The sequence below is a fragment of the Pseudomonas sp. NPDC089918 genome (genome assembly GCF_050280605.1).
GTDB lineage: Bacteria > Pseudomonadota > Gammaproteobacteria > Pseudomonadales > Pseudomonadaceae > Aquipseudomonas.
The window spans coordinates 1-56,065 of the sequence record NZ_JBNNVP010000041.1 but is presented as its reverse complement, the minus strand read 5'-3'; the positions used below and the strand labels follow the sequence as shown (position 1 = coordinate 56,065).

The 56,065-nt window shown below is 59.0% G+C and carries 53 protein-coding genes (1 of these 53 cut by a window edge); 27 read left to right on the top strand and 26 right to left on the bottom strand.

Going from position 1 to position 56,065, the window contains the following annotated elements; genetic code table 11:
- The 3 genes from ACQKPC_RS24225 to ACQKPC_RS24215 all read right to left on the bottom strand — a co-directional run.
- Positions 1-205, bottom strand: partial view of an FKBP-type peptidyl-prolyl cis-trans isomerase gene (locus tag ACQKPC_RS24225; protein ID WP_007901858.1) — the beginning only. The gene continues 413 nt to the left of window position 1, outside the view; the window shows 205 of its 618 coding nt (coding positions 1-205); it begins with the start codon at positions 203-205; its stop codon lies off the left edge, out of view.
- Between the two features lie 130 nt (positions 206-335).
- Positions 336-632: a DUF6482 family protein gene (locus ACQKPC_RS24220; protein ID WP_007901853.1), complete on the bottom strand. Its 297-nt coding sequence runs from the start codon at positions 630-632 to the stop codon at positions 336-338.
- A 201-nt stretch (positions 633-833) separates the two neighbouring features.
- Positions 834-1,322, bottom strand: a complete 489-nt coding sequence (locus ACQKPC_RS24215; protein WP_007901849.1) for a TIGR00645 family protein — start codon at positions 1,320-1,322, stop codon at positions 834-836.
- A 160-nt stretch (positions 1,323-1,482) separates the two neighbouring features.
- Between ACQKPC_RS24215 and ACQKPC_RS24210 the strand changes: the two genes are divergently transcribed.
- Positions 1,483-3,312 carry a hypothetical protein gene (locus tag ACQKPC_RS24210; RefSeq protein ID WP_427626812.1) on the top strand — a complete coding sequence of 610 codons (1,830 nt, stop codon included), beginning with the start codon at positions 1,483-1,485 and terminating at the stop codon, positions 3,310-3,312.
- 5 nt (positions 3,313-3,317) lie between these two features.
- On the opposite strand, the gene ACQKPC_RS24205 is transcribed toward ACQKPC_RS24210, so the two are convergent.
- Positions 3,318-3,659: a hypothetical protein gene (locus tag ACQKPC_RS24205; RefSeq protein ID WP_007901845.1), complete on the bottom strand. Its 342-nt coding sequence runs from the start codon at positions 3,657-3,659 to the stop codon at positions 3,318-3,320.
- On the opposite strand from ACQKPC_RS24205, the gene ACQKPC_RS24200 reads away from it, so the two are divergent.
- Positions 3,658-3,903 carry a hypothetical protein gene (locus ACQKPC_RS24200; protein ID WP_427626810.1) on the top strand — a complete coding sequence of 82 codons (246 nt, stop codon included), beginning with the start codon at positions 3,658-3,660 and terminating at the stop codon, positions 3,901-3,903. The two genes, ACQKPC_RS24205 and ACQKPC_RS24200, sit on opposite strands and share 2 nt — an antisense overlap.
- A 67-nt stretch (positions 3,904-3,970) precedes the next feature.
- On the opposite strand, the gene ACQKPC_RS24195 is transcribed toward ACQKPC_RS24200, so the two are convergent.
- On the bottom strand, positions 3,971-6,409 hold the full coding sequence (locus tag ACQKPC_RS24195; RefSeq protein WP_427626808.1) for a Lon protease family protein: 2,439 nt from the start codon (positions 6,407-6,409) through the stop codon (positions 3,971-3,973).
- Between the two features lie 275 nt (positions 6,410-6,684).
- On the opposite strand from ACQKPC_RS24195, the gene ACQKPC_RS24190 reads away from it, so the two are divergent.
- From ACQKPC_RS24190 to ACQKPC_RS24175, 4 genes are all read left to right on the top strand, one after another.
- Positions 6,685-7,173 (top strand): DUF3015 domain-containing protein, encoded by a 489-nt coding sequence (locus tag ACQKPC_RS24190; RefSeq protein WP_007901840.1) that lies wholly within the window; start codon positions 6,685-6,687, stop codon positions 7,171-7,173.
- Positions 7,174-7,278: 105 nt separating this feature from the next.
- Entirely contained in the window at positions 7,279-9,132 is a 1,854-nt protein-coding gene (locus tag ACQKPC_RS24185) for a DUF4105 domain-containing protein (protein WP_427626806.1), read from the top strand.
- Between the two features lie 206 nt (positions 9,133-9,338).
- On the top strand, positions 9,339-9,695 hold the full coding sequence (locus tag ACQKPC_RS24180) for a hypothetical protein (RefSeq protein WP_427626804.1): 357 nt from the start codon (positions 9,339-9,341) through the stop codon (positions 9,693-9,695).
- A 70-nt stretch (positions 9,696-9,765) separates the two neighbouring features.
- Positions 9,766-10,260: a GreA/GreB family elongation factor gene (locus tag ACQKPC_RS24175; RefSeq protein WP_123497085.1), complete on the top strand. Its 495-nt coding sequence runs from the start codon at positions 9,766-9,768 to the stop codon at positions 10,258-10,260.
- Between the two features lie 186 nt (positions 10,261-10,446).
- Here ACQKPC_RS24175 and ettA read toward each other — a convergent pair whose 3' ends face one another.
- Positions 10,447-12,111, bottom strand: coding sequence for an energy-dependent translational throttle protein EttA (gene ettA, locus ACQKPC_RS24170; protein WP_008072328.1), 1,665 nt, complete (start codon positions 12,109-12,111; stop codon positions 10,447-10,449).
- A 287-nt stretch (positions 12,112-12,398) separates the two neighbouring features.
- Between ettA and ACQKPC_RS24165 the strand changes: the two genes are divergently transcribed.
- Positions 12,399-16,247: a bifunctional diguanylate cyclase/phosphodiesterase gene (locus ACQKPC_RS24165; protein ID WP_427626801.1), complete on the top strand. Its 3,849-nt coding sequence runs from the start codon at positions 12,399-12,401 to the stop codon at positions 16,245-16,247.
- A 253-nt stretch (positions 16,248-16,500) separates the two neighbouring features.
- Positions 16,501-17,754 carry a serine hydroxymethyltransferase gene (gene glyA, locus ACQKPC_RS24160; protein ID WP_007895259.1) on the top strand — a complete coding sequence of 418 codons (1,254 nt, stop codon included), beginning with the start codon at positions 16,501-16,503 and terminating at the stop codon, positions 17,752-17,754.
- Positions 17,755-17,880: 126 nt separating this feature from the next.
- On the opposite strand, the gene ACQKPC_RS24155 is transcribed toward glyA, so the two are convergent.
- Entirely contained in the window at positions 17,881-18,132 is a 252-nt protein-coding gene (locus ACQKPC_RS24155) for a hypothetical protein (RefSeq protein WP_427626799.1), read from the bottom strand.
- On the opposite strand from ACQKPC_RS24155, the gene ACQKPC_RS24150 reads away from it, so the two are divergent.
- Genes ACQKPC_RS24150 through ACQKPC_RS24140 form a run of 3 tightly spaced genes read left to right on the top strand, consistent with a single transcriptional unit; the run spans position 18,131 to position 20,948 of the window.
- On the top strand, positions 18,131-19,444 hold the full coding sequence (locus ACQKPC_RS24150) for a C4-dicarboxylate transporter DctA (protein ID WP_063342470.1): 1,314 nt from the start codon (positions 18,131-18,133) through the stop codon (positions 19,442-19,444). The two genes, ACQKPC_RS24155 and ACQKPC_RS24150, sit on opposite strands and share 2 nt — an antisense overlap.
- A gap of 53 nt (positions 19,445-19,497) precedes the next feature.
- Positions 19,498-20,202, top strand: a complete 705-nt coding sequence (locus ACQKPC_RS24145; protein ID WP_008072332.1) for a FadR/GntR family transcriptional regulator — start codon at positions 19,498-19,500, stop codon at positions 20,200-20,202.
- Positions 20,203-20,228: 26 nt separating this feature from the next.
- Positions 20,229-20,948: a GntR family transcriptional regulator gene (locus ACQKPC_RS24140; RefSeq protein ID WP_427626797.1), complete on the top strand. Its 720-nt coding sequence runs from the start codon at positions 20,229-20,231 to the stop codon at positions 20,946-20,948.
- Positions 20,949-21,078: 130 nt separating this feature from the next.
- Here ACQKPC_RS24140 and yjiA read toward each other — a convergent pair whose 3' ends face one another.
- The 3 genes from yjiA to ACQKPC_RS24125 all read right to left on the bottom strand — a co-directional run bounded on the left by yjiA (position 21,079) and on the right by ACQKPC_RS24125 (position 24,492).
- Positions 21,079-22,050 carry a GTPase gene (gene yjiA / locus ACQKPC_RS24135; RefSeq protein WP_427626795.1) on the bottom strand — a complete coding sequence of 324 codons (972 nt, stop codon included), beginning with the start codon at positions 22,048-22,050 and terminating at the stop codon, positions 21,079-21,081.
- 163 nt (positions 22,051-22,213) lie between these two features.
- On the bottom strand, positions 22,214-22,411 hold the full coding sequence (locus ACQKPC_RS24130; protein WP_007895266.1) for a YbdD/YjiX family protein: 198 nt from the start codon (positions 22,409-22,411) through the stop codon (positions 22,214-22,216).
- Between the two features lie 14 nt (positions 22,412-22,425).
- The gene (locus tag ACQKPC_RS24125) at positions 22,426-24,492 is read right to left on the bottom strand and encodes a carbon starvation CstA family protein (RefSeq protein WP_427626794.1); all 2,067 of its coding nucleotides are present in this window, start codon (positions 24,490-24,492) and stop codon (positions 22,426-22,428) included.
- 158 nt (positions 24,493-24,650) lie between these two features.
- On the opposite strand from ACQKPC_RS24125, the gene ACQKPC_RS24120 reads away from it, so the two are divergent.
- A complete protein-coding gene (locus ACQKPC_RS24120; RefSeq protein WP_192345377.1) occupies positions 24,651-25,019 on the top strand; it encodes a PilZ domain-containing protein in 369 nt (122 codons plus the stop codon).
- A 129-nt stretch (positions 25,020-25,148) separates the two neighbouring features.
- Here the strand turns inward: ACQKPC_RS24120 and radA are convergent, their stop codons facing one another.
- From radA to katB, 3 genes are read right to left on the bottom strand one after another with little or no spacing between them, the layout of a single operon-like run.
- On the bottom strand, positions 25,149-26,516 hold the full coding sequence (radA, locus tag ACQKPC_RS24115) for a DNA repair protein RadA (protein WP_007937264.1): 1,368 nt from the start codon (positions 26,514-26,516) through the stop codon (positions 25,149-25,151).
- Positions 26,517-26,561: 45 nt separating this feature from the next.
- On the bottom strand, positions 26,562-27,116 hold the full coding sequence (locus tag ACQKPC_RS24110; protein WP_427626792.1) for an ankyrin repeat domain-containing protein: 555 nt from the start codon (positions 27,114-27,116) through the stop codon (positions 26,562-26,564).
- 57 nt (positions 27,117-27,173) lie between these two features.
- Positions 27,174-28,715: a catalase KatB gene (katB, locus tag ACQKPC_RS24105; protein ID WP_427626790.1), complete on the bottom strand. Its 1,542-nt coding sequence runs from the start codon at positions 28,713-28,715 to the stop codon at positions 27,174-27,176.
- Between the two features lie 285 nt (positions 28,716-29,000).
- Here katB and mscL point away from each other — a divergent pair, with 285 nt between their 5' ends.
- Positions 29,001-29,414 (top strand): large-conductance mechanosensitive channel protein MscL, encoded by a 414-nt coding sequence (mscL, locus tag ACQKPC_RS24100; RefSeq protein ID WP_007895273.1) that lies wholly within the window; start codon positions 29,001-29,003, stop codon positions 29,412-29,414.
- A 44-nt stretch (positions 29,415-29,458) separates the two neighbouring features.
- Here mscL and ACQKPC_RS24095 read toward each other — a convergent pair whose 3' ends face one another.
- Positions 29,459-30,235, bottom strand: a complete 777-nt coding sequence (locus ACQKPC_RS24095) for a ferredoxin--NADP reductase (protein WP_063342462.1) — start codon at positions 30,233-30,235, stop codon at positions 29,459-29,461.
- Between the two features lie 292 nt (positions 30,236-30,527).
- Here ACQKPC_RS24095 and ACQKPC_RS24090 point away from each other — a divergent pair, with 292 nt between their 5' ends.
- Complete coding sequence (locus ACQKPC_RS24090) at positions 30,528-31,235, top strand: autoinducer binding domain-containing protein (protein WP_427626788.1); 708 nt, start codon at positions 30,528-30,530, stop codon at positions 31,233-31,235.
- A 192-nt stretch (positions 31,236-31,427) separates the two neighbouring features.
- On the top strand, positions 31,428-32,552 hold the full coding sequence (locus ACQKPC_RS24085; protein ID WP_427626786.1) for a methyltransferase: 1,125 nt from the start codon (positions 31,428-31,430) through the stop codon (positions 32,550-32,552).
- A 70-nt stretch (positions 32,553-32,622) separates the two neighbouring features.
- On the opposite strand, the gene ACQKPC_RS24080 is transcribed toward ACQKPC_RS24085, so the two are convergent.
- The 3 genes from ACQKPC_RS24080 to ACQKPC_RS24070 are packed head-to-tail and all read right to left on the bottom strand — an operon-like array spanning position 32,623 to position 35,296.
- Positions 32,623-32,790 carry a DUF2474 domain-containing protein gene (locus ACQKPC_RS24080; protein WP_095054680.1) on the bottom strand — a complete coding sequence of 56 codons (168 nt, stop codon included), beginning with the start codon at positions 32,788-32,790 and terminating at the stop codon, positions 32,623-32,625.
- A 52-nt stretch (positions 32,791-32,842) separates the two neighbouring features.
- Entirely contained in the window at positions 32,843-33,850 is a 1,008-nt protein-coding gene (gene cydB / locus ACQKPC_RS24075) for a cytochrome d ubiquinol oxidase subunit II (RefSeq protein ID WP_007895284.1), read from the bottom strand.
- 3 nt (positions 33,851-33,853) lie between these two features.
- A complete protein-coding gene (locus ACQKPC_RS24070) occupies positions 33,854-35,296 on the bottom strand; it encodes a cytochrome ubiquinol oxidase subunit I (protein ID WP_427626784.1) in 1,443 nt (480 codons plus the stop codon).
- A 503-nt stretch (positions 35,297-35,799) separates the two neighbouring features.
- Here ACQKPC_RS24070 and ACQKPC_RS24065 point away from each other — a divergent pair.
- The 3 genes from ACQKPC_RS24065 to ACQKPC_RS24055 all read left to right on the top strand — a co-directional run bounded on the left by ACQKPC_RS24065 (position 35,800) and on the right by ACQKPC_RS24055 (position 37,750).
- Positions 35,800-37,038, top strand: coding sequence for an MFS transporter (locus tag ACQKPC_RS24065; RefSeq protein ID WP_427626782.1), 1,239 nt, complete (start codon positions 35,800-35,802; stop codon positions 37,036-37,038).
- Positions 37,039-37,169: 131 nt separating this feature from the next.
- Entirely contained in the window at positions 37,170-37,448 is a 279-nt protein-coding gene (locus ACQKPC_RS24060; RefSeq protein WP_192345368.1) for a type II toxin-antitoxin system RelE/ParE family toxin, read from the top strand.
- Between the two features lie 14 nt (positions 37,449-37,462).
- A complete protein-coding gene (locus ACQKPC_RS24055) occupies positions 37,463-37,750 on the top strand; it encodes a HigA family addiction module antitoxin (protein ID WP_218398824.1) in 288 nt (95 codons plus the stop codon).
- Positions 37,751-37,756: 6 nt separating this feature from the next.
- Here the strand turns inward: ACQKPC_RS24055 and ACQKPC_RS24050 are convergent, their stop codons facing one another.
- Both ACQKPC_RS24050 and ACQKPC_RS24045 read right to left on the bottom strand, forming a co-directional pair.
- Entirely contained in the window at positions 37,757-38,308 is a 552-nt protein-coding gene (locus ACQKPC_RS24050; protein ID WP_008070008.1) for a DJ-1 family glyoxalase III, read from the bottom strand.
- Positions 38,309-38,375: 67 nt separating this feature from the next.
- On the bottom strand, positions 38,376-38,831 hold the full coding sequence (locus ACQKPC_RS24045) for a DUF4879 domain-containing protein (protein WP_427626818.1): 456 nt from the start codon (positions 38,829-38,831) through the stop codon (positions 38,376-38,378).
- A 226-nt stretch (positions 38,832-39,057) separates the two neighbouring features.
- Here ACQKPC_RS24045 and ACQKPC_RS24040 point away from each other — a divergent pair, with 226 nt between their 5' ends.
- The 5 genes from ACQKPC_RS24040 to ACQKPC_RS24020 all read left to right on the top strand — a co-directional run bounded on the left by ACQKPC_RS24040 (position 39,058) and on the right by ACQKPC_RS24020 (position 44,001).
- Positions 39,058-40,353, top strand: a complete 1,296-nt coding sequence (locus ACQKPC_RS24040) for an NCS2 family permease (protein ID WP_007895297.1) — start codon at positions 39,058-39,060, stop codon at positions 40,351-40,353.
- Positions 40,350-41,429 (top strand): tRNA (uridine(54)-C5)-methyltransferase TrmA, encoded by a 1,080-nt coding sequence (gene trmA / locus ACQKPC_RS24035; RefSeq protein ID WP_427626778.1) that lies wholly within the window; start codon positions 40,350-40,352, stop codon positions 41,427-41,429. Before ACQKPC_RS24040 ends, trmA begins: the two co-directional genes overlap by 4 nt.
- A gap of 181 nt (positions 41,430-41,610) precedes the next feature.
- Positions 41,611-42,522, top strand: coding sequence for a LysR family transcriptional regulator (locus ACQKPC_RS24030; protein WP_427626776.1), 912 nt, complete (start codon positions 41,611-41,613; stop codon positions 42,520-42,522).
- 178 nt (positions 42,523-42,700) lie between these two features.
- Positions 42,701-43,141: a type II 3-dehydroquinate dehydratase gene (aroQ, locus tag ACQKPC_RS24025; RefSeq protein WP_427626774.1), complete on the top strand. Its 441-nt coding sequence runs from the start codon at positions 42,701-42,703 to the stop codon at positions 43,139-43,141.
- Positions 43,142-43,146: 5 nt separating this feature from the next.
- Entirely contained in the window at positions 43,147-44,001 is an 855-nt protein-coding gene (locus ACQKPC_RS24020) for a shikimate dehydrogenase (protein ID WP_008070017.1), read from the top strand.
- A gap of 68 nt (positions 44,002-44,069) precedes the next feature.
- Here the strand turns inward: ACQKPC_RS24020 and ACQKPC_RS24015 are convergent, their stop codons facing one another.
- Both ACQKPC_RS24015 and quiC read right to left on the bottom strand, forming a co-directional pair.
- Complete coding sequence (locus ACQKPC_RS24015) at positions 44,070-44,747, bottom strand: TetR family transcriptional regulator (protein WP_427626772.1); 678 nt, start codon at positions 44,745-44,747, stop codon at positions 44,070-44,072.
- 103 nt (positions 44,748-44,850) lie between these two features.
- A complete protein-coding gene (gene quiC, locus ACQKPC_RS24010) occupies positions 44,851-46,752 on the bottom strand; it encodes a 3-dehydroshikimate dehydratase QuiC (protein ID WP_427626770.1) in 1,902 nt (633 codons plus the stop codon).
- A gap of 487 nt (positions 46,753-47,239) precedes the next feature.
- Here quiC and ACQKPC_RS24005 point away from each other — a divergent pair, with 487 nt between their 5' ends.
- Positions 47,240-48,577 carry an MFS transporter gene (locus ACQKPC_RS24005; protein ID WP_427626768.1) on the top strand — a complete coding sequence of 446 codons (1,338 nt, stop codon included), beginning with the start codon at positions 47,240-47,242 and terminating at the stop codon, positions 48,575-48,577.
- Here the strand turns inward: ACQKPC_RS24005 and ACQKPC_RS24000 are convergent.
- Together ACQKPC_RS24000 and ACQKPC_RS23995 are read right to left on the bottom strand one after the other, a co-directional pair.
- Positions 48,567-49,508, bottom strand: coding sequence for a DMT family transporter (locus tag ACQKPC_RS24000; protein ID WP_427626766.1), 942 nt, complete (start codon positions 49,506-49,508; stop codon positions 48,567-48,569). The genes ACQKPC_RS24005 and ACQKPC_RS24000 overlap by 11 nt on opposite strands.
- A 133-nt stretch (positions 49,509-49,641) precedes the next feature.
- Entirely contained in the window at positions 49,642-50,421 is a 780-nt protein-coding gene (locus ACQKPC_RS23995) for an IclR family transcriptional regulator (RefSeq protein WP_427626764.1), read from the bottom strand.
- A gap of 244 nt (positions 50,422-50,665) precedes the next feature.
- On the opposite strand from ACQKPC_RS23995, the gene ypfJ reads away from it, so the two are divergent.
- Positions 50,666-51,559, top strand: coding sequence for a KPN_02809 family neutral zinc metallopeptidase (ypfJ, locus tag ACQKPC_RS23990; RefSeq protein ID WP_063342447.1), 894 nt, complete (start codon positions 50,666-50,668; stop codon positions 51,557-51,559).
- Positions 51,559-52,518 carry an alpha/beta fold hydrolase gene (locus ACQKPC_RS23985; RefSeq protein ID WP_427626762.1) on the top strand — a complete coding sequence of 320 codons (960 nt, stop codon included), beginning with the start codon at positions 51,559-51,561 and terminating at the stop codon, positions 52,516-52,518. Before ypfJ ends, ACQKPC_RS23985 begins: the two co-directional genes overlap by 1 nt.
- A 108-nt stretch (positions 52,519-52,626) precedes the next feature.
- Here the strand turns inward: ACQKPC_RS23985 and ACQKPC_RS23980 are convergent, their stop codons facing one another.
- From ACQKPC_RS23980 to ACQKPC_RS23970, 3 genes are all read right to left on the bottom strand, one after another.
- A complete protein-coding gene (locus ACQKPC_RS23980; protein WP_427626760.1) occupies positions 52,627-53,220 on the bottom strand; it encodes an HAD family hydrolase in 594 nt (197 codons plus the stop codon).
- On the bottom strand, positions 53,217-54,086 hold the full coding sequence (gene tesB / locus ACQKPC_RS23975) for an acyl-CoA thioesterase II (RefSeq protein WP_038981425.1): 870 nt from the start codon (positions 54,084-54,086) through the stop codon (positions 53,217-53,219). Before tesB ends, ACQKPC_RS23980 begins: the two co-directional genes overlap by 4 nt.
- Before the next feature lie 106 nt (positions 54,087-54,192).
- A complete protein-coding gene (locus ACQKPC_RS23970) occupies positions 54,193-54,762 on the bottom strand; it encodes a GNAT family N-acetyltransferase (RefSeq protein WP_427626757.1) in 570 nt (189 codons plus the stop codon).
- A gap of 90 nt (positions 54,763-54,852) precedes the next feature.
- On the opposite strand from ACQKPC_RS23970, the gene ACQKPC_RS23965 reads away from it, so the two are divergent.
- Entirely contained in the window at positions 54,853-55,773 is a 921-nt protein-coding gene (locus tag ACQKPC_RS23965; RefSeq protein ID WP_008070042.1) for a histone deacetylase family protein, read from the top strand.
- Positions 55,774-56,065: the final 292 nt, after the last annotated feature.

The following is a 56,065-nucleotide window of genomic DNA, read 5'->3' as shown; positions in this document are numbered from 1 at the left end:
TGATTTCGCGGATAACCTTGAAGCTGGCGGACATTTCTTCCTGACCCACACGGCTTGGCTTGCCGGCGAACGCGTCGGTCAGGCCAGCCAGGATTGCGTCCAGGCTAACGCCCGGAGGCGGATTGTCACGCAGCTGGTCGCCCAACTGACGGCCAATGCCGTAGCTGACGCGGGTTTCGTCGGTGGACAGATTTACTTCGGACATGACACTGCTCCGTTGTGCGGACGGCCCTGGAACTTGCCGTGCATGCACAGCGCATCCCGGAGCGCCCGGAATCAAAAGGGCGAGCAGACTAGCACAGATGCCGTCACGTTGATGAGCCGTGTCGGCCCTGTCACGCGGAGCGGAAGGTGATCGGTACTTTCAGGCTTTCCTCGGTGCTGGCACCGCACATTTCATCCTGAACCGAGGTATGCACGACGTTGAACGACAACTTGGGAAAGGCATGAAGCACTTCACGCGCATGCTCGACCGAGCGCAGATGCAATATCTCGCCGTGCGCATCGCGCAATGGATGCCCCGCGCCATGCATCCGTGCCTCCAGCACGTAAAACACGCCTTCCATCGAGATCAGGTTCAGCTCATCGACCTTTCCGGCGACGGCATACGCATTCAGCTCTTGCAGATTCATGAGCGCACCTCACGCGGTGGCGGGCCAGGATCTCTACATGGAATGCCTCGGCGGGCCAAAGTACAAGCCACAGACGACACCACCCGTCTGTTTCACAAAACTGTAGGAGCGTGGCTTGCCCGCGATGGCATCACCGCGGTTTATCGTCAGACCGAGGCGATGCCATCGCGGGCAAGCCACGCTCCCACAAGGATTAGTCGATCAGTGCTTGGTCAGCTTGTCCAGATAGCCCATGGCAAACGCCGACACCACGAAGGTCATGTGAATGACCACGTACCACTTCAAATGCTCGGGATCGACGTTCTTGGCGTCCATGAAGATCCGTAGCAGGTGGATGGACGAAATCGCCACGATGGACGCCGCGACCTTCATCTTCAACGAAGACGAATCCATGGTGCCTAGCCAGTTGAGCTTTTCCTTGCTGTCGTCGATATCCAGCTGAGAAACGAAGTTCTCGTAACCGGAGATCATCACCATCACCAGCAAGCCGCCCACCAGCGCCATGTCGATCAGCGACAGCAGGACCAGAATCAGATCCGACTCGGCCATCGAGAACACGTTAGGGATGACGTGGAAGACTTCCTGGAAGAATTTCAGTGCCAACGCCAGCAAGCCCAGGGACAAACCGAAATAGATCGGCGCCAGTAACCAGCGGGAGGCGTACATTGCATTTTCGATAAAGCGTTCCATTGAATCTCACACAAGGGGCTGGAAATGGCGGCGAGTATAACAGCCACCTGTTACACCCAGAAACCGCCGGAAAATCCGCAACCTGCGTGTGTGTGACAAAGTTTTTCTGCTAGTGTCCAGATGATTGACAGGTCAGCGACGTCGGACAGGAAGACTGGAAATGGATGTGCGATTGCCGTTAACGAGTGCCGGGCTTTGCTTCGCATTGTTGCTCGGTGGCTGCTCACCCAACGATGAGAAACGCCAGGTCAGCCTCGAAGAAAAGATCGCACAGTTCGAACAATCCCTGGAGACGATCGAGGACCCCAAACTCAAGGATGCCGTGGCCGAGCTAGGCGGCTCCCTATTGTTACTCGAGCGCGCACAACTCAAACTCGACACCAAACCAGTGGTCACCGAATACGGCGAAGACGCCCTCGCCGTGCTCAAGCACTACCCCACACCCCAGGCCCTGGTCGACACCTACATTAACGGTCTGCTCGTGTTACACAAGGAGTCCAGCTCGGATTACCTGACCGATCTGCAACCGGTATTCCCCTTCAACTTCAACATTCCGGGCGCGTTCCTTTTTCCTCATGGCCTGGAATGGCAATCGGTGACCCTGAGCAACAAGCGCGTCATCGCGTTCCAGCCGGAATGGTCGGAAACCGATCCCGGCATTCAGCTGAGCCCGTCGAGCTCCAACCTGACCAACCCCGATGATTTGACGGTGACCTACCCCTTCATCGAAGGCCTGGATGTGGACAAGAAGAACCAACCACAACCGGTGAGCCTGCAAGGCAAGGTGGAAGTCATCGCCCCACGCCGGCTCTACAGTTTCGACCTGACGAAAAAGGACGTCGGCCAGACTCGCACCAACGACAATCTCAGTGTCACCTTATTGAAACTGGGGGATAACTACGCCGAAATCGAATTCAGTAATAGCACGCCGCTGGCCCCCGAGATACGCGACATATCACTCACCCCATTGATCGTTCAGGCCAGGGACGCCACCGGGCAATTCCTCTCTCGTTCAGGTGCGATCAACGAAACCGCCGCGCAAATTGCGTTTTATCAAAAACAGCTGGCGCAGATGCAACTGCAGAAGGCGTGGAACGAAGCGTTCGAAAAACAGCTCGATGACGAGCAGCGTGCGTTTGAAAAGCAACAAACCCGGCATTACACCAAGGTCTACTTCAACGGGCCGATCGACACGGTCGAAGTCAGCCTGCTGGACTTCTCGACGGTCACGGTGACTCACAAGGACCTGGACCTGCCGATACGCCGCTTCGACCCGCACACCACGGAAAAAACCATCCAGCCACTGACCTTGCCGGTGGTGGTGTATGACGACCAGGCCGCGACTTGGCTCAAGGGCGCAACGCTGGGCGAGGAACAACTGAAAAAAAGCATCAGCATCAGTCAATCGGTGGATGACCTGAGTGCCGCGCGCATCGAGTTCGATCATCCCAGAAGCTTCAATGACGAGTTGCTCGGCACTTCTTTCAATCCCGGCGAAAGCCCGGTGACGTTCTTTACCCAAGATCGCAACGGCCAGCGCGATGGGCCGATCGAACTGCCGCCGGAAGCGTATCAGGTCGATCCGATACGCGGCGCCATCACCTATGATCTGAACCTGTTCCCGGAAACCCCGGCCTACGCCGTGGGCTCCATGCCGCAGTACCTGGCGACTGTCGAGCAGCAAACGTACGACGCCCGCCAATTGCCCAAAGGCCTTGAGCTCAAAGGGAATGCGTTGGTGGTGGATTTGAAACTGTTTCCCGCCCAGGACTGGCGTTTTTTCGCCAAGGACGACAGCGGCAATTATTTGAAAGAGATTCTGTCGGTCAGTCACGACGCGAGCGCGCAAGGCCCGGCGTTATTTGCAGTGCATTACTTCTATGGCCAGCCCACACGTCTGGAAACTTATCAGCGAACGAACCTCACCACCGTGCAATATGGGTTTGAGGTCAAACTCGACAAGGCTGAGCCAGGCAGCCTTGATCAATAGCCTGTTCAGTGCTCGGGCCGAAACTCGGGTCCGCTAAGGTTGCGGTAACGACCACCATTGATCTCTCGCAACTGGGCTTGCAGATGCAGGCACCAGATTTGCGGGTCGTCGGCCAGCTCGTAACCATGCAAGGTCAGACTTTCAACGATGGTGTCGAGGATCGATTCCGCCACGACCGGCCCACGGAACGGGCCTTGGGCCTTGATGGCAGAAGGCTGCTCGCCGGCCATTCCGGCGGCGAAGAGCAAGGTCCACATGCCCGTATCTCCCGCCAGCGGGCGGATAGCACATTCGATACGGGTCACAAGGCCCAGGCATTGACGGGTGAGACAGAGGTTGCGCGACATGGCGGCGACCCTCGGTAGATCCGGTATTCAGCCTCCACGGGAAGGCTGTCTCGATCCAGTGATTACTGTCGATATCCTTGAGCAGATAATAGAAGAAAAGTCTGGCTCGCACGCGAACCAGAATCAGAAGGTGCCGAGTGGTCACTGCGTGAATATTGACGCCATTTCGATGGCGCTCTTTTGCATTGAATACAGTTTGCAAAAACAACCTGTGGGAGCGGGCTTGCTCGCGAAGACGGCATAACAGTCGACATTGATGTTGAATGTTAGTCAGTCTTCGCGAGCAAGCCCGCTCCCACATGGGGGTTGTGTCAGGCCGGTTTGATTTCCAGCATCGCTTCCTGCGCCAACTCCTTTTCGGCTTCCTTGAGGTCTTCCTCGCTGATCATTTCCGCAATCACCCGCAAGCGTTCCACTACCCGCGCGTTGATGCTGCCTTCAGGGAATGCGCCATTCTCATCCGGCGCGCCGGCTGGCTCGCCGACCAACAGGCTCAGAGCCTCGTCGGCCTGGCGCACTGCGTAGACATGAAACTGCCCTGCGCGCACCGCCGCCAGCACCTTCTCGTCGAGCATCAGCGTGGCAACGTTGGCCTGAGGAATGATCGCCCCTTGCTCCCCCGTCAAACCACGGGCTTCGCAGAGTCGGAAGAAACCTTCGATCTTCTCGTTGACCCCACCCACCGCCTGCACTTCACCGAACTGGTTGATCGAACCGGTAATCGCAAAGCACTGCTTGAGCGGGGTTTTCGACAAGGCCGAGATCAGCGTGCACGCTTCGCCAAGAGACGCGCTATCGCCGTCGACATAACCATAGGACTGCTCCAGAGCGATACTCGCGGAAATCGCCAGCGGGAATTCCTGGGCATAACGGCTGCCCAGATACCCGGTGAGGATCATCACGCCTTTGGAGTGGATCGGCTGACCAAGGTTGACCTCACGCTCGATGTCGACGATGCCGCTGCCGCCCGGATAAACCGTGGCGGAAATCCGCGCCGGCACCCCAAAGGCCGAATCGCCGACTTCCAGTACCGTCAGCCCGTTGCACTTGCCAACCGCCGCGCCATCGGTGTCGATCAGAATGATCCCGGCCAGCATGTCATCGAGAATCCGCGCCGAAACACGCCCGGTACGGGTGGCCTTGGCCTTGAGCGCACGCTCGATGTGCCCGGCGTCGGTCATGTCGTCGCCCGCCAGGTCGCGAATGAAATCCGCCTCGCTGACCAGCTGGAACAGATCGCCGATCCGCGCCGACAGACGCCCCTGATGTTCTGCCAGACGCGCGCTGTAAGTCGCCAGGCGCGCCACCGCATCGGCGGTCAGCGGCGCCATGCCTTCCTCGGACGTACGGGTTTTGAGCAACTGGGCGAACTGCTCCAGGCTCTCGTCGACCATCGGGATGTCTTCGTCGAAATCCACCAGGACGCGGAACATCTCCTGGAAGTCCGGATCGAGGTCTTGCAGCGTGTAGTAGAGCTGTCGGGCGCCGATGATGACGACTTTGACCTGCAACGGAATGTGTTGCGGTGTCAGCGTCACGGTGGCCAGACGGCCCAATTCACCCAGCGGTGACTCCATTTTCAGCTTGCGCGATTGCAGGGCGCGCTTGAGCGCATCCCAGACAAAAGGCTCGCTGAGCATTTTTTCCGCTTCGAGAATCAGGAAACCGCCGTTGGCCCGGTGCAGCGCACCCGGTCGCAGCTGCCGATAGGTGGTGTAGAGCGCGCCCTGATCGGTGCTGTATTCGATGCGGCCGAACAGGTTGTCGTAGGTCGGGTGCGGCTCGAACACCACGGGTGCGCCGCCGCTGAACGGATGACCGACCACCAGGCTCGGGGCGTATTGCTCTTCGAGCAATTTGCGGGCGATGGCGTCGGTCTTGCTGTCGTCCACCAGTTGCTCGACCACCGTCTTGAGCAGGTACACCTGCATCGCTTGCAGGTAACCGCAAACACCGGCGTTTTCCGCGTACTTTTCCGACAGCGGAGCGAGCAATGGCTGCAAGGCCAGGGTGATGGTTTCTTCGTTGAGCTGACGCAGTTGATTGCTCGACTCGCGCTTCCATTGCGGCAAGCTGGCGAGTTCTTCGTTCAACCGCTCTTCCAGCCCGGAAATGTCGTCGTGAAAACGTTCGCGCTCGGCTTCCGGCAACTGGGCGAATTCCGCCTCATCCAGCGCCTTGCCTTCGCTCATCGGGGTGAAGGCAATGTTGCTGCTGTCGCGGTAGAGCGCGACCTCTTTCTCCAGCGCCAGACGCTCGATCACATCCAGTGCACGGTCATAACGCTGATTGAAAGCGCGGTCGATGGCGCTTTTCTTCTGCTGGTAGGACGGGTGCTCGAACACCGCCGGAAAGGTCGCCAGCAGGTTGTCGATCAAACCGTTGATGTCGCCGATGAAGGCTCCGGCGGTGCCCGACGGCAATTCCAACGCACGAGGCTCGCGCGGCTCATCGAAATTATTGACATAGACCCAGTCAGCCGGGGTCTGCAGGCGCTTGCCTTCGGCCTTGAGGTAGCGTTTGACGAACGAAAACCGGCCGGTGCCGGGCTCGCCCATGACGAATACGTTATAACCGGGGCGTGGCATGGCCACACCGAACTGCAAGGCTTCAACCGCACGTTCCTGGCCAAGCACACCGCGGAAGGGCTCCAGATCATTGGTGGTAGAGAAGCTGAACTGTTCAGCGGAAAACGGACGGGTCAGCGCTTCAGGCGCTAGACGCAAGCTGGCAGCAACAGGATCAGGCATCGGGCTTCCTTACATCAGGCGGGGCAGATAGCGGCATTCTGGCGCTGCCCGTACCTCACTGGCAAGGCGCGCCTCAAGCCAAAGTCTAGACAAAGCGTCAGCCCCGGGCCGAGCGGGTCAAAATCAGTGTTTTCAAGGAATGTTTCGCAAAAGATTACGGAACCCCCGGAACCTGCCTAAACTCCAAGCTGCGCGGCTGGATGATAACCGGCCCACTGGCACCATTAGGGGCCAGCACCCTTGTCCATTGGTATGCACACAAAGAGAACATAGCTATGAAACGGATTCTTCTCGGTACTCTCTTCACCGCTGTATCCATCAACGCCATGGCTCAGGCGCCAGGCGGTCCGGACTGCGGTTGGGGCAACATGCTGTTCGAAGGTCAGCGTGGCACCCCGGCACACTTCCTGGCATCCACCACCAACGGCACTTCCGGTAACGCAACGTTCGGTATGACCTCCGGCACCAACGGTTGCTCGACCAATGCGTCGCTGACCTATGGCGGCAAATCCTGGATCGCCATGAATGGCATGATGAACGAGCTGTCCGAAGACATGGCCAAAGGTCAGGGCGAAGCGCTGACCACTTACGCCGTGGTACTGGGCGTGGCGCCGGAAGACCGTGCGCATTTCGCCGCTGTGACTCATCAGCACTTCCAGCAAATCTTCAGCAAAGCTGACGTGACCGCTGATGACGTGCATACCAACACCCTGGCCGTGCTGAAAAGCGACCCTCGTCTGGCCAAGTACGCCACTCAAGCTTAATCTCGACCGGCCCGCTCCTTTCGGGGAGCGGGTTTTGTTTTTTGGACCTGGCCCTTTTGGCCTGCCCCTTTGGGTCTTTGTTTCTTTCGACTTAAGTTGCTCACTATGCTCAAACGCCTTGCCTGGCTGGCGCTCTGTGTCTGCGCCCCGCTGTCCGCCGCGCCACACATCGACAATCAACGTTTGCAGCAACTGGCCAACGACCCCTTCTGGATTTCCCTGGGTCATTACGAAACCGCCAAGCTCGGTGGCTGGCGCAGCTATGTCAGCGACAAGAAATTCTTTCTCGCCCCCGATGGCAATGAACACCCCGACCGCGAACTGGCGGCGACCGTGCAGGCACTGTATGCCCCGGCCAGTGCCGGCGAGCAGCATGCCCAATGCGTCTATCCGGCCCGCACCCGCTGGCTCAAGGCGCAACTTGCGCTGAGCGATCTGCCGACACCGGACTGTGCGCAGTTCAAGCAATGGTTCAAGGATGTTTCGCCCCACAGCGCGGTGATGATTTTCCCGGCGGCCTACCTGAACAGCCCATCGTCGATGTTTGGCCACACCTTGCTGCGCATCGATCAAGCCAATGTGCAGAGCGACAAGACGTCGCTGCTCAGTTACGCGATCAACTTCGGCGCCTACATCGAAGGTTCGGACAACAGCATTCTTTACGCTTGGAAAGGCTTGATGGGCGGCTATCCCGGGCTGTTCGCGCTGGTGCCGTATCAGGAAAAACTCTCGGAATACCGCAGCCTCGAGAACCGCGACCTGTGGGAATACCGCCTGAACCTGACCCAGCAGGAAACCGAGCGTATGGTCGAACACGTCTGGGAACTCAAGCAGATCCAGTTCGACTATTTTTTCTTCGACGAAAACTGCTCCTACCGCCTGCTTGAGCTGTTGCAAGTGGCACGGCCGAGCCTGCATTTGACCGAGCAATTCCCGTTGACCGCTATCCCCACCGACACGGTCAAAGCGGTGAAAGAAGCCGGACTGGTGGAATCGATCGAGTATCGCCCGTCCCGTGAGCGCGAACTGCTGAGCCGTGCCGAGCCATTAACCTTTGAAGAACAGGAATGGGTACTGAACGTCAGCGCCGATCAGACGCAATTGCAGACTCCGGCGTTCATGGCCCTTCCTCGCGACCGTCAGGCGTTGATCATCGATGCGGCTTATCGTCTGGAGCGTTATCGCGCCAACGGTCAGGAGCGTGACCCGCAACGGTCTCAACGCAGTTTCGAATTGCTGCGCGCAATCAATCAAAACCCGCCCCCGGAGCTGGAAATCCCACAACCCGGCTTGCCCGAGGACGGTCACGAATCCCGCACCTGGCAGGCCGGCATCGGCACTCGAGGCGACAAAGCCTTTGGCGAATATGGCCTGCGCATGGCCTATCACGACCTCAATGACAACATGGAAAGCTTCCCCCTCGGCGCGCAGATCGAAATTCTGCAGATGAAGCTGCGTCAATACGAAGGCAATGACTGGCAGTTGCAGCAACTGGACCTGGCGACCATCCGCTCGCTGACGCCTCGCAATGAATTGTTGCAGCCGCTGTCATGGCAAGTCACCGGCGGCCTGGAACGCGTACCGGGCAAGCATGATGACGAAACCCTGGTCAGCCATGTCAATGGCGGTGGCGGTGGGACCTGGCAACTGGGTGACGATATGCTCGGTTTTGCCTTGGGCACCGTGCGTGTTGAGCATAACAACGACTTCGCGGGTTTCATCGCCCCGGCAGCGGGATTCAACAGCGGCCTGCTATGGAAAAACCCGCTGGGCAATTTCAGCCTGGAAGCCAAGGGTGATTACTTCACCAATGGCGAAGTGCGCCGCAGCATGAGCCTGAATCAGCAGTGGGAACTGTCGCGCAATCTGGGTGTGCGTCTGAGCGCCCAGCGCGAATTCAGCCACCTGGCTTCGCCCGAAAACGAAGTGATGCTTGAGGTGAAGTGGTATCACTATTGACGCAAGTCCCTGTGGGAGCGGGCTTGCCCGCGATGAGGGAGTGTCAGTCGGCATCAATGTTGTCTGACACTCCGCCTTCGCGAGCAAGCCCGCTCCCACATTGAATCCTTGTACGCCCACAGATTAATCACAAGCCTTTCACATACACCCGACAAATCCGCTTCTAGACTTCCCTTATAGGCCGTTGAACGGCCCAGGAGTCCGGGATGTGGCGTTGCGTGGGTGTGTTGGGGTTATTGGTAGTGATCACGGGGTGCCAATCGACCCACGAGGATCTGATCGCCAAGGGTTATCCGCCGGCATTCGCCGATGGCTTCGATGACGGTTGCAGCAGTGGCCGGCAAGCCGCTGGGGCGATCACCGGTGAGTTTCGTAAAAATGTCCCGCGTTACCTCAAGGACAAGCAATACGCCGAAGGCTGGACCGATGGCTTCCGTCAGTGCCAGGCCATGCGTGAAAACGAGGATCGTAACGAGTACAAGGACCGCCATTGGGACGAGCGCGAACGGGCCTGGCAACAAGAGAAAGACAGGGACGCCGCGCGAGCCTATCGCTCGCAATAAGTCGTTTACAGACATTCGTCGAAACTTAAAGCCTGCGACCATGGCCCAAACCCTATAACGGGAGAACAGCATGAGTCGCGCCTTCGTCAATGAAGATAACGCCGCCGCGCAAGCCGATCAGCCAGTCGAACGGCAGGTCAGCGCGCAGCCCAATTACGTCACGCCAGCGGGCCTGGCGCAGCTTCAGGCAAAAGTTGCCGAGCTGCAAAGCCTGCTTGATCAGGAAAGCGCCAAAGGCGAACTGGCCGATAAGCAGCGCCAGGCCGACCTCGACCGCGACTGGCGCTATTTCAAGCAGCGCCTGCAAAGCGCCCAGGTGGTCGCACAGGCCTCCTCGACCGACAAAGTGCAGATCGGCAACTGGGTGACCTTTGCCGACGAACACGATCATGAGCAGCGCGTGCAATTGGTCGGAGAAGACCAGGCGGACGCTACCCATGGCTTGATCAATTGGAGCTCGCCGCTGGGACGGGCGTTGCTCGGGGCGCAGGTGGGCGATGAAGTGTTGTGGAAGCGACCGGCGGGGGATTTGGTGATTGAGGTGTTGGCCATAGAAATTGGATGATCTCAAGGCCGCCTTCGCGAGCAAGCCCGCTCCCACAGATGATCTCGAGCGTTCTCAAAATCCGAGCCTGAAGCAGATCCCTGTGGGAGCGGGCTTGCTCGCGAAGGCCGCGACTCGGTCTTACTGAACACCCATAAAAAAACGGAGCCCCAAAGGCTCCGTTTTTTCTATGCGACCAACCTGATATCAGGCCAGCTTCTTGTGCCGTACCCGGTGCGGCTGGGAAGCCGCTTCGCCGAGGCGTTTCTTGCGATCGGCTTCGTACTCGGTGTAGTTGCCTTCGAAGAACACCGCTTGCGAGTCGTCTTCGTACGCCAGGATGTGAGTCGCGACGCGGTCAAGGAACCACCGATCGTGGGAGATCACAATGGCGGCGCCCGGGAAGTCCAGCAAGGCCTCTTCCAGGGAACGCAGGGTTTCAACGTCGAGGTCGTTGGACGGTTCGTCGAGCAGCAGGACGTTGCCGCCCTCTTTCAGGGTCAGGGCCAGGTGCAAGCGACCACGCTCACCACCGGACAGGTCCTTGACGAACTTCTGCTGATCGCCGCCCTTGAAGTTGAAGCGACCAACGTAGGTGCGCGACGGGATCTCGTAGTTGCCGATGCGAATCTGGTCGGAACCGTCGGAGATCTGCTGGAACACAGTCTTGCTGCCATCCAGGTCTTCACGGCTCTGGTCGACGCACGCCAGTTGTACGGTTTCGCCGACTTCGATGGAGCCCGAATCCGGTGTTTCCTTGCCCATCAGCATGCGGAACAGGGTCGATTTACCGGCACCGTTACCGCCGATCACGCCAACGATGGCGCCTTTAGGCATGGAGAACGACAGGTTGTCGATCAACACGCGATCGCCGTAGCCCTTGCTGACGTTCTTGAACTCGATAACCTTGTCGCCCAGACGCGGACCGGCCGGAATGTAGATCTCGTTGGTTTCGCTGCGCTTCTGGAATTCCTGCGATTGCATTTCTTCGAAGCGTTGCAGACGAGCCTTGGATTTGGACTGGCGGGCCTTGGCGCCTTTGCGCACCCACTCCAGTTCTTCCTTCATGGCCTTTTCGTGAGCCGATTGCTGCTTGGATTCGGCCGCCAGACGATCGGACTTGGCTTCGAGCCAACCCGAATAGTTGCCCTCGTAAGGGATACCGGCGCCGCGGTCGAGCTCGAGGATCCAGCCGGCGACGTTGTCCAGGAAGTAACGGTCGTGCGTGATCGCAACCACGGTGCCCGGGAAATCGTGCAGGAAGTGCTCCAGCCAGGCGACGGAATCGGCGTCCAGGTGGTTGGTCGGTTCATCGAGCAGCAGCATGTCCGGAGCGGACAGCAGCAGGCGGCACAGGGCCACACGACGCTTTTCACCACCGGACAGGACTTCGACCTTGGCATCCCACGCTGGCAGACGCAGCGCATCGGCGGCGACTTCCAGTTGGCGATCCAGGTTGTGACCGTCGCTGGCTTGCAGGATGGCTTCGAGTTTGGCCTGTTCTGCCGCCAGTTTGTCGAAGTCGGCATCCGGTTCAGCGTAGGCCGCGTAAACCTCGTCCAGGCGCGCCTGAGCGTCCTTGATCACGCTGACCGCTTCCTCGACCACTTCACGCACGGTTTTGGTCGGGTCCAGAATCGGTTCTTGCGGCAGGTAGCCAATATTCAGGTCCGGCATCGGACGGGCTTCACCGTCGAACTCTTTATCGACGCCCGCCATGATTTTCAGCAGCGTGGACTTACCCGAACCGTTGAGACCGAGTACACCGATCTTGGCGCCAGGGAAGAACGACAGCGAAATGTTTTTCAGGATTTCCCGCTTCGGCGGAACAACTTTGCCCAGCCGATGCATGGTGAAGACGTATTGAGCCATGGAGAACCTTGGGTCAGTGACTGATGAATGATTGGAGCGCAGGCGATGCCCGGCCAGGCCATGCGCGTCGTTCGTTTGATGGGTATCAAGGCGTGCGCGCTGAAAAAAACCTGATTCTAGGAGCTGGAACGCTCCCGCGTAACCGGCAAAGCTACCTTATTGATAGGAGGCAGTCCAGCCGATCGAGGGCTGGCACTTCGCCACAACTCAAGGCATGCTAGCCGCCCTTCGGGCGTCCGGCTTATAGTGCACGTCGCGCCAGTCCAGCCAAACCGCAGGATTACAGTTTGTCCAAGGTCACTCCGCCATCGTCCGTGAGCGCACTCAATCCTGCGACCGGCTCGCCCCTGCGCGGAACCTTGAAGGGCGCGCTGGCAACCCTCGTACTGTTGCTGCTCGCACTGCTGTTCTGGCAGCTGCTGGATCAGCTTCGTGAAACCCAGAAAAACCAGCGCCAATACACCATCGACTACTCCGCCGATCTGGCTGCGCAAGTCAGCCTCAACATGGCGCTCAATGCCCAGATCGCCCTCAACCTGCTACCGATCATCGAACAACCACAAAGTCCCGACGAACAGCAGGCGTTGCTGCGCAAACTGCAGAAATCGCTGCCCGACCTGCGCAGCCTGGCCCTACTCAGTCCCTCCGGCAAAATCCTCAGCGACAGTGCCGCCGACAGCCCGGACGCCTATTACCTGAGCGAACTGGTTCAACGCAGCCGCGCCCAGGCCCACTATTTCAGTAATGCCGACGACGGCTCAGTGGTGCATCTGCTCCTGCATCAGGCCAGCGGCAGCAGCCGCGGTTATTGGGCCCTGCGTCTGACACCGACGTTTTTCTCCTCATTGACCAAACAGGGCGACGCCGGCATCCGCCCCCTGTGGCTGGTGGAAAACCGTATCAATCATCAGATCATCAGCCGCGATGACACCCAGCCCTCGGCCAAGCCGGCCGTGCTGACAGCCGACGAACTGGCCAACAGCGTGTTGACAGTCCCTCTGAGCAGCAGCGACTGGCAATTGCGCGGGCTGTTCGACCGCCAACGGGTGCTCGAACAACTGCTGCCGGCGTTCATCGGCAAATGCCTGCTGGGTCTGGCCCTCTCTTTGTTGCCGTTCATCGCTCTGCTGAACATTCGTCGCCGTCAACGCCTGTTGCATGAAGGCCGCCGACGCTATCAGGACATTTTCGAAGGTACCGGCGTTGCGCTGTGCGTGCTCGACCTGTCCGGGCTCAAAAGTATCTTCGGCAGGGCTCAACTCAACAGCAGCGAGCAGTTGAAGGCCTGGCTCCAGACACCGGAGCAACGCCAGCAACTGCTGCAGGAACTGCGCATCACCGAGGTCAACCAGGTCGCCCTGCAACTGCTCAATGTCAATTCCTGCGATCAAGCCTGGAAACTGCTGATCAACGGCTGCCCATTGGACTGCACGGCCATCGGCAATCAAGTGCTCGAAGCGGTGCTCCAACAGCAGAAACAGCTTGAACTGGAAATCAAACTCCAGGACGCCAATGGCCGCGACCAGCATTTGTGGCTGGTGCTGCGTCTGCCGGAAGATCAGGCCTACTATAAAGCGGTGATCCTGAGCATCAGCGACATCACCAGTCGCAAGCTCATCGAATTGTCGCTGCTGGAGCGTGAAGGGTTCTGGTCCGACGTGGTGCGCACCGTGCCGGATCATCTGTATGTGCAGGATGTAATCAGCCAGCGGATGATCTTCAGCAACCATCACCTGGGACAAACGCTGGGTTACAACCGCACCGAACTGCACCAGATGGGCGAGTACTTCTGGGAAATCCTGTTGCACCCCGAGGATGCCGACTACTACCACCGATCACGCCAGTCCCAACGTCACGCGGGTTACACCCAACTGATGCAATGCCAGCTGCGTTTCCGCCATCGCGATGGCAAATGGCGGCGTTTCGACATTCGCGAACAGGCCCTGGCCCGGGACAAACACGATCAGGTCACGCGCATCATTGGCGTGGCCAAGGACATCACCGAGCAGATCGAAGCCAGTGAGTCCCTGCGCGACAGCGAGCAGCGTTACCGGATGCTCGCCGAAAGCATCAGCGACGTGATTTTCTCCACCGACAGCAAGATGTCGCTCAATTACGTCAGCCCCTCGGTACAAGCCGTGCTGGGTTTCGACGCCGACTGGATATTCCAGAACGGCTGGCAATCGACCATCGCCAACCCGCAACAACTGACCGGCATCTACAGCCTGATGGACCGGGTCAGCAAAGCGCTGGATAAACCCGAACAGCTGGCGCTGCTGCGCAGTCAGGTACAGACCCAGCTGTTTCTGTTCGACTGCCTGCGGGCCGACGGACGCAAGATTCCCATCGAGCTGCGTCTGGTGCTGGTCTGGGACGAACACGGTGCCTTTGAAGGTGTGCTCGGGGTCGGCCGCGACATCAGCCAGCAACGTCGGGCCGAGAAAGACCTGCGCATGGCGGCCACGGTATTCGAGCACTCGACCTCGGCGATTCTGATCACTGACCCGGCCGGCTATATCGTCCAGGCCAACGAGGCTTTCAGTCGCGTCAGCGGCTATGCAGTGGCCCAGGTCCTCGACCAATTGCCGAATATGCTCACCGTCGATGAGCAGCAGGAAGCCCATCTGCGCTACGTGCTCAAGCAATTGCATCAGCACAGCACCTGGGAAGGCGAAGTCTGGCTCAAACGACGCAATGGCGAGCATTACCCGGCCTGGGTCGGGATTACGGCGGTACTCGACGATGAAGGCGATCTGGCCAGCTACGTGTGTTTCTTCAGCGACATCAGCGAGCGCAAGGCCAGTGAACAACGGATTCACCGCCTGGCCTATTACGACGCCCTGACTCACCTGCCCAACCGCACGCTGTTCCAGGATCGCCTGCACACCGCGCTGCAATCGGCTGAACGGCAGAAGTCCTGGGTGGTGCTGATGTTCCTCGACCTCGACCGTTTCAAGCCGATCAACGACTCCCTGGGCCACGCCGCCGGCGACCGCATGCTCAAGGAAATGGCCACGCGCCTGCTTGGTTGCGTCGACGATGACGACACCGTGGCACGCATGGGGGGTGATGAGTTCACTTTGCTGCTGCAACCGCGGGTCAACCGGGAGATCGCGTTGAACCGGGCGATTCACGTGGCCGAACAAATCCTCGCCAGCCTGGTGAAACCGTTCGTGCTGGAAGGCCGCGAGTTCTTTGTCACCGCCAGTATCGGCATCGCCCTGAGCCCTCAGGACGGCAGCGAACTCAGTCAGTTGATGAAGAACGCCGACACCGCGATGTACCACGCCAAGGAGCGTGGCAAGAACAACTTCCAGTTCTATCAGGCCGACATGAACGCCAGCGCCCTGGAGCGTCTGGAGCTGGAAAGCGACTTGCGCCATGCCCTGGAGCAAAATGAATTCGTGCTGTACTACCAGCCGCAATTCAGCGGCGATGGCAAACGCCTGACCGGTGCCGAAGCCCTGCTGCGCTGGCGTCACCCACGACGTGGCCTGGTACCGCCGGGGGATTTCATTCCCGTGCTCGAAGAGCTCGGGCTGGTGGTGGACGTCGGCGACTGGGTGATCAGCGAAGCCTGCCGTCAGCTCAAGACCTGGCATCAAACCAAAGTCCGGGTACCGAAGGTTTCGGTGAACATTTCGGCCCGGCAGTTCTCCGACGGTCAGCTCGGCACGCGGATCGCCACCATCCTCAAGGAAACCGGCCTGCCGCCGGCGTGCCTGGAGCTGGAGTTGACTGAAAGTATTCTGATGCGCGAAGTCAGCGAAGCGATGCACATCCTCGCCGGGTTGAAAAACCTTGGTCTGAGCATTGCAGTCGACGACTTCGGCACCGGTTATTCATCGCTCAACTACCTCAAGCAATTCCCGATCGACGTGCTGAAAATCGACCGCACTTTCGTCGATGGCCTGCCCTCGGGGGAACAGGACGCACAAATTGCCCGGGCGATCATCGCCATGGCCCACAGCCTCAATCTGGCGGTGATAGCCGAAGGCGTGGAAACCCACGAGCAGCTCGACTTCCTGCGTGAGCATGGGTGCGATGAGGTCCAGGGGTATCTGTTTGGCCGGCCGATGCCGGCGAGTCGGTTTGAGGCGCAGTTCAGCAATGATGCGTTGTTCATGTTTGACTGACTGATCGTTCCCACGCTCAGCGTGGGAATGCAGCCCGTGACGCTCCGCGTCACATGCCGAAGCGGACGCAGAGCGTCCAATGAGGCATTCCCACGCAGAGCGTGGGAACGATCACCTGACTCTGGCCAGCCCAGACACCGCAAATCCGGCGCATGAACACCACTTGTCTGCGACATGATGTCCTTTCATATGCCATCTAAAACCCATTGGGTTAGAATGCCCCCCTTTTCTGCCCCGATCCTTGAGGACCGCCATGTTCAGCCGTGATTTGACTATTGCCAAGTACGACGCCGACCTTTTTGCCGCCATGGAGCAAGAAGCTCAGCGCCAGGAAGAACACATTGAGCTGATCGCTTCGGAAAACTACACCAGCCCTGCGGTGATGGAAGCTCAAGGCTCGGTACTGACCAACAAGTACGCCGAAGGTTATCCGGGCAAGCGCTACTACGGTGGTTGCGAGTTCGTCGACGTGGTTGAGCAACTGGCCATCGACCGTGCCAAAGAACTGTTCGGCGCCGATTACGCCAACGTTCAGCCACACGCCGGCTCCCAAGCCAACAGCGCCGTTTATCTGGCCCTGCTGCAAGCGGGCGACACCATCCTGGGCATGAGCCTGGCCCACGGCGGTCACCTGACCCACGGTGCCAGCGTTTCGTCCTCCGGCAAGCTGTACAACGCTGTTCAGTACGGTATCGATGCCAACGGCCTGATCGACTACGACGAAGTCGAGCGTCTGGCGGTCGAGCACAAGCCAAAAATGATCGTGGCCGGTTTCTCTGCCTACTCGCAGATCCTCGACTTCCCGCGTTTCCGCGAAATCGCTGACAAAGTCGGTGCCTACCTGTTCGTCGACATGGCTCACGTGGCCGGTCTGGTCGCCGCTGGCGTCTACCCGAACCCGGTTCCATTCGCTGACGTCGTGACCACCACCACCCACAAGACCCTGCGCGGTCCACGTGGCGGCCTGATCCTGGCTCGCGCCAACGCCGACATTGAGAAGAAGCTGAACTCCGCCGTATTCCCGGGCGCCCAGGGTGGCCCGCTGGAGCACGTGATCGCTGCCAAGGCGATCTGCTTCAAGGAAGCGCTGCAACCTGAGTTCAAGGCCTACCAGCAACAAGTGGTGAAAAACGCCCAGGCCATGGCCGGCGTGTTCATCGAGCGCGGTTTCGACGTGGTGTCGGGCGGTACTCAGAACCACCTATTCCTGCTGTCGCTGATCAAGCAGGAAATCTCCGGTAAAGACGCCGACGCCGCACTGGGCAAAGCGTTCATCACCGTGAACAAGAACTCGGTACCGAACGATCCACGCTCCCCGTTCGTCACCTCCGGTCTGCGTTTCGGCACTCCGGCTGTGACCACTCGCGGCTTCAAGGAAGCAGAGTGCAAAGAGCTGGCCGGCTGGATCTGCGACATCCTGGCAGATCTTTCCAACGAAGCGGTGATCGACGCCGTTCGTGAGAAGGTCAAGGCCATCTGCAAGAAGCTGCCGGTGTACGGCGCTTAATTGCCCCGCTGAACTGCAGCAATGAAAAAAACCGGCCAGTGATGGCCGGTTTTTTTTCGTCTGCCATAAAGATCAAAAGATCGCAGCCTTCGGCAGCTCCTACAGAGGTTGTGTACATTCGTGAAATCATGGGTGTACGCGGTTTTTGTAGGAGCTGCCGAAGGCTGCGATCTTTTGACCTTGATCGGCATCTCCTGCCCGGCCTCGGCCACTGGTCAGACCGGTCATGCCAATTTTTCGATTTCCACTTGTAATCCTGAAAAAATCCAGCGTAGACTGCGCCTGCACTGGACATACCGGTAAGACCACAATAATTAAGTCCTTAATCTGATGCGCATCGCGCACGGCAGCCAGGACACCGACCAGGATTCCTCCCATGCTCAGATGGTGCTCGCGTTCAATCTTCCTTCAAGTGGTTCTCGGACTGGTGCTCGGTATCGTCTGCGGGCTGACCCTTCCCGAATACTCCGCCCAACTCAAACCTCTCGGCGACGGTTTCATCAAACTGATCAAGATGCTCATTGGTCTGATCGTGTTCTGCGTGGTGGTCAGCGGCATCAGCGGTGCCGGCGACCTGAAGAAGGTCGGACGCATCGGCCTCAAATCGGTGATCTACTTCGAAATACTGACCACCATCGCCTTGGTGATCGGCCTGGTGTTCGCCTTCACGACCGGCATCGGCAGCGGTGCGAACATCCATCTGGAGCAACTCTCCGCCGCCGACATGGGCGACATCGCCCAGCGCGGTCAGCACATGCAAACCACCTCCCAGTTCCTGATGAACCTGATCCCGACCTCGGTAATCGGCGCCTTCGCGGAAAACAACATTCTGCAAGTCCTGCTGTTTTCGGTGCTGTTCGGCAGCGCGCTGAACCTGGTGGGCGAAGCAGCGTCGGGTATTTCCCGGCTGATTAATGAGCTTAGCCACGTGATCTTCCGCATCATGGGCATGATCGTGCGTCTGGCGCCGATCGGCGTGTTCGGCGCCATCGCCTTCACCACCAGCAAATATGGCCTGGATTCGCTGCAGCACCTGGGCAGCCTGGTCGGTCTTTTCTACATGACCTGTGTAGCGTTCGTGGCATTGATTCTCGGCCTGGTGATGCGCCTCTCGGGCCTGAAGATGTGGCCGCTGCTCAAGTACCTGCGTGAAGAACTGCTGATCGTCATGGGCACCGCTTCTTCCGACGCCGTGCTGCCACAAATCATGCGCAAGCTTGAGCATCTGGGCATCGGCAGCTCCACGGTCGGGCTGGTGATTCCGACCGGGTACTCGTTCAACCTGGATGGTTTTTCGATCTACCTGACCCTGGCCATTGTGTTCATCGCCAATGCCACCGGCACGCCGCTGGCCATGACTGACCTGCTGACGATTCTGCTGGTGTCGCTGATCACCTCCAAAGGTGCCCACGGGATTCCCGGCTCGGCGCTGGTGATTCTCGCGGCGACACTGACGGCCATTCCGGCGATTCCAGTGGTCGGGCTAGTGCTGGTATTGGCAGTGGACTGGTTCATGGGCATCGGCCGGGCGCTGACCAACCTGATCGGCAATTGCGTCGCCACGGTGGCCATCGCCCGTTGGGAAAAGGACATCGATATCCAGCGAGCGAACAAAGTGCTTTCCGGTCAGGTGGGTTATACCTTCCAGCCCAGGAAACCGGTGGTCCCGGCGCACCAGCAGGAATTTTAAACTACGTGTGCCTGCCCAAGGTCAGGCACATTTATCACGACTTGGAGCGAACAGTGATTACCTCGTCAACCGTTGTAAATTCGGTGGTAGAAAAACTTCGGGCCGCCCTGGCCCGCGGTCAGTGGCGCTCCGGCGAAATGCTGCCGGGCCAGCGTGAACTGGCCGAGCAACTGGGCATTAGCCGCCCGAGCCTGCGCGAAGCGGTCATCGTGCTGGAAACCCTCGGGCTGGTGCGCTCCATGCCGGGCAAAGGCGTGGTGGTGCTGGAAGCCAATCTCAGCGACAGCCAAAGCCACGACAGCGCGGTGGCCGGGGCCAGCCTGGAAGACGTGCTGCAACTGCGCTACACCCTCGAACCCTTCATCGTCGGCCTGGTTGCACAATCCATCAGCAGCAAGGAAGTCGGGCAACTGCGCCTGACCCTGATGGACATGCGCGAAGCCTTGGAGGCCAACGACAGCGAAGCCGGGGTCAGCGCCTACATCGCGTTCCACGAAGAACTGTTCACCCTGACCTCGAACCCGATCTTCCAGAGCGTTGTGCAGCAGACCAGCAACGCCCTCAAGCAAAGCGCCGAGGTGCTACGCAATTCGCCAGAGCATCTGGCTGAACGCCTTGAAGAAAACGAAGCCGTGGTGCGGGCCATTCGCAGCAAAAACAGCGCCCAGGCCAGCGCCGAGATGCGTCGGCACATCCTGCGCGAAGGCCAGCGGATGGGCATCGAATTGAACATTCCGGATGACCACCTCGGCAGTTGACCCCCTCTTCGAACTGGAGACAGGCCATGAACAGCTTCGCCTCACCACAGATATTCACTGCCCTGCCCTTCTCCCGAACCGACACCGGGAAACCGCCGGCGGATGATCTCTATTCACGGATCGTCGACGCCATTCTTGAACAGCGCATCCATGCAGCCAGTCGTTTTACCGAAGACAGCATGGCGCAGATGTTCAGCGCTCGCCGCAGTGACATTCGTGGCGTGCTGACGCAGTTGTCCCATCAGCAGATCATTATCCTTCGCACTCACCATCGTCCCCGAGTCGCAGCGCCCGATGCCGAGCAGATTCGCCAGACGCTGCATGCCCGACGACTGACCGAGATCACGCTGGTTCGACTGGCCTGCCAGCAACCTCACCCGCAAGACTTGAAACGCCTGCGCGCCCTGATCGACAGCGAACGCCAATGCACAGCACGTGGTCCGGCGATTCGATTGTCTGGGGAGTTTCATCTGCAACTGGCCGAAATGGCGGGGAACGCACCGTTGGCGCATTTTCTTGGCACTCTGGTGCCGCTGACTTCGCTGGCGATTGCGCAGTTTGATGCGCAGTTTGATGCGCAGGCAGGCGGTGATTGCGCGTGGCAGGAGCACATGGAGATTGTCGATGCAGTGGAGCGTGGGGATGCTACGGCGGCCGAGATGTTGATGACCCGGCATCTGGATCATCTTGACGAAAAACTGCTGAACGCTGGATCGGTAGTCAGCCAGAATCGTGTCGCCGGTTAGATCGCCTTCGCGAGCAAGCCCGCTCCCACATTGGTTTTGTGTCGCGCCAGATAGAGTGGGCAATACAGATCAAATGTGGGAGCGGGCTTGCTCGCGAAAGCGGCCTCAAACACGCTGAAGATACCTGAGCTTACTCAGCCGCAACCCGCGCAAACCCCTCGCGAATTTTCTCTTCCGGCAAATCATCGGCAATGAACACGATCACGCTTTCCCGCGCCTCATCGTCCGCCCACTCGGTATCCCAATCGAAGCCGTACAGTTTCAGCACTCCTTGGAACACCATGCGCCGCGGTTCGCCAAGAATGTTCAAAACACCTTTGTAGCGCAGCAATTGCTTGCCGTGGTCTTCCAGCAGTTCGTTCATGAACTCACTGAGTTTGTCGATATCCAGCGGCTTGTCGGTGCGCAGCACCAGGCTGGAAATGCGATCGATGGAGGGCGCCTTGCTCACTGGACGCAAACTCACTCCACCGCCGAGATCGGCATTGAGGTTGAAGCCGCGCACGTCCAGCAGTTCGGCCAGATCAATCTTGCCGTGGTCGACCACGCGGATTGGCGCGCGACGGTTGATGCGGGTCAGACGCTCGCTGAGGGCAGTGAAGGTCGGTTCGTCCACCAGATCCCGTTTGCTCACCAGCAAGCGGTCGGCAAAGCCGATCTGTGCCTGGGCGATGGTCTGGGTCAGGTGCAGGTCGGCGTGGGCCGCGTCCACCAGGGTGATGATGCCGTCGAGGATGTAGCGCTCACGCAGTTCTTCGTCGATGAAGAAGGTTTGCGCCACCGGGGCCGGGTCGGCCAGACCGGTGCATTCGATGACCAGACGATCGAAGGCGATTTCGCCGCTGTCCAGGCGTTCGAGCAGCAGGTACAGCGCTTTGGTCAAATCGGTGTGGATGGTGCAGCAGACGCAGCCGTTGGACAGCGTCATCACTTGCACCGGCTCGTCGCCCAACAGTTGGGTGTCGATACCAGCGTCACTGAATTCGTTTTCGATCACGGCGATTTTCAGGCCGTGCTCGGCTTTGAGCAGGTGGCGCAGCAGCGTGGTTTTGCCAGCGCCGAGGAAGCCGCTGAGAATCGTGACTGGGATGGGAGAGGACAACTGGAATCTCCTGTTTCACAAAATTAGAAATCAACACAAAAACAAATGTGGGAGCTAGCCTGCTAGCGATGGCGGACTGTCAATCAACAGTGATGTTGAATGTTCAGGCGCCATCGCTAGCAGGCTAGCTCCCACAGGGATTGCTATTAACCCGACAACCGGGTCAACAGCACTTCGGCCCACCCTTACCACCGTAACGGGCTTCCTGACGCTCGCGAAAGAACATCTCGTAGCTCATTACCGGTTTGTCCGGGTGTTTGGTTTGCATATGCTCGACGTAGTTGTCGTAGTCGGGCATGCCGACCATCAGGCGCGCGGCCTGACCGAGGTATTTACCGAGGCGACTCAGGTCATTGAACATGGTGCAATCCTCGATTACGCATCCGGCTGAGCCTGGAACGGCGATTCTTTATCCGTACGTTCTTTGCTACCCCAGGCAGCAATGCCGACCTTGAGCGCATAGAACAGGATGCTGAATACCACAAACAGGAACAGCGCAGTCAATGTTGCGTTGGTGTAGGCGTTGTAGATCACGTGCTGCATCTGCTCGATGCTTTTGGCCGGGGCCAGAATCTGCCCGTTAGCCAACGCATCGCTGTATTTCTTCGCCAGCGACAGGAAACCGATCGCCGGGTTGGCGTCGAACAGCTTGATGAAGCCTGCGGTGGTGGTGCAGATCAGCAACCACACGGCGGGCAACATGGTGACCCAGATGTAACGTTGGCGCTTCATTTTGATCAGCACCACGGTGGCCAGCATCAGCGCGATTCCGGCCAGCATCTGGTTGGAGATGCCGAACAGCGGCCACAAGGTGTTGATGCCACCCAGCGGATCGATCACGCCTTGGTACAGCAGGTAACCCCACATCGCCACGCAACCGGCCGTTGCGATCAGGTTGGCGGTCCAGGACTCGGTGCGTTTCAGCGCCGGAACGAAGGAGCCGAGCAAATCCTGCAGCATGAAACGCCCGGCACGGGTGCCGGCGTCGACCGCAGTCAGGATGAACAACGCTTCGAACAGGATCGCGAAGTGGTACCAGAACGCCATGGTGTTTTCACCGGGCAGCACACTGTGCAGGATCTGCGCGATACCGACTGCCAGGGTCGGCGCACCACCGGCACGGGCCAGAATGGTGGTTTCACCGATGTCCTTGGCCACCGCTTGCAGCGCTTCCGGGGTAATCGCAAAACCCCAGCCGCTGACCGCTTGTGCCACAGCCACCACGTCACCACCGACGACCGCCGCCGGGCTGTTCATGGCGAAGTACACGCCTGGCTCGATCACCGAAGCGGCCACCATCGCCATGATCGCCACGAAGGACTCCATCAGCATGCCGCCGTAACCGATGTAACGGGCGTTAACTTCGTTATCCAGCAACTTCGGCGTGGTGCCGGAGGAGATCAGCGCGTGGAATCCCGAGACAGCGCCACAGGCAATGGTGATGAACAGGAACGGGAACAACCCACCCTTCCACACCGGCCCGGTGCCGTCGATGAACTGGGTCAATGCCGGCATTTTCAGCTCAGGCATGGTGATCAGAATGCCGATCGCCAGCGCAACGATGGTGCCGATCTTGAGGAAAGTGGACAGGTAATCACGCGGCGCCAGGATCAGCCACACCGGCAACACTGCCGCCACGAAACCGTAGCCGATCAGCATCCAGGTGATCTGAACCCCGGTAAAGCTGAACGCCTTGGCCCACACCGGGTCAGCGGCAATCTGCCCGCCCAGCCAGATCGAACCCAGCAGCAACGCCACGCCGATCACCGAGATTTCACCGATGCGGCCCGGGCGGATGTAGCGCATGTAAATGCCCATGAACATCGCGATCGGGATGGTCGCCATCACCGTGAAAATACCCCACGGGCTTTCGGCCAGGGCCTTGACCACGATCAGCGCCAGCACCGCGAGGATGATGATCATGATCAGGAAGCAGCCAAACAGCGCGATGGTCCCGGGGATGCGGCCCATTTCCTCACGGACCATGTCGCCCAGGGAACGACCGTTGCGGCGGGTGGACATGAACAGGACCATGAAGTCCTGAACCGCACCCGCCAGCACCACCCCGGCAATCAGCCACAGCGTACCGGGCAGGTAGCCCATCTGCGCCGCCAATACCGGACCGACCAGCGGCCCTGCGCCGGCGATGGCTGCGAAGTGGTGGCCAAAAAGAATGTGTTTGTTGGTCGGCACATAGTCCAGACCGTCATTGTTGAGCACGGCAGGTGTAGCCCGACGCGGATCGAGTTGCATCACATTGTTAGCGATGAACAGGCTGTAGTAGCGGTACGCGACCAGATAAATGGCCACCGCGGCGACCACAATCCACAAGGCGTTGATCGCCTCGCCTCGGCGCAATGCCACTACACCCAGGGCGCACGCTCCCAGGATTGCCAGCAGCAGCCAGGGTAAGTGGCGTAGCAGGCTATTATTATTTTTCATTTTATGATTCCAGCCAGAGTGGACAAGAAAGACAGCCATCCGGAGTTTAGCGCTACTGACGGCAAAGGCCATACCCCGACATTGATCCAGAGCCTGTCTTTGCTGGCAGGCTTTAACCATGCGGGTCTATAGTCAGCGGACATTCAGAGGATTGCGCCATGAGTGACCACCCTGCTGATCGCCGCCGCTTCAAACGTTTTGCGTTCGATGCCCGAACCGAGCTGAGCCAAGGGGAATTCATCTGGCCGGTGAAGTTGATCGACCTGTCGCTCAAGGGGTTGCTTATCGAGAAGCCCGAGCCGTGGCTGGGTAATCCAGACTGGCATTTCCTGGTTGATATTCATCTTAACGAAGAGATCGAGATCAAGATGGATGTGATGCTGACCCACGATGACCATGGTCAACTCGGGTTTGTCTGCAAACACATCAGCCTGGAATCGATTGAACGCCTGCGGCGGTTGATCGAGTTCAACCTGGGCGATCCGCAAGAGCTTGAGCGTGAGTTGGGCGCCCTGATCGAAATCTGAAGGCCAATCCCATACCCATGTGGGAGCGAGCCTGCTCGCGAATGCGGTCTGACATTCAACATTTAAGTCGACTGACACACCGCTATCGCGAGCAGGCTCGCTCCCACAGGTTTTGTATCGATCTGAAAGTTATTCGAACAACGCGTCCAATGCCTGTTCCAGGCGCGTCACGGCAATAATCTGCAACCCCGGCGGCGCCTCTTTCGGCGCGTTGCCCTTGGGCACGATGGCGCGCTTGAAGCCGTGCTTGGCCGCCTCTTTCAAGCGTTCCTGACCACTCGGCACCGGGCGCACTTCACCCGACAAGCCGACTTCGCCGAACACCAGCAGATCATGGGGCAGCGGCCGGTTGCGCAAACTGGACATGACCGCTGCCATCAGGGCCAAGTCAGATGCTGTTTCCAGCACCTTCACCCCGCCGACCACGTTGAGGAACACGTCCTGGTCGTGAGTCGGGATGCCGCCGTGGCGGTGCAAAACCGCCAACAACATGGCCAGGCGATTCTGGTCCAGACCGAGCGTCACCCGGCGGGGGTTGGCCAGATGGCTGTCGTCCACCAACGCCTGGACTTCCACCAGCATCGGCCGGGTGCCTTCCCACGTTGCCATGACCACGCTACCCGGGACTTCTTCCTGGGCCCGGGTCAGAAAAATCGCCGAGGGGTTGGAGACTTCCTTCAGGCCTTTGTCGGTCATGCCAAACACGCCCAATTCGTTGACCGCGCCGAAACGGTTTTTCACTGCCCGCAAAAGACGCAGGCGCCCGTCGGATTCGCCTTCGAAATACAGAACGGTGTCGACCATGTGCTCCAGCACTCGGGGACCGGCCAGCGCGCCTTCTTTGGTGACATGGCCCACGAGGAAAATCGCCGTGCCGCTTTGTTTGGCGTAACGCACCAGCAATGCTGCACTTTCGCGCACCTGGGAAACGCCCCCCGGCGCCGATTGCAGTTGCTCGGTGAAAATCGTCTGGATCGAGTCGATCACCATCACCTTGGGCTTTTCCTGCCGGGCCGTGGCGATGATGGTTTCGATGCAGGTTTCGGTCATCACCCGCAGCTGATCCTGAGGCAAGCCCAAGCGCCGGGCGCGCATGGCCACTTGTTGCTGAGACTCTTCGCCGGTGACATACAGTGCCGGCATGCTCTTGGCGAGGTTGCACAAGGTTTGCAACAAAATGGTCGACTTGCCGATACCCGGATCACCACCGATCAACACCACCGAGCCATCCACCAGGCCGCCGCCCAGAACGCGATCCAGCTCGCTGGACGCCGTGGAGAAACGCGGAATCTCTTCGACGCTGACTTCGGCCAGGGTTTTGATCTGCGCCTGCTGGCCGGTCCAACCGGTGCGCCCGCTGGGGGCTGCGGCGCCGCCACTCTCGACCATGGTTTCGGTCAGCGTGTTCCAGGCCCCGCATTCGCCGCACTGGCCGGCCCACTTGGGGAAGGTTGAGCCGCACTCGGTGCAGCCGTACATGCGCTTGGCCTTGGCCATCTGAACTCCCGGCAAAAACCGCGATGATAGCTCAGCTCGCGCGGATCAGCGCGGCGGCGCCGTACGGATTTCACCGCTGGCCAGACGCGCGGCGCTGTTGCCCAGCGGATCTTCGGCGTTCATATCCGCCCCTTTGGCCTTGAGGGCGTCCAGCAACTCAACGCGCTTGAACAACCCGGCGTACATCGCGGCAGTCTGTCCCGCGCCGTTGCGGTGGTCGGGGTTGCACTGGGCGGCCAGCAGCGTTCTGGCAATCTGCACTTCGCCTTTGAAAATCGCGCCCATCAATGCCGTATTGCCACGTTGATCCTGGGCACAGGCGTCCGCCCCGGCAGCGAGCAAACGCTCCACTGCAGCGCTCTGGCCATGATAGGCGGCCAGAATCAGTGCGGTGTAACCCTTGCTGTCGCGGGTATCGAGGGAATAGCCGGCCTCGATGAAGGTATCGAGCATCGGCACATCACCGCGTCGAGCGGCATCAAAGTAGTAATCCTGTAATTGGGTCTTCAGCGCCTGAGGGCTCTTCGAGGCTTGCACGTCCGGCCCGGCGAACACACTGAGCGACCAGCACGCCAGAAACACAGAAAGATAAAAACGCATGGCGCAACTCCTTGATCAGACGGGACCTCGCATGAGGCCCCGTTTCAGGCAGATGGATCAGTCGACCAGTTTGGCCGCCAGCGCCTTGACCCGAGCCAGATCACCCTTGGCTACTTTGGCCACGCCGGTCCCGTATTCCGGGTCGGCCTTGTACAGGAAGGACAGGATGATGTGCTTGCTCTCGTCATCGGTGGTGGCCAGTGAGCCACCGAAGCTGTCGATCAAGTCCTGACGTTCCTTCTGGTTGAACGAGCGGTACAGATCGCCGGCCTGCTTGAAGTTCTGCTCACGCTGAATCTTCGCCTGCTGCGTGCTGCCCGACAGGGTCGACTGGCTGTAACGCGCGGTTGGAGGTTCTTCACGCGACACCAAACGACTTGGCTGGTAATTTACGCCGGTGCTGTTGGCGCCGATGTTCATTGCGCCATCCTGATTACCGTTGTTCACGGCGACTTTGGGTGCGTTGATCGGCAACTGCAGAGCGTTGGCCCCCAGACGATACAGTTGAGTATCGGCATACGAGAACACTCGCCCTTGCAATAAGCGATCTTCCGAAGGTTCGATACCCGGAACTAAATTGGCCGGGGCCATGGCCACTTGTTCAGTTTCCTGGAAAACATTCGCCGGATTACGGTTCAACACCATTTGTCCAACTTTTCGTTCCGGCACACCTGGCCAAATTTTGGTCGCGTCCAATGGATCGAAATCAAACTTGGACAAGTCTTGTGGATTTAGAACCTGGATGTACAAGTCCCATTTAGGAAAGTTGCCCTTGTTAATATTGGCGACCAAGTCGTTAGTCATATGACTGTAGTCTTGACCTTGAACACCCGTCACTTCTTTAGGGTCGAGATTCTTTAACCCCTGCAGACTTTTCCAATGGAATTTTACATAGTGCACATCGCCTTTGGCGTTCACTAACTTGTAGGCATGTACACCGTTACCGTCCATCTCCCGATAACTGGCCGGCGTACCGGAGTTGGAATACAACTCGGTCAGGGTACGAGTGGCTTCTGGAACATGGGAGAAAAAGTCGAAACGACGGGAATCGTCATCAAGGTTGGTACGCGGATCCGGCTTGAAGGCATGAACCATGTCTGGAAACTTGATCGCGTCACGGATGAAGAAGGTCGGAAAATTGTTGCCGACCAGGTCCCAGTTGCCGTCTGCGGTGTAGAACTTGGTGGCGAACCCCCGCGGATCACGCAAGGTTTCCGGCGAATGGTTGCCATGGACCACAGCGGAGAAACGCACAAACACCGGCGTGCTCTGGCCGCCGGCGAACACCTTGGCCTTGGTCAGGTCACTGAGGTCGTCGGTGACGGTGAACGTGCCATGGGCGCCAGTGCCACGGGCATGCACCACGCGTTCGGGAATGCGTTCACGGTCAAAACGCTGGAGTTTCTGGATCAGTTGCACGTCTTGCAGCAGCACTGGCCCGGTCGCGCCGGCGGTTTGCGAGTTCTGGTTGTCGCCGACGGCGGCACCGTTATCGCGGGTCAAGGTCGCAGCATTGACGCAGAAGGACAGCAGGCTGGCGGTCAGAACGCCAAGGGTACGAGGGAAGGGAAAAGCCCCGAGGCCAAGGGGAGTTGTCATGGAAGTTTCCTCTGGTTTTATAAGGCGCATCCAGGTGCGCCCCACAGAGGCTAGTGACCCAAAGGCCAAAACATAAATAGAAATCCCGCACCGAGCCGATAGCGAAAAGGTTCTGGAATACCCGGTCTAGAGCGGTTAGTCGCGCGCGAATGGTGGCACTTTGTAAACTAATTGCCGGAAGATGTGTCGATAAGAGCGAGCATTGTAAGGCGGTGTTTCGAGCGCCAGCCGTTTTGCTGATTTACACTGCGTTCACCAACCTCATCTGTAACAAGGAAATAACCTATGGGCGTGATAAGTGAGTTCAAGGCCTTCGCGGTCAAAGGTAATGTGGTCGACATGGCCGTGGGTATCATCATCGGCGCCGCCTTCGGCAAAATCGTTTCGTCGTTTGTCGGCGACGTGGTGATGCCACCCATAGGTTTGCTGATCGGTGGGGTGGACTTCAGTGACCTGGCCATTACGCTCAAGGCTGCCAACGGTGATGTCCCGGCGGTGATGCTGGCCTACGGTAAGTTCATCCAGAGCTTGATCGATTTTATCATCGTCGCCTTCGCGATCTTCATGGGCGTCAAGGCTATCAACCGTCTGAAACGCGAAGAGGCCGTGGCGCCAACCCTGCCGCCGGTTCCGACCAAGGAAGAAGAGCTGCTGGAAGAGATTCGCGATCTGCTCAAGGCTCAGAACAATCAGCCCTGATGACTGATTGCCCCAAGAAACGGCGCCTTCAGGGCGCCGTTTGTTTACCAGTAGTTTTCCACTGCCACCTGGCCGGGTCGTCGACTGAGGCTCAGGTGCATGTCCCGTTGTTTGAGCAACTTGCGCGTGTCATCGATCATCTGTGGATTACCGCAGAGCATCACCCGCGAATGCTCGGCTGTCAGCGCTACACCGGCCGTCCGCTCTAGCTCGCCACTTTCCATGAGTGTCGTGATCCGTCCATTCAGGGCCCCAGGATGCTGCTCGCGGGTGACGGTGGCAATGAACTGCAGCTTGTGCGCGTACTCAGCCAGATAATCGCGCTGTGCCAGCCCTGCAATCAGCTCCTGGTACGCCAGCTCCCGCGCTTCGCGCACGCTGTAGACCAGGAGGATTCGTTCGAATTTCTCCCACACCTCGAAGTCCTGCAGGATCGACAGAAACGGCGCCAGCCCCGTGCCTGTGGATAACAACCAGAGGTCACGGCCATCGACGAAGCGATCCAGCGTCAGATAGCCAAAGGCCTGCCGGTCGACGAGCAGCGTATCGCCGACTTCCAGCCGGCTCAGTTCACTGGTGAACTCCCCTCCCGGTACGACAATGGAGAAAAACTCCAGGAACTCGTCATAGGGGGACGAGACCATGGAATAAGCCCGCCAAACCGTACTGCCGTCGGCCTTGGTCACGCCCAGCCGGGCGAATTGCCCTGCGCGAAAACGAAAGCCAGAATCCCGGGTGGTTCGCAGGGTAAACAGGTTTGGAGTCAACGGCTGGACGTCGAGCAGTGTCTGGCGTGTGAATTTCTCTGCACTGGCAGTCATTGGGTCGCTCCATTCAACAGATAACGCCAGTGTCCCGCAAAGCAGAAGGTATAAACACCGGTGATTTGTAATGGCTTTTGCCTCACCTCACCAAACAGTAGAAATACAAATATGATATGCAGTTGATTCCTGTTGATCCGTTAGTAAGCTAAGAACTGGTTTATGCAGTTGCATATTTTTTTTAAGAGCAAAAAAATCCACCACACATGTAGGAATTCTCCTACAATCGTGACGTGCCGGATATCGGATCCAATCAGCACCAACGACAGTAAGGCCGCAATGGAGCTACCCAATGAAAGTGTGGAAGGAGTCACAGTTAACGCAGCTTTCTTACGCTCAGAAAATAGAGACCGCGTACGAGATTTCTCTCAGTCTTGTTAAAAATCTTGGCTTTAATTTCTGTGCATTTTCAATAACATCCCAAGTAAGGGGGATACGCCGCCATACGATCAATCTGAATAATTATCCCACCGAATGGAACACAAAATATGAACAAGAGCACTTCAGTGAAGTCGACCCGATACTAGCCCATTGCAATCATTCCGAATTACCGATTCTTTGGCAGGAAGAAATCTTCTGCAAGACACCAACACTGCGGCAAGCACAAAAACAGCAAGGGTTGCGCTATGGCTGGTCCCAATCCGTTCATGATGAGAACGGGCTTTGCAGCATGCTGAGCCTGGCCAGAAGCCATTGTCCGATTACGACGCATGATCTGTATAAAAATCTGGGCTACGCGTTGTTCATTAGCCGTCACTTGCATGGGCTTGTGGCGAAAGAACTGCCTGCGCCCTCAAAACCAGGCACAGTGCATTTATCATCCCGGGAAATCGAGGTGTTGAAATACTCAGCCGATGGCAAGACGGCAGACGAGGTCGCGATCATCCTCAACCTCAGTCCAAGCACGGTACAGTTCCATATACGCGGCGCCATCCGAAAATTCGGCGTAAACAATAAAATTGCGGCAGTGATCAGAGCCGCGAAAGTGGGCGTCATCTGAATCTGTTTTGAATCCGGTAATCCCCGCGAGTAATCCAAGCGAAAAAACCGTACCATCTGTGATCCAGTCCTGAGTGATGCCGTGTGAAATTCCACGACGTAGTCCACTCGGAATGGCTCGCCCGTTATAAGCCTCTGCGCGGCGGGCCACTCGTTGATTATCCTCCGCTGATTACCCAGAGCCCCCCGTCTCATGCCTCTGCTCGAAACCCCCTTCGCTCAACTCGATCTGATCCGCCAGCCAGAACAGCCGAACGAACCGTTGCAAGCCTTTGATGCCGCAGACGAATACCTGCTCACTCATCTGGCCGGGCAACAACCGGCAGCCGATACCCGCGTGCTGGTGCTCAACGACAGCTTCGGCGCTTTGGCCGCCAGCCTGGCGGGCAAGGTTCGGGTGACCAGCAGCGGCGATTCGTTTCTGGCGTTTCAGGGGCTGGAAAAGAACCTGATACGCAATGGCCAGACGTTTGATGCAGTGCCGAAGGTGCCTGCCAGCGAAATATTCGTCGGGCCGTTTGACCGGGTATTGATCCGGGTACCGAAAACCCTGGCCCTGCTGGAAGAGCAACTGATCCGGCTACAAGGGCAACTGGCTCCTGGCGCTCAAGTGATTGCTGCCGCGATGGTGAAGCATTTGCCACGCGCTGCGGGCGATCTGCTGGAGCGCTATATCGGCCCGGTGCAAGCCTCGTTGGCCGTCAAGAAGGCTCGGCTGCTGATCGCCACGCCCCAAGACAAAGCGCCCGCGACCTCCCCCTACCCGACCCGCTATCGACTCGACGCCCCTGCGATCGAACTGCTCAATCACGCCAATGTGTTCTGCCGCGAAGGGCTGGATATCGGCACGCGGGCCTTTTTGCCGCACTTGCCAAAGAACCTCGGCGCAGCACGGGTTGCCGATCTGGGGTGTGGCAACGGCGTGCTGGCGATTACCAGTGCCCTGCAAAACCCTGAGGCGCACTACACGCTGGTGGACGAATCGTTCATGGCGGTGCAATCGGCCGCTGAAAACTGGCGCGCGGCGCTGGGCGATCGTGACGTGATCGTGCGGGCCGGCGATGGTCTGGCAGAGCAGGAACCTCAATCCCTGGACGTGGTGCTGTGCAATCCGCCGTTTCACCAACAGCAAGTGGTCGGCGATTTCCTGGCCTGGCGGATGTTCCAGCAGGCGCGTGAATCGTTGGTGGTGGGCGGCGCGCTGTACATAGTCGGCAACCGTCACCTGGGTTATCACAGCAAGCTGGCGCGGTTGTTCCGCGGCGTCGAGCAAGTCGCGGCCACACCCAAGTTCGTGATTCTCAAAGCACGCAAATAATCACGGACAAAAAAACCCTCCATCGCAGGAGGGTTATAAATCCGTGCCGTAAGGCAACGGGATGGGAAGTTCAGTGGGTACTCAGGCCCGCGGCATTCATGAACATCCGCATTAGCGTGGCCACGATGAACAGTGCCACGACGCTGCCGGTCCAGATCATCGCCAGCCAGCCGAGTCGCTGCCAGAGCGGCTTTTTCTCGGCAGCTTCGATTTCCTGCAAATCAGGTTTTCCAGCCATCATCGCTTTCTCCTCTGCAACGGCGCAGGTATCAATCCTGCGCCGTAGTCGGCTAGTGGTAACCATCTTCGTGGGTGACCTTGCCGCGGAATACGTAGTAGCTCCAGAAGGTGTAACCCAGGATGAACGGGATGATGAACAGCGTGCCCACCAGCATGAAGCCCTGGCTTTGCGGCGGTGCGGCGGCGTCCCAGATCGAGATCGACGGCGGCACGATGTTCGGCCACAGGCTGATACCCAGACCGCTATAGCCGAGGAAGATCAGCACCAGGGTCAGCAGGAATGGCGTGTAGTGCGCATTGCGGGCCACCGCGCGAATCAGACCGTACAGGGTCACCAGCACCAGAATTGGCACCGGCAAGAACCAGAACAGGTTTGGCAGGGTAAACCAGCGGGCGGCGATCTCGGCATGGGCCAATGGCGTCCAGATGCTGACAATGCCAATCACCGCCAGCAACACGAAGGCCAACGGGCGCGCCAGATCATGCATCTGCTCCTGCAGCTTGCCTTCGGTCTTCATGATCAGCCACGTGCAACCGAGCAGCGCATAAGCCACCACCAACGCCGCACCGCAGAACATCGTGAACGGTGTCAGCCAGTCGAGTGAACCGCCGGCGAACTGACGGTTGACCACCGGCAGCCCATCGATGAACGCACCCAATGCCACGCCCTGGAAGAACGTTGCGGCGATCGAGCCACCGATGAAGGCCTTGTCCCAGAGGTGACGCTTGTCATCCTTGGCCTTGAAGCGGAACTCGAAGGCCACACCGCGGAAAATCAACCCGATCAGCATAAAAATCAGCGGCAGGTACAGCGCCGAGAGCACCACCGAATAGGCCAGCGGGAAAGCGCCGAACAATGCCGCGCCACCCAATACCAACCAGGTTTCGTTGCCGTCCCAGACCGGAGCGACGGTGTTCATCATGACGTCACGATCGCTTTTGCCCTTGATGAACGGGAAGAGAATGCCGATTCCCAGGTCGAAGCCGTCCATGACCACATACATCATGATGCCGAAGATGATGATCACGGCCCAGATCAGCGGAAGATCAATACCCATGATTCAAATCTCCTTGGTCAGGCTGGGGCTGTTATCAGCTTCGGTGCCATCGTCATCGGCTGCGGACAGCGGACGGGCTGGTGTGCGTTTCTGGCCAGGACCGCCTTCGTTGGTTTCCTTGCCTTCGTCGATCTTCGGCCCTTTGCGCACCAGGCGCATCATGTAGCCAAGACCGGCACCGAACAGTGCGAAATACACCACAACGAACATGATCAAGGTGATGCTCATCTGCACGAAGCTGTGCCCGGAGGACGCATCCGCCGTGCGCATCAACCCATAAACCACCCACGGCTGACGGCCAATTTCAGTGGTGAACCAGCCGGCGAGGATCGCGATCAGGCCGGACGGCCCCATCCACAGCGCCAGGTACAAGAATGGACGTGAGGTATACAGCTTGTCGCGCTTGCGCAGCCACAGGCTCCACATACCGGTGAAGATCATCAGCATGCCCAGACCGACCATGATCCGGAACGACCAGAACACGATGGTCGAATTCGGCCGGTCTTCAGGCGGGAATTCCTTGAGCGCAGGGACCTGTTTGTCCAGGGTGTGGGTCAGGATCAGGCTGCCGAGGTACGGAATTTCTACCGCGAATTTGGTCTTCTCGGCTTTCATGTCCGGCCAGCCGAACAGAATCAGCGGCGTCGGTTCGTCGCCGTGGTTTTCCCAGTGGCCTTCGATCGCAGCGATTTTCGCCGGCTGATGCTTGAGGGTATTGAGGCCATGGAAGTCACCGATAACCGCCTGAATCGGGGCAACGATCAGTGCCATCCACATCGCCATCGAGAGCATGGTGCGGATGGCCGGGTTGTCCTTGCCGCGCAGCAAGTGCCAGGCCGCCGACGAGCCTACGAAGAACGCGGTCGCAACGAACGCCGCCGTGGCCATGTGCATCAGGCGGTAGGGGAACGACGGGTTGAAGATAATCGCCAGCCAGTCCACTGGAATGACCTGGCCGTTGACGATCTCGTAGCCTTGCGGGGTCTGCATCCAGCTGTTGGAGGCCAGAATCCAGAAGGTAGAAATAAGGGTGCCGATGGCCACCATGACGGTAGCGAAGAAGTGCAGCTTGCGCCCGACCTTGTTCCAGCCGAACAGCATGACGCCGAGGAAACCGGCTTCGAGGAAGAAGGCGGTGAGCACTTCATAGGTCAGCAACGGCCCGGTCACCGAACCGGCGAAGTCCGAGAAACGGCTCCAGTTGGTGCCGAACTGATAGGCCATGACCAAACCGGAAACTACGCCCATGCCGAAGTTGACGGCAAAGATCTTCGACCAGAAATGGTACAGATCGCGGTAAGTGTCGTTGTGCGTTTTCAGCCACAGGCCTTCGAGCACCGCCAGGTAACTCGCCAGGCCAATCGTGATGGCCGGGAACAGGATGTGAAACGAAATGGTGAATGCGAACTGAATCCGGGCGAGATCAAGTGCCTCCAAACCGAACATAAGTCTTCCTCTGTCAGGTAATACCGGCTGAAGGCTTGCGGCCTACACCCACTGCCCCCACGGATATGGAGTGTGGCGAATTCGAATTCGTTCTTTTTGTACCATCATCACAAACGTAGGGAGTCTGGCCATCTGGCCGCCGGATCAATTCCACGAAGGGTGTTGATCTGGATCAAGCAACGTTGAAAGAGTAGTCGCATTTTTGCCGATGGACGGTGTGGTCTATTGCCGCGTGACAGGTTGCCTCATGGGGTTGGTCATGCATTGCAATACATTTTTAGATGGGTGAACTAACTGTGGCGAGGGGGCTTGCCCCCGTTCGGCTGCGCAGCAGTCGTAAAGGTCTGGGGCCGCTTCGCAGCCCAACGGGGGCAAGCCCCCTCGCCACAGGGATTTCATGCTCTATAGATCGGTGTTTAGCTAACTAAATTTCCCCACCCCGCAACTTCCGGTTACAGGTTGGTGATAATCTCGCCCTTCCCCTTGCCCAGACCTGCCTTCAGATGCCCAACCAAGCGCCCCTGCTGTTACGTCATCATCGCCCGTTTATCGCGTTCTGGCTGGCTCGGGTATTTACCGCCAGCGGTTTTCAGATGCTCACGGTGGCAATCGGCTGGAATCTGTATCAACTGACGGGCAATGTGCTCGATCTGGGCCTGGTGGGGTTGGTGGAATTTGCCCCTCGCGTGTTGTTCATGCTGCACACAGGGCATGTCGCGGACCGCTATGACCGGCGCAAGGTCGCGGCGATCTGTCAGTTCTTGCAAGCGCTGATCGCCCTGTCGCTGGCCATCGGCAGCGCGACCGACCAGGTCACCCGGGAGATGATCTTCATCCTTGCGTTCCTGCTCGGCGCCGCCCGGTCTTTCGAAATGCCGACGACTCAGGCCTTGCTGCCGAGCATCGTGCCCAGCGCGTTATTCCCCCGCGCCGTTGCCGCTGCGCAGTCTGCGCAACAATCGGCCACCATCGTCGCCCCGGCCCTCGGCGGTTTGCTCTACGCCTTCGGCAGCGTCTGGGTGTATGGCCCGACAGTGATCCTTTACCTCATCGCCTGTGCGTTGATGCTCAACCTTCCGGCCCGGCAGACACCGCTGAACAAGGGCAAGGCCACCCTGGATTCGCTGCTGGCGGGTATCCGCTTCATTCGCAGTCGCCCGGACATTCTCGGGGCGATTTCCCTGGATCTGTTTGCCGTCCTGCTGGGCGGCGCGACCGCGTTGCTGCCGGTGTTCGCCAAAGACATTCTGCTGACTGGCCCGTGGGGGCTGGGCCTGCTGCGTTCGGCCCCTGCAGTCGGTGCGCTGCTGATGTCGCTGTTTCTGGCGCGATTTGCCGTAGAGCGAAACGTCGGGCGGGTGATGTTCACGGCCGTGGGTGTATTCGGCGTGGCGACCATCGCTTTCGGCCTGTCGACTTCGTTCTGGTTCTCTCTCGCCGTGCTGGTGGTATTGGGCGCAGCGGACATGATCAGCATGGTGATCCGCGCCTCATTCGTGCAACTGGAAACCCCGGACGAGATGCGCGGCCGGGTCAGCGCTGTGAATGGCTTGTTCATCGGCGCTTCGAATCAGCTCGGCGAGTTCGAATCCGGCTTGACGGCACACTGGTTCGGCACGGTGCCGGCAGTGGTCATGGGCGGTATCGGTACGCTGATGGTGACCGGGGCCTGGATCAAACTGTTCCCGACCCTGGCCAACCGCGACCGAATGCATGTGCCTGTGGAAGAAGTCAGGGCCTGATGTAGCTCAGGATACGGAAGTCCCCTACCTGCTTCCAAAAGACTGGAAATCAGCACAAAGCATAAATTCTCCGACCAAGTGCAATACATAGATAGTGCATCAAGTGTAATGTATCGCCTTACACTTCGAGCATGATCAAATCCTTTCAGCACAAAGGCCTTCGTGGCTTCTACGAAACCGGTTCGACTCGTGGGATTCGAGCAGATCATGCGAAACGTCTGGCTCGCATGCTGCAGTTCATGGATCGCGCAGTGGCCCCCGACGACCTCGACCTTCCGGGATGGCGATTACATCCGCTCAAGGGCGATCTGATCGAATATTGGTCACTCAGCATTTCGGGGAACTGGCGGGTTATTTTTCGTTTTATTGGTTCGGATATCGAACTGGTCGACTATCTGGATTACCACTGACAGGAGGCAGGACCATGCCCATGCACAACCCGCCACACCCTGGCGAAACACTCTTGATGGATGTATTGCCCGAGCTTGGTGTCAGCGTCACCGAACTGGCCAGGCACCTTGGATTCGCCCGCCCGCATCTTTCGCGAGTGCTGCACGGCCATGCGCCCATCAGTCCGGACCTGGCGGTACGTCTGGAGCGGGCTGGAATCGGTAAGGCCCGGATGTGGTTAGGGGTTCAGATCGACTACGATCTCTGGCAAGCGGAGCAGCGTGAGCAACCCTTCATCGAACCGATTGCTATCCACGCCTGACATTCACTAGACCACCAACTCCCCCGCCACCGTCGACCGCGTGGCTTTGCCGCAGAGTTGCTCCACCAGCGTCAGCGCAAACTCCAACGCGGCGCCCGAGCCCTGAGCAGTGATGCAGTTGCCATCGACCACCACCGGTTGATCGATGAAGTTGCAACCCGACAGTTGATTGCTGACCGTGGGCAGGCAAGTCATGCGCCGCTGGCGCAAAACGCCAAAGGTTTGCAGCGCCAGTGCCGGAGATTCGGCAATACCGGCGAACAGGCGCCCGGCGGCGGCCTGGTCCTTGATCAATTGTTGCAAGGGTTGGTGGGCCGCCAAATGCTGCGCCCCTACGGCACCGCCAGGCAGCACGATCAAGTCGAAGGGTTGGGCGAGCAAATCCACCAACATCGCATCGGCGGTCAAGCGGGTGCCGCGAGCGCAGGTGAGCATGCGCCGTGCCTCGATGCTGGCCACCACCACTTCAACCTTGGCGCGGCGCAGCACATCGATCAGGGTCACGGTTTGCAGATCGTCGATGCCCTCGGCGAGGGTAATCAGGGCTCTAAAGGTCATGGGCGCGGTCCACAGGATAATCTTTAAAGCGTAGTCAGCTTTCCTGACCCTTGTTCGAGGCCAGCCGTTACTTGATGTAAAGCTGCGTCGACATCGTGTTGCCGGGAGCATTGATCGAGGTGTTGCTGAACGTGAAGGTGCCGTCCTGCTTGCCTGCCAGGTTGAAGATGTACAGATAGCCGACGGTTTTTTTCCCGGCGGAGCACTCGGTCAGGTTGCCGGTATCAAAAGCACAGACAGGGGTGCGGGTGCCGTCCACCTCGAAACCGTCCAGTGCGACATGGGCTGCACGGCCGTAGCCGACCTCCAGCACATACACCTTGATGTTTGGCCCTTTGTGGTCGCAACGGGTTTGCGCCTGGCCGTCCGCAATACTTTCAAATCCACAGGATGGCGATTCGACCTTGAGCACCTTCACCTGGCTCAACGGTTGAGCCATGGCTGCAGAGGCTGTTTGCGCTCCGATGAAACAGCTGAGCAGCAATCCAAATGCCGCAATCACACGCTTATTAATGCAATACATATCTACCCCCTCCCTCCCCCAAAAAAACAGCGCGCAGTATGGCGCAGTTCCCTTTTGTGCAAAACATCGACGACGATCGCAGCCATAAGCAGCCATAGCCCCACGCTGCTGGTATGATGCGCGGCTTTTTCCGACCCACAGAAAATACCCAGGCGCCTGCAGCGGCCTGTGCTTTGCTGTTGAGGTCGATACATTCACGGCGCCGGGCGCGCCACGGGGAGCAGACATGCTGGAAAGGCTGTTTCAACTCAAGGCACACAACACCAACGTGCGGACCGAGATTCTGGCGGGCGTTACGACTTTTTTGGCCATGGCCTACATTCTGTTCGTCAACCCGAGCATCCTCGGCGAGACCGGCATGGACAAAGGTGCGGTGTTTGTCGCCACCTGTCTGGCAGCCGCCATCGGCTCGGCGACCATGGGCCTGATCGCCAACTACCCGATCGCCCTCGCGCCGGGCATGGGCCTGAATGCCTTCTTCACCTACACCGTGGTCCTGCACATGGGCCACACCTGGCAAGTGGCGTTGGGCGCGGTGTTCATCTCGGCGGTGATGTTTTTCCTGCTGTCGATCTTCCGCATCCGTGAATGGATCATCAACAGCATCCCGCTGGCGCTACGCTCGGCGATTGCCGCCGGTATCGGCCTGTTCCTGGCCCTGATCGCCCTGCACAACGCCGGCATCGTGGTCAGCAACCCGGCGACCATGGTCGGCCTCGGCGATCTGAAGCAACCGGCACCGATTCTCGCGACCCTTGGTTTTGCCCTGATCGTTGCCCTCGAAGCCCTGAAAGTGCGCGGTGCTGTGCTGATCGGCATTCTGTCGGTGACCATTGTCTCCATCCTGTTGGGCTTCACCCCGTTCGGTGGCGTGATGTCGATGCCGCCGTCGCTGGCGCCGACCTTCCTGCAACTGGACATCAAAGGCGCTCTGGACATCGGTCTGGTCAGCGTGATCTTCGCCTTCCTGTTCGTCGACCTGTTCGACAACTCCGGCACCCTGATCGGCGTCGCCAAGCGCGCCGGCCTGATGGGCAAGGACGGCCACATGCCGAAAATGGGCCGCGCCCTGATCGCCGACAGCACCGCAGCCATGGCCGGTTCCTTGCTGGGCACCTCGACCACCACCAGTTACATCGAATCCGCAGCCGGCGTGAGTGCCGGTGGCCGCACCGGCCTGACCGCCATCGTGGTCGCTATTCTGTTCCTGCTGGCGCTGTTCTTCTCGCCATTGGCGGCCAGCGTTCCAGCCTTCGCCACCGCACCTGCGTTGCTGTTCGTCGCCGTACTGATGACATCCGGCCTGGCGGAAATAGACTGGGACGACATCACCGTCGCCGCACCGGTCGTGGTCACAGCCCTGGCCATGCCATTCACTTATTCCATCGCCAACGGCATCGCCTTCGGTTTCATCTCCTGGACAGCCATCAAGTTGCTGTCCGGTCGCGGCCGTGAGTTGAATTCGGCGCTGGTGATTCTGTCGATTCTGTTCGTGATCAAGTTGGGTTGGTTCAACGCATGACTTTTGATTCCCAGGCCTACGCCGTTCAGCTCGAAGAAAAGGTCACGCGCCTGCGTGATCTGCTGGCTCCGTTCGATGCACCCGAACCTGCGGTGTTCGATTCGCCGCTGAAAAACTTTCGCCTGCGTGCCGAGTTCCGCCTGTGGCGCGAAGCCGGTGAGCGCCACTACGCAATGTTTTCCCAGGAAGACAAACGCACGCCGATCCTGATCGAAGAATTCCCGATCGCAAGCCTGCGCATCAACCAGTTGATGCCGCAACTCAAGGCGGCGTGGCAAGCGAGTGCGGCCCTGAGCCACAAGTTGTTTCAGGTGGAGTTCCTCACCACCCTGGCTGGCGATGCGATGATCACCCTGTGCTATCACCGCCCGCTGGACGAGCACTGGCACGCAGCGGCGTCGAAACTGGCAGCCGACCTGAATGTCAGCATCATCGGTCGCTCGAAAGGCAAACGCGAAGTGATCGGTCACGATTACGTGGTCGAGAAACTCGAAGTAGGCAGCCGCACCTTCAGCTATCGCCAGCCGGAAGGCGCGTTCACCCAACCCAACGGCACGGTGAACCAGAAGATGCTCAACTGGGCGTATGACGCCCTCGGCGATCGCTCCGACGATTTGCTGGAGCTGTATTGCGGTAACGGCAACTTCACCCTGCCGCTTGCGACCCGCGTGCGCAAAGTGCTGGCCACCGAAATCAGCAAGACCTCGGTCAATGCAGCGCTCAGCAACCTGAGCGAAAACGCAGTGGATAACGTCACGCTGGTGCGTTTGTCTGCCGAAGAACTGACCGAAGCACTGAACGAAGTTCGTCCGTTCCGCCGCCTGCACGGCATCGACCTCAAGAGCTACGAATTCGGTAGCGTGTTCGTCGACCCGCCCCGCGCCGGCATGGACCCGGACACTTGCGAACTGACCCGACGCTTCGACAATATCCTCTACATTTCCTGCAACCCGGAAACCCTCGCGGCAAACATCGCCCAACTGCACGACACCCACCGCATTACCCAATGCGCGATGTTCGACCAGTTTCCGTGGACCCATCACATGGAATCCGGGGTGTTGTTGACCCGTCGTTGATCGCAGCCTCCATATACAAATCAGCCGTCCACTGGACGGCTTTTTTGTGGGCGATCAAAGCGCCGCATCGCCTGGCCGGTGCTGAACTCGGCACTGGCAGGTGAAACACCCTGTATTTATGTGCCCTCATTTGATAAACATAGCCTTCAAACACTTCATTTGATTCCCGGTGTAATCAATCATGCAGCGACATTTCGACGATCTTCAATTAGGCAGCATCGAACTGTTTTGCCTGGCCGCCGAAGCAGGCAGCTTTACCGCAGCAGCTCTAGTGGCGGGTGTGACGCCGGCCGCGGTCAGTCGCTCGGTGTCGCGCATGGAAGAACGCTTGGGCGTGCGGCTGTTTGCGCGTACCACCCGCAGCGTCAAGCTGACCGACAGTGGCCGGCGTTACTTCGAGGAATGTCGCGAGGCTCTCGCACAACTGGTCGAGGCCCAGCGCGAGGTGATGGGGCAGCAGCAAGAACCTTCTGGCACTTTGCGCATCAGCATTCCCACGACCTATGCCCATCATCGAATCCTGCCCTTGCTGCCTGCGTTTCGGACGCGCTTTCCCGCCGTGAAAGTCGAGGCACACATCAGCAATCGCAACATCGATTTCGTCGGCGAAGGCTATGACATGGCAATCCGTGTGCGGGCCATTCCCGACTCCGGGCTGATTGCACGGCCGTTGGAGGACGCCGCGCTGGTGATGATTGCCAGCCCTGATTACCTGAAGCGCGCCGGCACCCCGCAGACCCTGGATGACTTGGCTCAGCACGAATGCATCCAGTACGAACTGCCCAGCAGTGGACGGCGGATTGCCTGGCTGTTCAACGACAACGATGTGTCGCTGGAGATTCTTGCCGAGGGCAACTACTGCTGTTCCGATGACGTATTGGGCGGCGTGACGCTGGCAAAAAGCGGTGCCGGAATCTTTCAAACCTATCGCTTCATCGTCGAAAAGGAACTGGCGGACGGTTCGCTGGTGGAAGTGCTCAAGCCCTATGGCGGACGCTCCCGCCCTTTCACTCTGCTGTATCCGCAAAGCCGCCATGTGCCGTTGCGGCTAAGAGCGTTTATCGATTTTCTGGTTGAGCATCTGCCTCGCTGAAAAGATCGCACCTGCAGGAGCTGCCGAAGGCTGCGATCTTTTTGCGCATGTCCGATCACCGCACAAATAATCCAGGTCCGACGTCCTCTTCAATTGACCTTATTAACCAGTTAGTACAATTTCTCCTCACAGGCTGAAACCCTCGGCCAATGCCAAAAATAATATGTGGAGAGACCCGATGTCCCCTATCGTTCTGGTGCTCAACGGCCCGAACCTGAACCTGCTGGGCACCCGTGAACCGGCGACTTACGGCCACGAAACCCTGGCAGACATTTCAGCGCTGTGCGGTCGCGCTGCCGAAGAGTTCGGCCTGGCAGTGGAATTTCGCCAGACCAACCATGAAGGCGAACTGCTCGACTGGATTCACGCCGCCCGTGGTCGCTGCGCCGGGATCGTCATCAATCCGGCCGCCTGGACTCACACCTCGGTCGCCATTCGCGATGCCTTGGTCGCCAGCGAACTGCCGGTGATCGAAGTGCATCTGTCCAACGTCCATGCCCGTGAACCCTTCCGGCATCACTCCTTTGTTTCGTCCATCGCCACTGCGGTCATGTGCGGTTTCGGCAGCCACGGCTATCGTTTGGCGCTGGAGCATTTCAGCCATCGTTTGGAAGGTTAAGCGTCATGACACAGAACACCGTGGTATTGGCCGGGCTGATCGGTGCCGGCATTCAGGCTTCCCGCACTCCCGCGCTGCACGAGCATGAAGGTGACGCTCAGGGTTTGCGTTACCTGTATCGGTTGATCGATCTGGATCAATTGAAGCTCGACAGCAGTGCCCTGCCCGACCTGCTGATGGCCGCCGAACGGATGAATTTCACCGGGCTGAACATCACCTTCCCGTGCAAGCAGACGATCATTCCGTTGCTGGACGAATTGTCGCCGGAAGCCCGCGGTATTGGCGCGGTGAACACGGTGGTACTGAAGGACGGTAAACGCATCGGCCACAACACCGATTGCCTGGGTTTTGCCGAAGGCTTTCGCCGTGGCTTGCAGGGCGTTGCTCTTGAGCGCGTCGTACAAATGGGCGCTGGTGGCGCAGGCGCGGCAGTGGCCCACGCGCTATTGAGCGAAGGCGTACAGCTGCTGAGCATTTTCGATGTGGATCAAAGTCGCGCTCAGTCGTTGGCGAACAACCTCAATCAGCATTTTGGTTTTGGTCGCGCCGTGGCTGGTCATGACTTGCCAGGCACGTTGGGTCAGGCAGACGGCTTGGTGAATACCACGCCGATGGGCATGAAAAAACTGCCGGGCATGCCAGTACCGGTAGAGCTGCTTCGGGCGCAGTTGTGGGTTGCGGAGATCGTCTACTTCCCGCTGGAAACCGAACTGCTGCGCAACGCTCGCGCGCTGGGTTGCCGAACTCTGGATGGCGGCAACATGGCGGTGTTTCAGGCGGTGAAGGCGTTTGAACTGTTCAGCGGCGTGGTGCCGGATGCTCAGAGGATGCTGGCGCATTTTCAGAGCATGAATGGTTGAGGAAATTGAGGGCTGCTTCGCAGCCCAACGGGGCGATGCGGCGTTCCGACAAGCCCCCTCGCCACAGCTCAGGCCTGCAGATATCGCAAAACCGACTCGCAAATCATCTCCCGATGACGCTGCTTGATGCTTTCGTCCGGCAAGTCGATCTGAAAGATCTCACCGAAGGTATGACGATTCGATACGCGATAGAAGCAAAACGAGCTGATCAGCAGATGCACATCCAATGGATCGAGGTCGGTGCGAAATACACCTTCTTCGCAGCCGCGACGCAAAATCTCGCCCAGTGAATCGAGGATGGTGTTGTTCATCGCCTTGATCGCATCGGAGCGCTTCACATACTCGGCGTTGTGAATGTTCTCGATGCTGACGATACGCACGAAATCGACGTTGCGATCATGGTGATCGAAGGTGAACTCCACCAACCGTCGAATCGCTTCCACCGGCGCCAGTTCGGCCAGGTGCAGACGGTTCTCGGTGCTGCGGATATCCCCGTAGAGTTTCTCCAGCACCTCGACGTAGAGCTGTTCCTTACTGCCAAAGTAGTAATAGATCATGCGTTTTGAGGTGTGGATGCGTTCGGCAATTGCATCGACGCGCGCACCGGAAAGCCCCTGCTGAACGAACTCGACAATGGCCTCTTGAAGAATGTTCTCGCGGGTCTTTTCCGGGTTGTTCTTGCGACTCTTGCGAGGCTCGGCAAGTGGCGTTTCGGGCGCTACGGAGAGTTCTGTAATTATTGTCATTGCGGGCTCACGGCCATCACTGCACAAGCTGGCGATTATGGGCTGCCGCGCACAGTGAAGGAAGCCGCGAGGCAGCAGTTATGTATCCGTGTTTACGATTTTCCTACAACTTTGCCTGACGTACGCCACCACTTCGCGATTTAGCCATCGCCGCCAGTCGCACCGCGACGTTGGCCGCGCCGTAACCCGCGTAGCCATTTTTGCGCTGGATGATTTCAAAGAAGAAGCGCCCTTCGAACGGCTCGGTGTACACATGAAACAGCTCGCCGCCCTGAGCATCGCGGTCGTAAAGCACGTTGAAATAGGCCAGTTCGCTGAGGAACTCATCGTCGAAATCGAACCGCGCGGCGAGGTCATCGTAGTAGTTGAGCGGGATATCCAGCAGCGGCACGCCCGCCTCCTTGGCGCGGCTGACTTCGGCAAAGATGTCGTCGCAATCGAAAGCGATGTGATGCACGCCGGAACCGCGATAACTCGACAGCGCGTGTGAGATGGCGGTGTTGCGGTTCTCGGAAATGTTCAGCGGCAGGCGGATCGAACTGCAACGGCTGCGCAATGCGCGGCTCTTCACCAAACCATACGGATCAGGCAGCACCACTTCATCGTCGGCTTCGAAATCCAGCAGGCTTTTATAGAACAGCACCCAGCTGTCGAGGCTGTCGGCGGGCAGCGCCATCGCCATGTGATCGATACGCTTGAGGCCACCGCTGGCCACGGCCGTCGGTTGCAGGTTGAAGTCGGTGCCGTAGACGTCAGCGTTCTGGTCCACCAGGTAAATCAGGCTGCCGTCCGGCGCTCGCACCGCTGCCAGTTCCAGCTCATTGGGGCCAACGAGGCCGCGATAGGGCTGGCCTTTGTAAGCCACAGCACGGGCCAGCGCACTGGCGCTGTCCATGACCCGCACGGCGGTGGCGCACAGCGACGGACCATGGGACTCGAAAAAACTGTGAGCGAAAGAATAAGGCTCGGAGTTGAGGATCAGGTTGATATCGCCCTGACGCAACAGGCTGACACTCTTGGAACGGTGCTGCCCGGCCTTGACGAAACCCAGCCGCTCCAGCCAATGGGTCAGCTTGGCGCCGAGGCTTTCGTCCACGGCGAACTCAAGAAACTCGATGCCGTTGTATTCGCTGGCGCTTGGGGTGTCGAACAGAATGTCGCGATTGGCCGCTGGCGTAGATTCCTGCTCCAGACGCTGCCGGGTTTTCTCTTCCAGGTACAGCAACGAACGCAAACCGTCGGCGGCGTTGGCCCGTGGCGGTGCGGCACGGAAGCCGTCGTTGAAGATCTCCAGCGACAGCGGGCCGGTGTAGCCACTTTTGATGATCGGCGCGAGAAAGCCCGGCAGATCGAATTCGCCCTGGCCCGGGAAGCAACGGAAATGTCGGCTCCACTCCAGCACGTCCATGGCCAGGATCGGCGCGTCGGCCATTTGCACGAAGAAGATTTTGTCACCGGGAATCTCGGCGATGGCGCTCGGATCGCCCTTGAGCGACAACGTATGAAAACTGTCCAGCAATACGCCGAGGCTCGGATGATCGGCCTGGCGCACGATGTTCCACACCTGCTGATACGTGTTCACGTGTCGACCCCACGCCAGCGCTTCGTAGCCGATCCGCAAACCACGAGCGCCGGCCCGTTCGGCGAGCAGGCGCAAGTCATCGACCAGGATCTGCTCATCACCGATGGAGTCGGCCGAGGCGTTGCTGCACACCAGCACCAGGTCGGTGCCCAGTTCCTGCATCAAATCGAACTTGCGCTCGGCCCGTTCCAGATTGCGCGGCAGGCGATCGCGGCGGCAACCTTCGAAATCCCGAAAGGGTTGAAACAGCGTGATGGCGATCCCGAGATCGGCGCACATCTGCCTGATTTCCCGAGGGCTGCCGTCGTAGTAGAGAAGGTCGTTTTCAAAAATTTCCACCCCGTCAAAACCGGCGGCGGCGATGGCTTCAAGTTTTTCCGGCAGGGTACCGCTCAAGGAAACGGTGGCAATGGAACGCTGCATGTGTCGACTCCCGGTGGTGGGGACATTCTTGTTGGGTAAATTATTGGCTTGACGAATCCACACAGCAATTCAAAGTGTACTACCCAGTTAGTTTTGCGGGCGATTATCGAACACAATGGCGGTTGGCGAATTGACGATTTTTCGTCCACTGCGCAACATCGACTACACATTGAGTCCGGTCACGACCCATGGACTCGGTTACCAAAGACCCTGAACACCACATAAAAATTTCAAAAAACGGGTACACGCTCATGCGCTCATTCAACGCCTTGTTTGCTTGCTCCACCGCCCTCGCACCTCGCCTGGCATCCATCCGAAGCTTGCGCCCCCTCGGCCGAACCGTGCCGCTCGCTGAATAAAACGTTGTCGTCACCTGACGAGAACACCTCAGCCGATCAATCTCACCCGCGCCCGTCGCCATCGATTGATCACGCGCCCTTGAAGTCCCGACAAGCCTCGCTTGTCAGTCATTGAACGGATGGCATACATGTTTCCTTCTCAAAGCTCTCGCGTGGCTTCGGCCCAAAGCGTCGCCACTGGCGGCATCGGCGACAAAATCCGCGGCGCCATGGCCGTCGGCAAAACCCGTTGGGGAATGCTGGCACTGGTATTTTTCGCCACCACCCTGAACTACATCGACCGCGCCGCCCTGGGCGTGATGCAACCGATCCTGGCCAAGGAAATGAGCTGGACGGCGATGGACTACGCCAACATCAACTTCTGGTTTCAGGTCGGCTACGCCATCGGCTTTGTGCTGCAGGGCCGGTTGATCGACCGGGTCGGCGTGAAACGCGTGTTCTTCTGCGCGGTGCTGCTCTGGAGCCTGGCCACCGGTGCTCACGGGCTGGCCACTTCGGCGGTGGGCTTCATGGTCTGCCGGTTCATTCTCGGTTTGACTGAGGCGGCGAATTACCCGGCCTGCGTGAAAACCACCCGGTTGTGGTTCCCCGCTGGCGAGCGCGCCGTGGCCACCGGCATCTTCAACGCCGGGACCAACGTCGGCGCGATGTTCACGCCGATGCTGCTGCCGCTGATCCTCCACGCCTGGGGCTGGCAAGCCGCGTTTCTGTGCATGGCGGCACTGGGCGGCATCTGGTTGCTGTTCTGGGGTCTGAAGTACTTCAACCCGGAAGATCATCCGAGCGTCAAGCAATCGGAACTGGACTACATCCAGAAGGAAGTCGAGCCGGAACAATCTCGCGTACCGTTCTCGCGAATCCTGCGCATGCGTGGCACCTGGGCCTTCGCCCTCGCCTACTCGATCACCGCGCCGGTGTTCTGGTTCTACCTGTACTGGCTGCCGCCGTTCCTCAATCAGCAATACAACCTGGGGATCAACGTGACCCAGATGGGTATCCCGCTGATCATCATCTACCTCACGGCTGACTTCGGCAGTGTCGGCGGCGGGATTCTGTCCTCGTTCCTGATCGGTCGCGGGATCAACCCGATCAAGGCGCGATTGATGTCCATGTTCCTGTTCGCCTGCTGCATTATCGGCGTGGTCATGGCCGCCGGCTCAAGCAACCTGTGGCTCGCGGTGTTCGCCATCTCCCTGGCCATCGGTGCGCACCAGGCCTGGACCGCGAACATCTGGAGCCTGGTGATGGACTACACGCCCAAGCACATGATGAGTACGGTGTTCGGCTTCGGCGGGATGTGCGCGGCGATCGGCGGGATGTTCATGACCCAGTTGGTCGGCCACATTCTGACGGTCACCAACAACAACTACACCGTACTGTTCACCATGATTCCGGCGATGTACTTCATCGCGCTGACCTGGATGTACTTCATGGCACCGCGCAAAATCCCTACCGTCACCGCGTAAACTCCCTTCCCCCGGCGGGCCTGATTCCAGGCCTGCCGCCTTCCTCTTGTCGACGCCGTTGTTGCCACGCCGCTGCCAACCCGCTGCAGCAAATCACCACGATCCCGATCACCGTAGTCAGGGTCGGCGTGTGGGAAAACAGCCACCAGCCCAGCAAACCTGCAAAGACAATCTGGCAATAGCCGAACGGCGCCAACAACGCGGGCGCGGCGTGACGGAAAGCCTGGGTCAGAAACAGATGCGCCGTCATTCCACACGCCCCCAGCGCCACCATCAAAAACCCATGCCCCACGCTTGGGACTTGCCAAAAGAACGGCACCAGCGCACTCATCACCAACGTATTGCAGAGCCCGGCGAAAAAATTGCTGGTGGTCGGACTATCGATTTCACTGAGCTTGCGGGTGAGCAATTGATAGAAGCAGAAAAACAGCGCTGAGCAGAACGGCAGCAACACCGCAGGCGTGAACAGTTCGCCGCCGGGATGGACGATGATCAACACCCCGATGAACCCGAAAATCACCGCCAGCCATTGCCCGCGCGTCACTTGTTCACCGAGCAGTGGCACCGACAACGCCGTCACCAATACCGGTGCAAGAAAATTCACAGCCGTGGCTTCGGCCAACGGGATAAACAACAGCGCACCGGTAAACAGCAGGCTGGTTCCCAATAAACACAACGCCCGCATCAACTGCAGCAATGGCCGCTTGGTGCGCAGGACGCGCAACCCGGCTTGCGGGAGAAAAATCCCGGCCATCAACAAGGTATGAATCACATAGCGAGCCCAGACCACCATAACGACCGGATAAAACCCGCAGAGGTATTTCGACAAGGCGTCATGGCTGGAAAACAGAAAGGTGGCGACCACCACCAGCAGGATGCCTTTGAAAGGATGATTGACGCCGCAAAGCGGGGTGCTGATAGACGACGTCAAGGCGAGGTTCTCTTCTGGCGGGATAATTCCAATAATTTAGAACCCGGTTCCAGATTCTTATAGTCGCACCGCCTGAAAGTGTGCGAACAGCGCACGGTTTTTTAATCGACTTCCGGATCGATGGGGGCAAGCGCTATCCGCTAAAGAGCTCCGACGCCTGACTCGCTGCCGACAGCTCTTGGGCGAACGCCAACAACGTCGGCGCCAGTTCATGCAGTCGCGCCCCCGGCATCCGCGCGCTCGGTCCGGCAATGCTGAGCACGCCGATCACTCGCCCCTGCAAGGGATGACGGATAACGGCAGCAATCGCCGACGTGCCTACCGCCGAACTTTCCTCGACCCAGGCATAGCCCTGCTCCCGCGCCAGACGCAGCCGCTCCAGCAGTTCGATGTTGGAGCGTGGCGCATTGGGCCCCAGGCCCTCGGGCGTCTCGATTGCCTGGCGCTCAACCAGCGACAACGCTTCGGCATCGCTCATGCAGGCCAGCCACGCATGCCCGGAAGCGGTATAGAACAGCGGCGCATCGCGCCCCATGTCCGGGTCGTAACGCAGGCCGGAACGGGCTCCCTGGGATTTGGCGATCCAGGTCTGGCGCTCGCCTTCGATCACCCCCAGACGCACCAGCTCGCCGGTCTCCCGGGCCAGCCGATCCAGCACTGGCTGGACAATGTCCGCACCACTGCCGGACAAGTAACGAAAGCCCATGGCGACCAGTTTGGTCGATAAGTGATAACGCAGGTTTTGCGGATTCTGCCGCACATACCCCAGACGAATCAGCTCGGCGAGCAGACGGTGGGTCGCGCTCTTGGGAATGTCCAGTTGCTCGGCCAGGGTCTGCATCGGCAAACCTTGAGGTTCACCGGTAAGGCTTTCCAGCACGCTGAAAACACGTTCGATCTGACTGCCTGCCATGGGGGATTCCAAAACGAAATTTGACTGATTCTAAAAGACAACTCGAAGGAAGCAAAATCTGGAACCTGTCCGGCAGCAGTCTTGACCGAACCTGCAGTACCCGTCCGTCCATGAAACCGCTAATGTCGTCACTTAGGAGAACCCCTGACGCCAAGGGCTGTCAGACGACCGGACTGGCGCCATACCTACTCACCGGCAACACTCATCACCATGCGCCTTCATCAGGTAAAAAAGAGGATCCCCCATGCTTTGGAAAAAAGGCCGACGCAGCGACAACGTGGTCGATGCCCGTGGCGATGATGTCGGTGGTGGGGGCGGTGGAATGCGCTTCGGTGGAGGCAAGGGCCTGAGCCTGACGGCAATCCTGTTGATCGTCGGGATTGGCTGGATCACCGGCCAGGACCCGCTGCAGATCCTCGGCCAACTGACCGGACAAATGAGCGAACAGTCAGCCCCGGCCCCCACCCAAACCCGCAAGGCGCCACCGGCCAATGATGAAGGGGCCGAATTCGTGCGCTCGATCCTCGGCGATACCGAAGACACCTGGCGCCAGATTTTCCAGCAGGCCGATCGGCAATATAAAGACCCGACCCTGGTGCTGTTCAGCAACCGCGTCAACTCGGCCTGCGGCCTGGCGACTTCAGCAACCGGTCCCTTCTATTGCCCGGCTGACCAGAAGGTCTACTTGGACATGAGTTTCTTTCAGGAGATGTCCCAGCGCTTTTCCGCCGCTGGCGACTTCGCCCAGGCCTACGTAATCGCTCACGAAATCGGACACCACGTGCAGACCCTGCTCGGCGTTTCAGCGAAAATCCAGACCGCTCGCCAACAGGGCCGGCAGATGGAAGGCGACAATGGTTTGCTGGTGCGTCAGGAACTGCAGGCCGATTGTCTGGCCGGCGTCTGGGCCAACAATGCGCAAAAACGTCTGAACTGGCTGGAACCCGGTGACATCGAAGAAGCCTTGAACGCCGCCAACGCCATCGGCGACGATCGCTTGCAACAGCAAGGTCAGGGCCGCGTGGTGCCGGATTCCTTCACCCACGGCACTTCGGCCCAGCGAGTGCGCTGGTTCAAGGCCGGATTCGCACAGGGCCAGGTCAGCCAGTGCGACACCTTTGCCGCGAAGAATCTGTGATGCGTAAGTGGCTGCTGGTTCTGTTAATCACCTGCGCAAGCACCCAGGCTGCCGAGCAAGGGGTCAAGGCGATCAGTTCCGGGCGCTTGCTGTTGAGCGCCGGGGAAATCGCGGTGAGCATGGGCCCGACACCGGAAAAAATCGAACGTGTGGTGATCATCGTCCATGGTCGATTACGCGATGCTGAAACCTATCGCCAAAGCGCCGAACGCGCTACCGAGCAGGCCGGGCAAAGCGCGAACACCTTGGTACTCGCCCCGCAGTTTCTCAACGAAACCGACGTCGCGAGCCATGCGGTACCTGACAGCGTTTTACGCTGGCAAGGCAATGACTGGATGGCCGGCGGTTTATCCACCGCGCCGTTTACGCTGAGCGCCTATGCGGCGCTCGACGAAATCATCGCTCGCTTGGGTGATCGGCGACAGTTTCCGGACGTGAAGCAAATCGTCATCGCCGGTCACTCCGGCGGCGCTCAGGTGGTTCAGCGTTATGCCTTGCTGGGTCACCCTCAGCCAGCCCTCGACGCGGAGGGCGTGAAAGTGCGCTATGTGATCGCCAATCCTTCGTCGTATGCCTACTTCAATGAGCAACGGCCAGTGGCGTTCAGTCACGCGGGGTGTCCGAATTTCAATCGCTGGAAGTACGGGCTGGCCGATCTTCCCGCCTATGCCGATGGGCAAACACCTGCGCAACTTGAAGAAAACTATGTCAAACGTGACATCGTTTACTTACTCGGGCAGCAGGACGTCGACCCGAATCATCCGGCGCTGGATAAAAGTTGCGAGGCCAAAGCCCAGGGTGCTTCTCGATTGATTCGTGGGCGCAACTATTTCAATTATCTGAAACGGCGCCATCCGCAAGGGTTGAGTCAGCAGCTCATTGAAGTGCCTGGGGTCGGGCACAATGGGGATGGGATGTTTACCTCGCCTGAGGGGCAGAAGGTGTTGTTCGGACAGTGAGTTTTGCGGTGTCTGATCTGACGCCATCGCGAGCAGGCTCGCTCCCACAGTGGATCTGCGTCGGATGCAAATCAAAATGTGGGAGCGAGCCTGCTCGCGATGGGGCCTTCAAGCCAACAACATTTCTCGTAACACCACGCAATCGGCAGCATGCCAATCAGCCAATTCCGGCCAAGGATTATCCGGCAGATTCACCAACACCGTCCGCGTTCCCGCCGCCCGGCCGCAATCCAGATCGAAGCGGTAATCACCAACCATCACCATTTCGCTCGCCGGCACCTTCCAGGCTTCGGCCAGTTTCAGCAACCCACCAGGATGCGGCTTGGGCGGTGCTTCATCGCGGCCCAGTACATCCTCTTCCGCAAAGCAGTCGGCCAGGCCGATAGCCTCTAGCGTGACATGCGCCAGCTCACGAGCATTGCGCGTGAGAATGCCCAGGCGATAACCGCGCCCGGCCAACTCACGCACCAGTTCCACCGCGCCCGGCGCCGGTTTCGAACCCAACGCCAGATCCCGCTCGTGCTCCAGCAGCCACGCGTGTTTGGCCGCTGCTTCATCGGCCGGCAGCGCAGCGAGGTGGGTCAGGATGTCGTGTTCGGCGGGAATCGCCAACGCCACGCGAATCGCCGCGAAGTCATGCACCGCCACCGTCAGGGTGCCGTCCATGTCGAACACCCAGTGCCGCACCTCAGCCAGGCTCATGCCCAATCCTTGCGATGACGAATCAAGCCTTCCTGAGTGACCGAAGCTACCAGTTGCCCGGCACGGTTGAACACGCTGCCCCGGGAGAATCCGCGCGAGTTGCCGGCCCACGGGCTGTCCATGGCGTACAGCAACCAGTCATCGGCGCGCAGGTCGGCATGGAACCACAAGGCGTGATCGAGGCTGGCGACCTGCATGTCTTTCTGCCAGACCGATTTGCCGTGGGGCAACATCGAGGTGGTCAGCAGACCGAAGTCCGACGCGTAGGCCAGCAGGTATTTGTGCAGCGCCGGGGTGTCAGCCAACGCACCGTCGGCGCGGAACCAGACGTATTTGACAGGATCGGCAGGCTGCGGGTTGTAGGGGTCTTTTTCGGTCACCGGCCGGACTTCGATCGGTTTCGGGCACAGCAGTTTTTCGCGCATGTGTTCAGGGATCAGGTGCGCGCGCTGTTGGGTGAGTTCCAGCTCCGACGGCAAGTTTTCCGGGCCGACTACTTGCGGCATCTCAGTCTGGTGCTGGAAGCCTTCTTCGTCGTACTGGAACGAGGCACTGCAGGTGAAAATCGGATTGCCCTTCTGGATCGCCGTCACCCGGCGTGTGCTGAAACTGCCGCCATCGCGCACCCGATCGACCTGATACACCACCGGCAATTTGGCATCGCCCGGGCGCAGGAAATAACCGTGCATCGAATGCACATGGCGCGCCGGCTCGACTGTCTGACTGGCCGCCGACAGGGACTGGCCGAGTACCTGACCGCCGAACAACTGACGAAACCCCAGGTCCTGGCTGCGGCCACGGAACAGGTTTTCTTCAATCGGTTCCAGGGTCAGCAGGTCTACCAGATCTTCCAACACTTGGCTCATTCAGACTCTCCTCACACAACGCAATGCCGCGCAGTCTTGGCTGCGGCGGTCGATTCAGTTTATGGCCCGCTTCAACATGAGGGCCATTGTAAACGTCCGCGCCTGCTTATCCATGCAAGGTTTGCAGCCATTGCTCACGGGTGATGCGGTACAACACGTGCGGACGCAGCGGATGATCGGCTGCAAGCCGCGGGTGCTCGAAGTCATCGGCGGGGGCATGGTGCATGCCGATCGCTTGCATGACTTTCTCGGATGGCAAATTGGTCTTTGTGGTGAATGCAACGACCTCTTGTAGCGCCAACCGATCAAACCCGCAGCGCAGAGCGGTCCACGCCGCTTCACCGGCATAGCCCAGGCCCCAGTGCTCGCGCGCCAGGCGCCAGCCGATTTCAGTGGCCGGCGTAAATGGCGCATCGAAGCCGACCACACCCAGCCCGGTAAACCCGATGAACGCCCCGGTGTCCTTGCGCTCCAGTGCCCAGAGGCCGAAACCATGCTCGGCAAAATGCCCGCGAATCCGCCCGATCAACGAGGCACTTTCCAGTCGACTCAAGGGTGCCGGAAAATAACGCATCACTTGTGGATCGGCGCACATCGCCGCAAACGCCGGCAAATCCTCATCACGCCACTGCCGTAACAACAGTCGTGCGCTTTCGAGTTCCAGTATCGGCTCCATCGTGCCTCCTCCCCCGTTTCCATGCCGCAAGTCTACATCGCTGGTAGGATCGTTCACTCATTCCTACATGCCTTCCTGTATAAATCTGCCATGCCCCTGCCACTGATCTACCACGAAGACTACAGCCCCGAGTTCCCGGCGGATCACCGCTTCCCCATGGACAAGTTTCGCCTGCTGCGCGATCACCTGGTGGACAGTGGGCTGACCCGCGACACCGATTTGCTGCGCCCGGACCTCTGCCCGCCAGAGATTCTCGCCCTCGCCCATGACCCTGCGTATATCGAACGCTACATGGGCGGCGAATTGTCCCGCGAAGATCAACGACGCCTCGGCTTGCCCTGGAGCGAAGCACTGGCCCGGCGCACGGTGCGAGCGGTCGGCGGTTCGCTGCTGGCGGCCGAACAGGCACTGGAACATGGTTTGGCTTGTCACTTGGCCGGCGGCACTCACCACGCGCATTACGATCATCCCGCCGGGTTCTGCATCTTCAATGACCTGGCGGTGATCAGCCATTACCTGCTGGAAAGTGGCCGAGTGAATCGGGTGCTGATCTTCGACTGCGATGTGCATCAGGGTGACGGGACTGCACGAATCCTGCACAACACCCCTGAGGCGATAACCGTTTCCCTGCACTGCGAAAAGAATTTTCCTGCACGCAAAGCCGAAAGTGATTGGGATATTCCGTTGCCAATGGGCATGGGCGATGCCGATTACCTGAAAGTGGTGGACGACGCACTCAACTATTTGCTGCCGCTCTACCAACCGGACCTGGTGCTGTACGACGCCGGCGTCGATGTGCATAAGGACGACGCCCTGGGTTATCTGAAGCTGACAGACGAAGGCGTCGCCGCTCGCGATGAAAGCGTGATGCGTCATTGCCTGGGCCGGGATATTCCGGTGGTCGGCGTGATCGGCGGCGGTTACAGCAAAGACCGCAAGGCCCTGGCGCGCCGTCATGGCATCCTCCATCACAGCGCCCAACGGGTCTGGCAGTCATCAGGTTGTCACTGAGTTATGGATCTTTACCCACAATGCCTGTGGAACCGCCTGTGGATAACCTGAGTGAAAGGGTCTGCAGGCCATGCGGGGTGTAGGCTACAGAACGGTGGTTGTTTTTTAACCAGCATTCGAATCCACCCACAATCCTGTGGGAGCGGGCTTGCCCGCGAAGAGGCCGGCACATTCAACCTCTTTGTTGACTGACAGTCCGCTTTCGCGAGCAAGCCCGCTTGTATGCTGGGACTTGAAGGGAGGAGGAGGGACAAAGCCCGATTCTGACTGTTGACGCAGTACAGATCCGTGG

Excerpts from the sequence above, each read along its gene's own strand:
- ACQKPC_RS24220 (WP_007901853.1), bottom strand. The coding sequence starts at position 632 with ATGAATCTGCAAGAGCTGAATGCGTATGCCGTCGCCGGAAAGGTCGAT.
- ACQKPC_RS24215 (WP_007901849.1), bottom strand. The coding sequence starts at position 1,322 with ATGGAACGCTTTATCGAAAATGCAATGTACGCCTCCCGCTGGTTACTG.
- ACQKPC_RS24210 (WP_427626812.1), top strand. The coding sequence starts at position 1,483 with ATGGATGTGCGATTGCCGTTAACGAGTGCCGGGCTTTGCTTCGCATTG.
- ACQKPC_RS24200 (WP_427626810.1), top strand. The coding sequence starts at position 3,658 with ATGGCGGCGACCCTCGGTAGATCCGGTATTCAGCCTCCACGGGAAGGC.
- ACQKPC_RS24205 (WP_007901845.1), bottom strand. The coding sequence starts at position 3,659 with ATGTCGCGCAACCTCTGTCTCACCCGTCAATGCCTGGGCCTTGTGACC.
- ACQKPC_RS24195 (WP_427626808.1), bottom strand. The coding sequence starts at position 6,409 with ATGCCTGATCCTGTTGCTGCCAGCTTGCGTCTAGCGCCTGAAGCGCTG.
- ACQKPC_RS24190 (WP_007901840.1), top strand. The coding sequence starts at position 6,685 with ATGAAACGGATTCTTCTCGGTACTCTCTTCACCGCTGTATCCATCAAC.
- ACQKPC_RS24185 (WP_427626806.1), top strand. The coding sequence starts at position 7,279 with ATGCTCAAACGCCTTGCCTGGCTGGCGCTCTGTGTCTGCGCCCCGCTG.
- ACQKPC_RS24180 (WP_427626804.1), top strand. The coding sequence starts at position 9,339 with ATGTGGCGTTGCGTGGGTGTGTTGGGGTTATTGGTAGTGATCACGGGG.
- ACQKPC_RS24175 (WP_123497085.1), top strand. The coding sequence starts at position 9,766 with ATGAGTCGCGCCTTCGTCAATGAAGATAACGCCGCCGCGCAAGCCGAT.
- ettA (WP_008072328.1), bottom strand. The coding sequence starts at position 12,111 with ATGGCTCAATACGTCTTCACCATGCATCGGCTGGGCAAAGTTGTTCCG.
- glyA (WP_007895259.1), top strand. The coding sequence starts at position 16,501 with ATGTTCAGCCGTGATTTGACTATTGCCAAGTACGACGCCGACCTTTTT.
- ACQKPC_RS24150 (WP_063342470.1), top strand. The coding sequence starts at position 18,131 with ATGCTCAGATGGTGCTCGCGTTCAATCTTCCTTCAAGTGGTTCTCGGA.
- ACQKPC_RS24155 (WP_427626799.1), bottom strand. The coding sequence starts at position 18,132 with ATGGGAGGAATCCTGGTCGGTGTCCTGGCTGCCGTGCGCGATGCGCAT.
- ACQKPC_RS24140 (WP_427626797.1), top strand. The coding sequence starts at position 20,229 with ATGAACAGCTTCGCCTCACCACAGATATTCACTGCCCTGCCCTTCTCC.
- ACQKPC_RS24130 (WP_007895266.1), bottom strand. The coding sequence starts at position 22,411 with ATGTTCAATGACCTGAGTCGCCTCGGTAAATACCTCGGTCAGGCCGCG.
- ACQKPC_RS24125 (WP_427626794.1), bottom strand. The coding sequence starts at position 24,492 with ATGAAAAATAATAATAGCCTGCTACGCCACTTACCCTGGCTGCTGCTG.
- ACQKPC_RS24120 (WP_192345377.1), top strand. The coding sequence starts at position 24,651 with ATGAGTGACCACCCTGCTGATCGCCGCCGCTTCAAACGTTTTGCGTTC.
- radA (WP_007937264.1), bottom strand. The coding sequence starts at position 26,516 with ATGGCCAAGGCCAAGCGCATGTACGGCTGCACCGAGTGCGGCTCAACC.
- ACQKPC_RS24110 (WP_427626792.1), bottom strand. The coding sequence starts at position 27,116 with ATGCGTTTTTATCTTTCTGTGTTTCTGGCGTGCTGGTCGCTCAGTGTG.
- katB (WP_427626790.1), bottom strand. The coding sequence starts at position 28,715 with ATGACAACTCCCCTTGGCCTCGGGGCTTTTCCCTTCCCTCGTACCCTT.
- mscL (WP_007895273.1), top strand. The coding sequence starts at position 29,001 with ATGGGCGTGATAAGTGAGTTCAAGGCCTTCGCGGTCAAAGGTAATGTG.
- ACQKPC_RS24095 (WP_063342462.1), bottom strand. The coding sequence starts at position 30,235 with ATGACTGCCAGTGCAGAGAAATTCACACGCCAGACACTGCTCGACGTC.
- ACQKPC_RS24090 (WP_427626788.1), top strand. The coding sequence starts at position 30,528 with ATGAAAGTGTGGAAGGAGTCACAGTTAACGCAGCTTTCTTACGCTCAG.
- ACQKPC_RS24085 (WP_427626786.1), top strand. The coding sequence starts at position 31,428 with ATGCCTCTGCTCGAAACCCCCTTCGCTCAACTCGATCTGATCCGCCAG.
- ACQKPC_RS24080 (WP_095054680.1), bottom strand. The coding sequence starts at position 32,790 with ATGGCTGGAAAACCTGATTTGCAGGAAATCGAAGCTGCCGAGAAAAAG.
- cydB (WP_007895284.1), bottom strand. The coding sequence starts at position 33,850 with ATGGGTATTGATCTTCCGCTGATCTGGGCCGTGATCATCATCTTCGGC.
- ACQKPC_RS24070 (WP_427626784.1), bottom strand. The coding sequence starts at position 35,296 with ATGTTCGGTTTGGAGGCACTTGATCTCGCCCGGATTCAGTTCGCATTC.
- ACQKPC_RS24065 (WP_427626782.1), top strand. The coding sequence starts at position 35,800 with ATGCCCAACCAAGCGCCCCTGCTGTTACGTCATCATCGCCCGTTTATC.
- ACQKPC_RS24060 (WP_192345368.1), top strand. The coding sequence starts at position 37,170 with ATGATCAAATCCTTTCAGCACAAAGGCCTTCGTGGCTTCTACGAAACC.
- ACQKPC_RS24055 (WP_218398824.1), top strand. The coding sequence starts at position 37,463 with ATGCCCATGCACAACCCGCCACACCCTGGCGAAACACTCTTGATGGAT.
- ACQKPC_RS24050 (WP_008070008.1), bottom strand. The coding sequence starts at position 38,308 with ATGACCTTTAGAGCCCTGATTACCCTCGCCGAGGGCATCGACGATCTG.
- ACQKPC_RS24045 (WP_427626818.1), bottom strand. The coding sequence starts at position 38,831 with ATGTATTGCATTAATAAGCGTGTGATTGCGGCATTTGGATTGCTGCTC.
- ACQKPC_RS24040 (WP_007895297.1), top strand. The coding sequence starts at position 39,058 with ATGCTGGAAAGGCTGTTTCAACTCAAGGCACACAACACCAACGTGCGG.
- trmA (WP_427626778.1), top strand. The coding sequence starts at position 40,350 with ATGACTTTTGATTCCCAGGCCTACGCCGTTCAGCTCGAAGAAAAGGTC.
- ACQKPC_RS24030 (WP_427626776.1), top strand. The coding sequence starts at position 41,611 with ATGCAGCGACATTTCGACGATCTTCAATTAGGCAGCATCGAACTGTTT.
- aroQ (WP_427626774.1), top strand. The coding sequence starts at position 42,701 with ATGTCCCCTATCGTTCTGGTGCTCAACGGCCCGAACCTGAACCTGCTG.
- ACQKPC_RS24020 (WP_008070017.1), top strand. The coding sequence starts at position 43,147 with ATGACACAGAACACCGTGGTATTGGCCGGGCTGATCGGTGCCGGCATT.
- ACQKPC_RS24015 (WP_427626772.1), bottom strand. The coding sequence starts at position 44,747 with ATGACAATAATTACAGAACTCTCCGTAGCGCCCGAAACGCCACTTGCC.
- quiC (WP_427626770.1), bottom strand. The coding sequence starts at position 46,752 with ATGCAGCGTTCCATTGCCACCGTTTCCTTGAGCGGTACCCTGCCGGAA.
- ACQKPC_RS24005 (WP_427626768.1), top strand. The coding sequence starts at position 47,240 with ATGTTTCCTTCTCAAAGCTCTCGCGTGGCTTCGGCCCAAAGCGTCGCC.
- ACQKPC_RS23995 (WP_427626764.1), bottom strand. The coding sequence starts at position 50,421 with ATGGCAGGCAGTCAGATCGAACGTGTTTTCAGCGTGCTGGAAAGCCTT.
- ypfJ (WP_063342447.1), top strand. The coding sequence starts at position 50,666 with ATGCTTTGGAAAAAAGGCCGACGCAGCGACAACGTGGTCGATGCCCGT.
- ACQKPC_RS23985 (WP_427626762.1), top strand. The coding sequence starts at position 51,559 with ATGCGTAAGTGGCTGCTGGTTCTGTTAATCACCTGCGCAAGCACCCAG.
- ACQKPC_RS23980 (WP_427626760.1), bottom strand. The coding sequence starts at position 53,220 with ATGAGCCTGGCTGAGGTGCGGCACTGGGTGTTCGACATGGACGGCACC.
- tesB (WP_038981425.1), bottom strand. The coding sequence starts at position 54,086 with ATGAGCCAAGTGTTGGAAGATCTGGTAGACCTGCTGACCCTGGAACCG.
- ACQKPC_RS23970 (WP_427626757.1), bottom strand. The coding sequence starts at position 54,762 with ATGGAGCCGATACTGGAACTCGAAAGCGCACGACTGTTGTTACGGCAG.
- ACQKPC_RS23965 (WP_008070042.1), top strand. The coding sequence starts at position 54,853 with ATGCCCCTGCCACTGATCTACCACGAAGACTACAGCCCCGAGTTCCCG.